At 71.5% G+C, this 57,671-nt stretch carries 48 protein-coding genes and 3 pseudogenes (1 of these 51 only partly in view); 27 read left to right on the plus strand and 24 right to left on the minus strand.

The window, feature by feature from the left end; translation table 11 throughout:
• The 4 genes and pseudogenes from ACZ4VI_RS23335 to ACZ4VI_RS23350 form a co-directional block, all read right to left on the minus strand.
• Positions 1–950: the 5' portion of an FAD-binding oxidoreductase gene (locus ACZ4VI_RS23335; protein WP_468001995.1), read on the minus strand. Its footprint begins 451 nt before the window's first position; only the first 950 of its 1,401 coding nucleotides appear in the window; it begins with the start codon at positions 948–950; the stop codon falls past the left edge of the window.
• Between the two features lie 140 nt (positions 951–1,090).
• Positions 1,091–2,557, minus strand: coding sequence for a membrane-associated oxidoreductase (locus tag ACZ4VI_RS23340; RefSeq protein WP_468001997.1), 1,467 nt, complete (start codon positions 2,555–2,557; stop codon positions 1,091–1,093).
• Positions 2,558–2,615: 58 nt separating this feature from the next.
• Positions 2,616–2,849: pseudogene (locus ACZ4VI_RS23345) on the minus strand (DUF397 domain-containing protein).
• Positions 2,836–3,660 (minus strand): helix-turn-helix domain-containing protein, encoded by an 825-nt coding sequence (locus tag ACZ4VI_RS23350; protein ID WP_468001999.1) that lies wholly within the window; start codon positions 3,658–3,660, stop codon positions 2,836–2,838. The pseudogene ACZ4VI_RS23345 and the gene ACZ4VI_RS23350 overlap by 14 nt, the downstream one beginning before the upstream one ends.
• A gap of 118 nt (positions 3,661–3,778) precedes the next feature.
• Between ACZ4VI_RS23350 and ACZ4VI_RS23355 the strand changes: the two genes are divergently transcribed.
• Positions 3,779–4,063 carry a hypothetical protein gene (locus tag ACZ4VI_RS23355; protein WP_468002001.1) on the plus strand — a complete coding sequence of 95 codons (285 nt, stop codon included), beginning with the start codon at positions 3,779–3,781 and terminating at the stop codon, positions 4,061–4,063.
• The gene (locus tag ACZ4VI_RS23360; protein WP_468002003.1) at positions 4,060–4,347 is read left to right on the plus strand and encodes a hypothetical protein; all 288 of its coding nucleotides are present in this window, start codon (positions 4,060–4,062) and stop codon (positions 4,345–4,347) included. Before ACZ4VI_RS23355 ends, ACZ4VI_RS23360 begins: the two co-directional genes overlap by 4 nt.
• Positions 4,348–4,419: 72 nt before the next feature.
• Here the strand turns inward: ACZ4VI_RS23360 and ACZ4VI_RS23365 are convergent.
• The 3 genes and pseudogenes from ACZ4VI_RS23365 to ACZ4VI_RS23375 all read right to left on the minus strand — a co-directional run.
• Positions 4,420–4,698: pseudogene (locus ACZ4VI_RS23365) on the minus strand (ankyrin repeat domain-containing protein); the annotation flags it as partial.
• Positions 4,698–4,808 (minus strand): annotated as a pseudogene (locus tag ACZ4VI_RS23370) (ankyrin repeat domain-containing protein); the annotation flags it as partial. The pseudogenes ACZ4VI_RS23370 and ACZ4VI_RS23365, both read right to left, overlap by 1 nt.
• 67 nt (positions 4,809–4,875) lie before the next feature.
• Positions 4,876–5,664, minus strand: coding sequence for an alpha/beta fold hydrolase (locus ACZ4VI_RS23375; protein ID WP_468002005.1), 789 nt, complete (start codon positions 5,662–5,664; stop codon positions 4,876–4,878).
• Positions 5,665–5,787: 123 nt separating this feature from the next.
• On the opposite strand from ACZ4VI_RS23375, the gene recD2 reads away from it, so the two are divergent.
• Together recD2 and ACZ4VI_RS23385 are read left to right on the plus strand one after the other, a co-directional pair.
• A complete protein-coding gene (gene recD2 / locus ACZ4VI_RS23380) occupies positions 5,788–8,013 on the plus strand; it encodes an SF1B family DNA helicase RecD2 (RefSeq protein ID WP_468002006.1) in 2,226 nt (741 codons plus the stop codon).
• Positions 8,014–8,214: 201 nt separating this feature from the next.
• Positions 8,215–9,504, plus strand: coding sequence for a citrate synthase (locus ACZ4VI_RS23385; RefSeq protein WP_468002008.1), 1,290 nt, complete (start codon positions 8,215–8,217; stop codon positions 9,502–9,504).
• Between the two features lie 383 nt (positions 9,505–9,887).
• Here ACZ4VI_RS23385 and ACZ4VI_RS23390 read toward each other — a convergent pair whose 3' ends face one another.
• Both ACZ4VI_RS23390 and ACZ4VI_RS23395 read right to left on the minus strand, forming a co-directional pair.
• Positions 9,888–12,155 (minus strand): heavy metal translocating P-type ATPase, encoded by a 2,268-nt coding sequence (locus ACZ4VI_RS23390; RefSeq protein ID WP_468002010.1) that lies wholly within the window; start codon positions 12,153–12,155, stop codon positions 9,888–9,890.
• Positions 12,156–12,243: 88 nt separating this feature from the next.
• A complete protein-coding gene (locus ACZ4VI_RS23395; protein WP_468002012.1) occupies positions 12,244–12,477 on the minus strand; it encodes a heavy-metal-associated domain-containing protein in 234 nt (77 codons plus the stop codon).
• A gap of 144 nt (positions 12,478–12,621) precedes the next feature.
• On the opposite strand from ACZ4VI_RS23395, the gene ACZ4VI_RS23400 reads away from it, so the two are divergent.
• Positions 12,622–13,836 (plus strand): cation:proton antiporter, encoded by a 1,215-nt coding sequence (locus tag ACZ4VI_RS23400; RefSeq protein ID WP_468002014.1) that lies wholly within the window; start codon positions 12,622–12,624, stop codon positions 13,834–13,836.
• Between the two features lie 342 nt (positions 13,837–14,178).
• Here ACZ4VI_RS23400 and ACZ4VI_RS23405 read toward each other — a convergent pair whose 3' ends face one another.
• Together ACZ4VI_RS23405 and ACZ4VI_RS23410 are read right to left on the minus strand one after the other, a co-directional pair.
• Positions 14,179–14,376: a helix-turn-helix transcriptional regulator gene (locus tag ACZ4VI_RS23405; protein ID WP_362477803.1), complete on the minus strand. Its 198-nt coding sequence runs from the start codon at positions 14,374–14,376 to the stop codon at positions 14,179–14,181.
• 225 nt (positions 14,377–14,601) lie between these two features.
• A complete protein-coding gene (locus ACZ4VI_RS23410; protein WP_468002017.1) occupies positions 14,602–15,519 on the minus strand; it encodes a sugar phosphate isomerase/epimerase family protein in 918 nt (305 codons plus the stop codon).
• 135 nt (positions 15,520–15,654) lie between these two features.
• On the opposite strand from ACZ4VI_RS23410, the gene iolC reads away from it, so the two are divergent.
• The 8 genes from iolC to ACZ4VI_RS23450 all read left to right on the plus strand — a co-directional run bounded on the left by iolC (position 15,655) and on the right by ACZ4VI_RS23450 (position 24,688).
• Positions 15,655–16,632 (plus strand): 5-dehydro-2-deoxygluconokinase, encoded by a 978-nt coding sequence (iolC, locus tag ACZ4VI_RS23415; protein ID WP_468002275.1) that lies wholly within the window; start codon positions 15,655–15,657, stop codon positions 16,630–16,632.
• A gap of 911 nt (positions 16,633–17,543) precedes the next feature.
• Positions 17,544–18,470 carry a Cgl0159 family (beta/alpha)8-fold protein gene (locus ACZ4VI_RS23420; protein ID WP_468002277.1) on the plus strand — a complete coding sequence of 309 codons (927 nt, stop codon included), beginning with the start codon at positions 17,544–17,546 and terminating at the stop codon, positions 18,468–18,470.
• Positions 18,467–19,303 (plus strand): 5-deoxy-glucuronate isomerase, encoded by an 837-nt coding sequence (iolB, locus tag ACZ4VI_RS23425; protein WP_468002019.1) that lies wholly within the window; start codon positions 18,467–18,469, stop codon positions 19,301–19,303. The genes ACZ4VI_RS23420 and iolB overlap by 4 nt, the downstream gene beginning before the upstream one ends.
• Positions 19,300–21,168 (plus strand): 3D-(3,5/4)-trihydroxycyclohexane-1,2-dione acylhydrolase (decyclizing), encoded by a 1,869-nt coding sequence (iolD, locus tag ACZ4VI_RS23430; RefSeq protein WP_468002021.1) that lies wholly within the window; start codon positions 19,300–19,302, stop codon positions 21,166–21,168. The genes iolB and iolD overlap by 4 nt, the downstream gene beginning before the upstream one ends.
• 10 nt (positions 21,169–21,178) lie before the next feature.
• On the plus strand, positions 21,179–22,681 hold the full coding sequence (gene mmsA / locus ACZ4VI_RS23435; protein WP_468002023.1) for a CoA-acylating methylmalonate-semialdehyde dehydrogenase: 1,503 nt from the start codon (positions 21,179–21,181) through the stop codon (positions 22,679–22,681).
• 91 nt (positions 22,682–22,772) lie between these two features.
• Entirely contained in the window at positions 22,773–22,994 is a 222-nt protein-coding gene (locus ACZ4VI_RS23440) for a hypothetical protein (protein WP_468002025.1), read from the plus strand.
• A gap of 450 nt (positions 22,995–23,444) precedes the next feature.
• Positions 23,445–23,972: a hypothetical protein gene (locus ACZ4VI_RS23445; protein ID WP_468002027.1), complete on the plus strand. Its 528-nt coding sequence runs from the start codon at positions 23,445–23,447 to the stop codon at positions 23,970–23,972.
• Between the two features lie 116 nt (positions 23,973–24,088).
• Complete coding sequence (locus tag ACZ4VI_RS23450) at positions 24,089–24,688, plus strand: DUF4291 domain-containing protein (protein WP_468002028.1); 600 nt, start codon at positions 24,089–24,091, stop codon at positions 24,686–24,688.
• Here the strand turns inward: ACZ4VI_RS23450 and ACZ4VI_RS23455 are convergent.
• A complete protein-coding gene (locus ACZ4VI_RS23455; protein ID WP_468002030.1) occupies positions 24,685–25,866 on the minus strand; it encodes a S8 family peptidase in 1,182 nt (393 codons plus the stop codon). The genes ACZ4VI_RS23450 and ACZ4VI_RS23455 overlap by 4 nt on opposite strands.
• 111 nt (positions 25,867–25,977) lie before the next feature.
• Positions 25,978–26,403, minus strand: coding sequence for a GNAT family N-acetyltransferase (locus ACZ4VI_RS23460; RefSeq protein ID WP_468002032.1), 426 nt, complete (start codon positions 26,401–26,403; stop codon positions 25,978–25,980).
• 132 nt (positions 26,404–26,535) lie between these two features.
• Here ACZ4VI_RS23460 and ACZ4VI_RS23465 point away from each other — a divergent pair, with 132 nt between their 5' ends.
• The 4 genes from ACZ4VI_RS23465 (at position 26,536) to ACZ4VI_RS23480 (ending at position 33,132) form a co-directional block, all read left to right on the plus strand.
• Positions 26,536–29,196, plus strand: coding sequence for an alpha/beta fold hydrolase (locus tag ACZ4VI_RS23465; RefSeq protein ID WP_468002034.1), 2,661 nt, complete (start codon positions 26,536–26,538; stop codon positions 29,194–29,196).
• Positions 29,193–30,059, plus strand: a complete 867-nt coding sequence (locus tag ACZ4VI_RS23470; RefSeq protein WP_468002036.1) for an ABC transporter permease — start codon at positions 29,193–29,195, stop codon at positions 30,057–30,059. Before ACZ4VI_RS23465 ends, ACZ4VI_RS23470 begins: the two co-directional genes overlap by 4 nt.
• A 119-nt stretch (positions 30,060–30,178) precedes the next feature.
• Positions 30,179–30,781, plus strand: coding sequence for a hypothetical protein (locus ACZ4VI_RS23475; protein ID WP_468002038.1), 603 nt, complete (start codon positions 30,179–30,181; stop codon positions 30,779–30,781).
• Positions 30,782–30,888: 107 nt separating this feature from the next.
• The gene (locus tag ACZ4VI_RS23480) at positions 30,889–33,132 is read left to right on the plus strand and encodes a M48 family metallopeptidase (RefSeq protein WP_468002040.1); all 2,244 of its coding nucleotides are present in this window, start codon (positions 30,889–30,891) and stop codon (positions 33,130–33,132) included.
• A gap of 11 nt (positions 33,133–33,143) precedes the next feature.
• Here the strand turns inward: ACZ4VI_RS23480 and ACZ4VI_RS23485 are convergent, their stop codons facing one another.
• On the minus strand, positions 33,144–33,854 hold the full coding sequence (locus tag ACZ4VI_RS23485) for a helix-turn-helix transcriptional regulator (RefSeq protein ID WP_468002042.1): 711 nt from the start codon (positions 33,852–33,854) through the stop codon (positions 33,144–33,146).
• A 216-nt stretch (positions 33,855–34,070) separates the two neighbouring features.
• Here ACZ4VI_RS23485 and ACZ4VI_RS23490 point away from each other — a divergent pair, with 216 nt between their 5' ends.
• The 7 genes from ACZ4VI_RS23490 to ACZ4VI_RS23520 all read left to right on the plus strand — a co-directional run bounded on the left by ACZ4VI_RS23490 (position 34,071) and on the right by ACZ4VI_RS23520 (position 40,445).
• Entirely contained in the window at positions 34,071–35,636 is a 1,566-nt protein-coding gene (locus ACZ4VI_RS23490; RefSeq protein ID WP_468002044.1) for a vWA domain-containing protein, read from the plus strand.
• A 119-nt stretch (positions 35,637–35,755) separates the two neighbouring features.
• Positions 35,756–36,223, plus strand: coding sequence for an anthrone oxygenase family protein (locus ACZ4VI_RS23495; protein WP_468002046.1), 468 nt, complete (start codon positions 35,756–35,758; stop codon positions 36,221–36,223).
• Between the two features lie 178 nt (positions 36,224–36,401).
• A complete protein-coding gene (locus ACZ4VI_RS23500; protein ID WP_468002048.1) occupies positions 36,402–36,812 on the plus strand; it encodes a FluC/FEX family fluoride channel in 411 nt (136 codons plus the stop codon).
• Positions 36,809–37,156 (plus strand): DUF190 domain-containing protein, encoded by a 348-nt coding sequence (locus ACZ4VI_RS23505; RefSeq protein ID WP_468002050.1) that lies wholly within the window; start codon positions 36,809–36,811, stop codon positions 37,154–37,156. The genes ACZ4VI_RS23500 and ACZ4VI_RS23505 overlap by 4 nt, the downstream gene beginning before the upstream one ends.
• Complete coding sequence (gene crcB, locus ACZ4VI_RS23510; protein WP_468002052.1) at positions 37,153–37,506, plus strand: fluoride efflux transporter CrcB; 354 nt, start codon at positions 37,153–37,155, stop codon at positions 37,504–37,506. Before ACZ4VI_RS23505 ends, crcB begins: the two co-directional genes overlap by 4 nt.
• Positions 37,507–37,618: 112 nt before the next feature.
• Positions 37,619–38,359 carry an AfsR/SARP family transcriptional regulator gene (locus tag ACZ4VI_RS23515; RefSeq protein WP_468002054.1) on the plus strand — a complete coding sequence of 247 codons (741 nt, stop codon included), beginning with the start codon at positions 37,619–37,621 and terminating at the stop codon, positions 38,357–38,359.
• A 91-nt stretch (positions 38,360–38,450) separates the two neighbouring features.
• Positions 38,451–40,445 carry a helix-turn-helix domain-containing protein gene (locus ACZ4VI_RS23520; RefSeq protein ID WP_468002055.1) on the plus strand — a complete coding sequence of 665 codons (1,995 nt, stop codon included), beginning with the start codon at positions 38,451–38,453 and terminating at the stop codon, positions 40,443–40,445.
• Here the strand turns inward: ACZ4VI_RS23520 and ACZ4VI_RS23525 are convergent.
• From ACZ4VI_RS23525 to ACZ4VI_RS23560, 8 genes are all read right to left on the minus strand, one after another.
• Positions 40,406–41,551: an IS701 family transposase gene (locus ACZ4VI_RS23525; RefSeq protein ID WP_468002057.1), complete on the minus strand. Its 1,146-nt coding sequence runs from the start codon at positions 41,549–41,551 to the stop codon at positions 40,406–40,408. The two genes, ACZ4VI_RS23520 and ACZ4VI_RS23525, sit on opposite strands and share 40 nt — an antisense overlap.
• A gap of 324 nt (positions 41,552–41,875) precedes the next feature.
• On the minus strand, positions 41,876–43,174 hold the full coding sequence (gene aroA, locus ACZ4VI_RS23530) for a 3-phosphoshikimate 1-carboxyvinyltransferase (RefSeq protein WP_468002059.1): 1,299 nt from the start codon (positions 43,172–43,174) through the stop codon (positions 41,876–41,878).
• On the minus strand, positions 43,162–45,054 hold the full coding sequence (locus ACZ4VI_RS23535; protein ID WP_468002061.1) for an anthranilate synthase family protein: 1,893 nt from the start codon (positions 45,052–45,054) through the stop codon (positions 43,162–43,164). Before ACZ4VI_RS23535 ends, aroA begins: the two co-directional genes overlap by 13 nt.
• Before the next feature lie 27 nt (positions 45,055–45,081).
• Positions 45,082–45,738 (minus strand): isochorismatase family protein, encoded by a 657-nt coding sequence (locus ACZ4VI_RS23540; protein WP_468002063.1) that lies wholly within the window; start codon positions 45,736–45,738, stop codon positions 45,082–45,084.
• Positions 45,739–45,812: 74 nt separating this feature from the next.
• Positions 45,813–46,985 (minus strand): 3-deoxy-7-phosphoheptulonate synthase, encoded by a 1,173-nt coding sequence (locus ACZ4VI_RS23545; RefSeq protein WP_468002065.1) that lies wholly within the window; start codon positions 46,983–46,985, stop codon positions 45,813–45,815.
• A gap of 126 nt (positions 46,986–47,111) precedes the next feature.
• Entirely contained in the window at positions 47,112–47,771 is a 660-nt protein-coding gene (locus ACZ4VI_RS23550; RefSeq protein WP_468002067.1) for a 4'-phosphopantetheinyl transferase family protein, read from the minus strand.
• Positions 47,768–51,250 (minus strand): carboxylic acid reductase, encoded by a 3,483-nt coding sequence (gene car, locus ACZ4VI_RS23555; RefSeq protein WP_468002069.1) that lies wholly within the window; start codon positions 51,248–51,250, stop codon positions 47,768–47,770. The genes ACZ4VI_RS23550 and car overlap by 4 nt, the downstream gene beginning before the upstream one ends.
• A 122-nt stretch (positions 51,251–51,372) precedes the next feature.
• The gene (locus ACZ4VI_RS23560; protein WP_468002071.1) at positions 51,373–52,899 is read right to left on the minus strand and encodes an MFS transporter; all 1,527 of its coding nucleotides are present in this window, start codon (positions 52,897–52,899) and stop codon (positions 51,373–51,375) included.
• 104 nt (positions 52,900–53,003) lie between these two features.
• Here ACZ4VI_RS23560 and ACZ4VI_RS23565 point away from each other — a divergent pair, with 104 nt between their 5' ends.
• A complete protein-coding gene (locus tag ACZ4VI_RS23565) occupies positions 53,004–53,936 on the plus strand; it encodes a helix-turn-helix domain-containing protein (protein WP_468002073.1) in 933 nt (310 codons plus the stop codon).
• 67 nt (positions 53,937–54,003) lie between these two features.
• On the opposite strand, the gene ACZ4VI_RS23570 is transcribed toward ACZ4VI_RS23565, so the two are convergent.
• On the minus strand, positions 54,004–54,948 hold the full coding sequence (locus ACZ4VI_RS23570) for a ScbA/BarX family gamma-butyrolactone biosynthesis protein (protein WP_468002075.1): 945 nt from the start codon (positions 54,946–54,948) through the stop codon (positions 54,004–54,006).
• 123 nt (positions 54,949–55,071) lie between these two features.
• On the opposite strand from ACZ4VI_RS23570, the gene ACZ4VI_RS23575 reads away from it, so the two are divergent.
• Positions 55,072–55,722, plus strand: a complete 651-nt coding sequence (locus ACZ4VI_RS23575; protein WP_468002077.1) for a ScbR family autoregulator-binding transcription factor — start codon at positions 55,072–55,074, stop codon at positions 55,720–55,722.
• Positions 55,719–56,696 (plus strand): NAD-dependent epimerase/dehydratase family protein, encoded by a 978-nt coding sequence (locus tag ACZ4VI_RS23580; RefSeq protein WP_468002079.1) that lies wholly within the window; start codon positions 55,719–55,721, stop codon positions 56,694–56,696. The genes ACZ4VI_RS23575 and ACZ4VI_RS23580 overlap by 4 nt, the downstream gene beginning before the upstream one ends.
• A gap of 30 nt (positions 56,697–56,726) precedes the next feature.
• Here ACZ4VI_RS23580 and ACZ4VI_RS23585 read toward each other — a convergent pair whose 3' ends face one another.
• A complete protein-coding gene (locus ACZ4VI_RS23585) occupies positions 56,727–57,626 on the minus strand; it encodes a hypothetical protein (RefSeq protein ID WP_468002080.1) in 900 nt (299 codons plus the stop codon).
• Positions 57,627–57,671: the final 45 nt, after the last annotated feature.

Raw genomic sequence — 57,671 nt, forward strand, 5'->3', positions numbered from 1 at the left:
AAGGCGTCAGCCGCGGCCTGCAGTTCCGTGTACGCGACCGGGCCGATCCCGTCGACGATGGGTGGGCCGAACCGCCGGAGTGGTTGCAGCACGCGCTCGCCCTCCTCCACCGACCCGACGTAACACACGGAGATGGCGAGCATCGGGTCGCCATCGGGCGATGTCAGGAAGATCGCGTCGGCCGACAGCTCGTCAGGAGCGGAGAGGGAGTACTCGCCGTAGAAACTCAGTGCGGCCTTCGCCTTGTGCAGGGGATGGACGACGACGCCACCGAGCACTTCGGGGCCCACACGGTGGAGCTGGAACTCGAAGGAGGTCGTGACCCCGAAGTTGGCTCCGGCGCCCCGCAGACCCCAAAAGAGGTCGGCGTTCTCGGACTCGTCCGCTCTCACCACCTGGCCCTCGACGGTGACGACCTCCGCGACCCGTAGGTTGTCGCAGGCAAGGCCGTACCTCCGGGCCAGCCGGCCCACGCCGCCGCCCAGGGTGAGGCCGGCGACGCCGGTGTGCGTGACGACGCCCGCCGTCGTGGCCAGGCCCGATGACTGTGTGGCCCGGTCCAGTTCCTTCAGGGTCGCGCCTCCCTCGACTCGGGCTGTGCGGCGCTCCGGGTCAACCGCGACACCTCGCATGGGTGAGAGGTCGATCATCAGGCCGCCGCTGCACACCGCTTTGCCCGCGATGTTGTGCCCGCCGCCGCGTACCGACACCAGCAGGTCGTGCTCACGCGCGAAGGTGACGGCTTGAACGACGTCGGTCGCTGCGGAGCAGCGGGCGATCAGCGCGGGGCGGTGGTCGATCAAGCCGTTCCAGACCGCGCGAGCCTGGTCGTACGCATGATCATCCGGGCGGAGCAGCTCGCCATGCAACCCCGCACCCAAGCGCTCGGCAGCCGATTCACCCAGGACCACCAGGTCGCCGGTTCGCGATTTCACCTGCAGGGACGACACCGCGCCTCCCCGGAAGTCTCTCGGGGCCCTCTGTCGAATTTTACGCCGCCGCCCGTCCGACCGCAGTGCGGAGCCGTTGGCCTCGTCCCTGTCTGGAGGGCCCCGCGAGTCCGCCGAACGCTGTCCGGTCCGGCCGCGGGTCATTGGCGGCTGACCGTGCGGGTCACGCCCGCGACGATCGTCGTCGCCAGGATCCAGCCGGTGATGATCAGGGAGTACGACAGCCACTGGTGCCAGCCATCAGGTGCGAACGCCGATTCCTGGCCGAAGTTGATGACCGGCAGGAGCAGGTCGAGGGTGTAGAAGGCGGGGTTGAAGTCGGGCGCCTCGTCCGCCTTGACGGGACGTGGGTGGTCCAGGCCGTATGCGACTGATCCGATGGCCATGAGGGACATCAGCCAGACGGCCGCGCGCAACGGGCGGAAGCCGTAGCCGACCGTGGCGTCCTGGATGTACCCCCACAGCCGCCCGTACCAGGTGAGTGTGGTGCGTCGGCGGCGCTGCTTGGCGAGTTGGACGAGCCGGGCAGCGTCGTCGTCACCGACGTGACGGTAGGCCGCCATCAGCTGCTCGTAGCCGTACGGCTCGTACCGGTCGCCCTCCCGCTCCAGCATCGGAAGGCGGCGCTCGGCGGGTTCGTGCGGGCTGAGTACGGTGTAGGTGAGATTGCTGAGATACACCTGGTCCGGCAGCATCTCCGGTTCAAGGGTCAGGATCTCTATCTGAGAGCGCCGCAGGTTCAGGGCTCCCTCGATGCGATCGCCCCCGCGCAGCCAGAGTTCCCCGATGACACAACTGCTCGCCCGCAGTGCCGTGTCGCCCGGATGCGACAGGCGGGCGTGGAGCAGGTCGAGACGGCCCGATATGCGGGCGCCTCGGAGCTCGATCCGGCCCCGCGCCCGCACGCAGCGCGCCCGTACATGGGCACCCACGTTGAGGTTCTGCGCGTCCAGCGCGGTGCCGTCGGGCTGCTCGAACGCGGCGTCCTGAATATTGATCCGCCCGGCGACGGAGGCGCCGGTGAGACGTACCTGTCCGTGCGCGCGCATCTCCGGCGCCCACAAGTCGTCCCCGATCGCGGCCTGGTTGAGCTGGAGGACCGGTTCGGAGTCGTCCGGTGCGGTGAACTCCGCCCGCTCCATGAACAGCGCCCCGGAGATCTGCGCCCCGCCGAGCCGCACGGGCCCCCGCATACGGCACTCCGTCATCCGCAGCACCCCGCCGACCCGCAGGGTCGCCGCAGTCAGGCCCGACAGAACGGACTTCGTCAGATTGAGCTGGCGCAGTTGGGCTCCGTACAGGTTGGGCACGCCGTCGAAGTGGCAGTGGCTCAGCCGGATGGGGACGTCGATCGTGGCGTACTTCAGGTCCAGCGCGCCGGTGATCCGCGCCCCCGTGATCTTCAGCGCGGCGATCTCCCCTTCCTCCTGCGGAGCCTTGAGCAGCAAGGCCCGCAGCACGCCCGCCCGTACGGTCCGCTCGACGCCCCAGGTGTCCCCGAGCGCCGGCTCTTCGTCCTCGGCGGCGCGGAAATCCACGGATTCGCCACGCGGAAATGCCTGCCACACACGCAACTCGGCCGGCGTCAGATCGTTGATCTCGCTCACGCGGGGACTCTGACGTGCTGCGTTCGCGACGTCAACTGCCGTATGCGGAGCAGCCGAGTCAGCCGCGAGGCCCGCCGATGGAGCCGCAATTGACCGCCGTGACGAACGTGGACCAGCCGTCGGCCGAGAAGACCAGCGCCGGGCCGTTGGCGTACTTGCTGTCGCGGACGGGCACGCCGACGTGGCCACGGGCGACCTCAAGGCATTCGCCCTGATCGCCGCCGCTGTAGGTGGACTTGAACCACCCGGTGAGGGAGGACTAGTCGGTGACGGTGTGCTCATTGCTGACCATGCGCGTGGTTGTCTGCTGCCTCCCTGACCAGGGACAGCGACCGTTGCTGCGACAGCGCATCGCCCAGTGCGAGGTCGTAGGCGGTCTGACTGGCCCTCACCAGAGCCGGATCAGCGATCAACCGCCCCCCGTGGAAGCCCTCCGAGTAGCCCACTGGCGGGGAGTCCCCGAAGCTCATGAGGGTGAGCAGACCTTGCTGGAGGGAGTGAGCGCCGACCCCGAACGGCAGAACATGCAGTCGAAGACGGCCGACCTCAGCCATGTCGGCAACTTTGTGCAGCTGTTCGGCCATGACCTGCGGCCCACCGACACCCCGCCGGAGCACGGCCTCGTCGAGCAGCGTCCAGATGACCGGGCTCGTGGGTCCGGTCAAGATCTGGGCACGCTCTGTTCGGATGACGACTTCTCTGTCAAGTTCCTCGGCCGTGTGGTTGGGCAGGTACGCGCGGAAGACTGCCCGCGCGTAGGCCTCCGTCTGAAGCAGGCCGGGAACCAGGGAGAGCGCGAACTGTTGGATCAGCCGGGCCCGTTGTTCCAGTTCGGCGACCGCCGCGAAGCCGGTGGCGAACCTGTTCCTGAGGTCCTCAAGCCAGCGGGCGAAGTACCCGTCCGTGCCCAGCACCTGGTCGATCCGCCGCGCATCCTCGGCGCTGGGCAGACGCCGCCCCGCCTCGAAGTGGCTGATCAGGGTCGGCGAGCACACCACCTGATCGGCAAGAGCCTTCTGGGTCAGCCCCAGCGCTCTCCGTCGCAGCCTCAACTCCTCCCCGTACTGCTGGCGTGGTGTGCGTGGCTTACGACGCTGCTCCATGCGGCCAACTCCCCAACATGACGAGTCTCCTGTCAAGCCTTCAGTACTGGAAGCGTAGCCAGACCCGACCCCACTCTGTGAGGAGATCGCCACACAACGCGACGAAAGTAGGCTCGACATGAAGGACTTCCTCGCCAGGCTCGTCAGCCGGCTCCTGCACCGCAGGGCCGACCCCGGCTCCGGCCCGGCCCCCGACCCGACCTCGTATACGCATCCGTACTCCTGCCCCTACGTCTGCGGACCGACCCGCCACCGCACCGGCGAGCGCCCGTCGCGTGGTGAGGACAGCCCGCTGGTCCGGCCCTACCTGGTCGCGTACGAGAAGCAGCAGGGGCGCCGACGGGTCGTGCTGCTCGTCGCGCACGGGCTGGAGCTGCGGCCCGGGACGGAGGTCGCCGCATGACCGGGGAAGGGGTGACTCACGCGCGGCTGCTGCCGTGGACGGGGGAGGAGGACAAGCCCTGCTACGTCGTGGGGGACGGCACCGGCCACGTGTCACGGCTCGCGGACGGAATCGAGAGCGTCCAGCTCGGCATGGCGGGCGATCTGCTCGGGCACGCCGACGAGTTGCTCGCGGACCATCGAGTGACGAGCGGCGAGCTGCGCTACCTCGCCGGCCGGCTCACCGAGTCCCTGAGGGACGTCAAGCGCGTCGCGGAGAGCCGGGGCGCCCGTCTCGACACGTGAAGCCCCCCGGGGCTTCGTTGTGGCGGTCAGCTGTCCGGATGCTCCACGCCCCGCTGAAGCTCCTATAGATCGTCAAGCCCGTGGGCGGGGAATGGCGATCCGTCCCGCCAGTGCCCGCGGGCTCACACCATGGGCGTTGCCCCGGTCGGGATCGGCGCCTGCTTCCAGCAGCAGCCGGATCGTCGTCCCCTCGCCCTGCGAACCGAACACCGCCCTCCACAACGGCGTATTGCCATGACCATCCGCAGGATCGACTGCCGCACCCGCGTCCAAGAGGACCTCGATGACCGATGACGCCTGGGCCTGAGCCGCAAAATGCAGCGGGTCCAGCCCGCGGCATCGGCTGCGTCCGGGTCGGCACCCCCGGCCAACAGCACCCTCAGGCCCTCCGCGTCCCCGTCGACAGCCGCATAGTGCACCGCCGTCCGCCCCAACCGATCCCGATCCGTCATGCCGACCATCCTCACCCGGCTTGACCAAACAGATAGGCGCGCCCCCCCGCGCCGCTCTCCCTGCCGGCCGGGAACGCTACGGTTCCCGGCCTTCCTCGGCACGTCGGAGCGCCTCCGCGCATGCGCGCGCGAAGGCGTCCGGGTTGTCCAGCATGATGTTGTGCCCGCAGTCCGGGATCGCGACGACCGACACCCCCGAAGCGGTGAGCGCGGCGGCGCCCGGGAGCGGGCCGTCGGCCTCCGGCAGGAGGTAGGTGCGGGGGATCGGCAGCTCCAGCAGGAGTTCGCGCATGGTGGGGACGGTGCCGCGGGTGAGGTGGACCGCGGTGCGGTGCAGGGCCTCGCGGCCGGCCAGACGCATCGTGGACCACCAGTGGGCGCCGACCCGGTCGCGGACCTCCTCCCAGCCGCCCGCCAGGAACTCCTCCTCGGAGTAGGAGGCGAGGCCGCTGCTACCGCCGGAGACGGGCGAGGGTGGGATCGGGTCGAGGTTGGCGTCGACCAGCACGAGGCGCGAGACCAGGTGGGGATGGCGGGCCGCCAGGACGATGGCCACCGAGCCGCCCATGCTGTGGGCGATCAGCTCCGCGCCGGTGACGCCCGCGAAGGCCAGGGCCGCGGCGAGGGTGTCCGCGTGGGACTCCAGGGAGTAGTCGAAGCCCGTCGGCCGGTCGCTGATGCCGTGACCGAGCAGATCGATCAGCAGCGAACGGTGCCCTGCCAGCAGGGGATTGACCGCAACCTCCGTGAAGTAGGCGGGCGACGTGGAGCCCAGACCGTGCACGTAGACGCGGGTGGGCTCCCGCCCCGGCAGTTCGACCCAGCGGATCCGGTCGCCCTCGGGCGTCACGGCGGCACTGCGCACAGTCTGCTCCCCCTCGCAAATAACAAGATCGACGAAGAGATGAGCGTAACCGCCCGTACCGAGTTGTCCACGGTCCCCGCACACCCCCGCCCTGATGTCCGAGCCCTTCGCTACCTTCGAGGCATGTCCAACCAGGGTCAGGGGCAGGGTCAGGCAGTCGTCGAAGGGGTGCTGGAGCGGATCACCTATGCCAACGAGGAGAGCGGGTACACCGTCGCCCGCGTCGACACCGGCCGTGGTGGCGGCGATCTCCTCACGGTCGTCGGGGCGCTGCTCGGCGCTCAGCCGGGTGAGTCGCTGCGGATGGAGGGGCGTTGGGGCTCCCATCCGCAGTACGGCAGGCAGTTCACGGTCGAGAACTACACGACCGTGCTGCCCGCCACCATCCAGGGCATACGCCGCTACCTCGGCTCCGGGCTCATCAAGGGCATCGGCCCCGTCTTCGCCGACCGCATCACGCGGCACTTCGGCCTGGACACCCTCGACATCCTCGAAGGGGCCCCCGGCCGCCTGATCGAGGTGCCGGGCCTGGGCCCCAAGCGGACCGGGAACATCACGGCCGCGTGGGAGGAGCAGAAGGCGATCAAGGAGGTGATGGTCTTCCTCCAGGGCGTCGGCGTCTCCACCTCCATCGCCGTACGGATCTACAAGAAGTACGGGGACGCCTCCATCTCCGTCGTCCGGAACCAGCCCTACCGGCTGGCCGCCGACGTCTGGGGCATCGGTTTCCTCACTGCCGACCGGATCGCCCAGGCCGTCGGCATCCCGCACGACAGCCCGGACCGGGTCAGGGCGGGGCTCCAGTACGCCCTGTCGCAGTCCACCGACCAGGGGCACTGCTTCCTGCCCGAGGAGCGGCTGATCGCCGACGCCGTGAAGCTGCTCCAGGTGGACACCGGCCTGGTCATCGAGTGCCTCGCCGAGCTGGCGGCGGACCCGGAGGGGGTCGTACGGGAGTCCGTGCCGGGGCCTGAGGGGGAGCCCGTCACGGCCGTGTACCTGGTGCCGTTCCACCGCGCGGAGCTCTCCCTCGCCGGGCAGGTCGGACGGCTGCTACGGACCCCGGAGGACCGGATGCCGGGCTTCCAGGACGTCGCCTGGGACAAGGCCCTGGCCTGGCTCGCCGACCGCACCGGGGCCTCGCTCGCGCCCGAGCAGGAGGAGGCCGTGCGGCTCGCCCTGACCCGTAAGGTCGCCGTGCTCACCGGCGGCCCGGGGTGCGGGAAGTCGTTCACCGTCCGCTCGATCGTGGAGCTGGCCCGGGCCAAGCGCGCCAAGGTCGTCCTCGCCGCGCCCACCGGCCGGGCCGCCAAGCGCCTGGCCGAGCTGACGGGCACCGAGGCCTCGACCGTGCACCGGCTCCTGGAGCTCAAGCCGGGCGGCGACGCGGCCTACGACCGGGACCGGCCGCTCGACGCCGACCTGGTCGTCGTGGACGAGGCGTCCATGCTCGATCTGCTGCTCGCCAACAAGCTGGTCAAGGCCGTGGCACCCGGTGCCCACCTCCTCCTCGTCGGGGACGTGGACCAGCTGCCCTCGGTCGGCGCGGGGGAGGTGCTCGGCGACCTCCTCGCCCCGGACAGCCCGGTGCCGGCCGTGCGGCTGACCCGGATCTTCCGGCAGGCGCAGCAGTCGGGCGTCGTCACCAACGCCCACCGCATCAACGCCGGTCTCCCGCCCGTCACCACCGGCCTGCCGGACTTCTTCCTCTTCGCGGAGGACGAGACCGAGGACGCCGCCCGGGTCGCCGTCGAGGTCGCGGCACGACGGATTCCCGCCAAGTTCGGCCTCGATCCCCGCCGGGACGTGCAGGTCCTGGCCCCCATGCACCGCGGCCCCGCGGGCGCGGGCGCGCTCAACGGGCTGCTCCAGCAGGCCATCACCCCCGCCCGCCCCGACCTCCCCGAGAAGCGGTTCGGCGGCCGGGTCTTCCGCGTAGGAGACAAAGTCACCCAGATCAGAAACAATTATGACAAGGGTGCCAACGGCGTCTTCAACGGCACGGTCGGCGTCGTGACTTCGCTCGACACCGTCGAACAGCGACTGACCGTCCGCACCGACGAGGACGAGGAAGTGCCGTACGACTTCGACGAGCTGGACGAACTGGCCCATGCCTACGCCGTCACGATCCATCGCTCCCAGGGCAGCGAGTACCCGGCGGTCGTGATCCCCGTCACCAACAGCGCCTGGATGATGCTGCAGCGGAACCTGCTCTACACGGCCGTCACCCGGGCCCGGAAGCTCGTGGTCCTGGTCGGTTCGCGCAAGGCGATCGCCCAGGCCGTACGGACGGTTTCCGCAGGCCGGCGCTTCACCGCCCTGGCCCACCGGCTCTCGGCAGCCGTGTGAAAGAGGACCCCGGACTTCCGGAAGGAGGACCCCCGACTTCCACAAGCGGGGCGAAGGGGGCAAGATGAGCAGGTTGGCGGCACTGAGTGCCGCCAAATGGCCCAATGGTCGACCCCGAGTGCACTCTCCTGAGCCAAATGGGGGATGGTAGAGACAGTCAGGGCACCTCGAAGAAGAGGCACTACGTCGGTGAGGGATGACGTGAGCGACAACTCTGTAGTACTGCGGTACGCGGACGGTGAATACACCTACCCGGTGGTCGAGAGCACCGTCGGCGACAAGGGCTTCGACATCGGGAAGCTCCGAGCCCAGACCGGTCTGGTCACCCTGGACAGCGGATACGGCAACACCGCCGCCTATAAATCCGCCATCACCTACCTCGACGGCGAGCAGGGCATTCTGCGGTACCGCGGCTACCCCATCGAGCAGCTGGCGGAGCGCTCCACCTTCCTTGAGGTGGCGCACCTGCTGATCAACGGTGAGCTTCCCAAGGTCGACGAGCTGTCGACCTTCCAGAACGAGATCACCCAGCACACGCTGCTGCACGAGGACGTCAAGCGCTTCTTCGGCGGCTTCCCGCGGGACGCCCACCCGATGGCGATGCTCTCCTCCGTGGTCTCCGCGCTGTCCACGTTCTACCAGGACAGCCACAACCCGTTCGACGAGAAGCAGCGTCACCTCTCCACGATCCGGCTGCTGGCCAAGCTGCCGACGATCGCGGCGTACGCCTACAAGAAGTCGATCGGCCACCCCTTCGTCTACCCGCGCAACGACCTCGGGTACGTCGAGAACTTCCTGCGCATGACCTTCTCGGTCCCGGCCCAGGAGTACGAGCTCGACCCGGTCGTGGTCTCGGCGCTCGACAAGCTGCTGATCCTGCACGCGGACCACGAGCAGAACTGTTCGACGTCCACCGTCCGTCTGGTCGGTTCGAGCCAGGCGAACATGTTCGCGTCGATCTCCGCCGGCATCTCGGCCCTGTGGGGCCCCCTGCACGGTGGCGCCAACCAGTCGGTCCTGGAGATGCTCGAGGGCATCCAGGCCAACGGCGGCGATGTCGACGCGTTCATCAACAAGGTGAAGAACAAGGAGGACGGCGTCCGCCTGATGGGCTTCGGCCACCGGGTGTACAAGTCCTTCGACCCGCGCGCCAAGATCATCAAGGCGGCGGCGCACGACGTGCTCTCCGCGCTCGGCAAGTCCGACGAGCTGCTCGACATCGCGCTCAAGCTGGAGGAGCACGCGCTCTCCGACGACTACTTCGTCTCGCGCAACCTCTACCCGAACGTGGACTTCTACACGGGCCTCATCTACCGCGCGATGGGCTTCCCGACCGAGATGTTCACCGTGCTCTTCGCCCTCGGCCGCCTGCCGGGCTGGATCGCCCAGTGGCACGAGATGATCAAGGAGCCGGGCTCCCGCATCGGCCGCCCGCGCCAGATCTACACCGGCGAGGTCCTGCGCGACTTCGTCCCGGTCGAGAGCCGCTGACCTACTGGTCGCCGCGCCTTCGAACGAAAAGCGCCCCGCTTCCGATCCCCCCACGGGTCGGCGAGCGGGGCGCTTTCCATATCCCCGGTGCGGATTCCCCCCACGGGATCCGGGCCGGGCGTCTGCCGGGTTCAGCAGAAGCTACGCGGGTCTGCGGCGGTCTGCCGGGGTACGTACGTACGGGAGGGCCGCTCAAAGCTCCCCGGTGCACGTGCCCCGGCCAACGCTGCTGCCTGGGACGTCCCCCAAGACATCCCATGAACGTCCCCCAAGACGTTCTTGGCATCGCCCACTTAGACACGCGAACGGCCCGAATGGTTACCCCCAAATATCTGTGATCTAGGTCTCTTTGTGAAGGTCCTGTGCGTCACGTGTAGGTGAATTCACGCGAAGCTCCGAAGTCGCAGGCTGTTTGTCACGACAAATACGGATGAAAAGGCCATGGCCAGACCGGCGATCATCGGGTTGAGCAGGCCGAGCGCCGCCAGCGGCAGAGCGGCCACGTTGTAACCGAAGGCCCAGCCCAGGTTTCCCTTGATCGTCGCCAGGGTCCGGCGCGAGAGCCGGATGGCGTCCGCCGCCACCCGGAGGTCGCCGCGGACCAGCGTCAGATCGCTCGCCTCGATCGCCGCGTCCGTACCCGTGCCCATCGCCAGGCCCAGGTCGGCCGTGGCCAGCGCGGCGGCGTCGTTCACGCCGTCGCCGACCATCGCGACCGTCCGGCCCTCCGCCTGGAGGCGCCGGACCACGTCGACCTTCTCCTGCGGCAGGACCTCGGCGAAGACCCGCTCCGCGTCGATGCCCACCTCCGCCGCCACCGTCTCGGCGACCGCCCGCCCGTCCCCGGTCAGCAGGACCGGTGTCAGACCGAGGGCGCGCAGTCGTGTGACCGCCTCCGCGCTGGTCTCCTTCACGGCGTCGGCGACCGTGAGGGCCCCGCGTGCCCGGCCGTCCCAGGCGACCAGTACGGCGCCCGGCTCCGGGACCCCGGCCACGTCGACGCCCTCCGCTTCGAGCAGGGCCGCGCGGCCGACCAGGACGTCGTGGCCGTCGACCGTGCCGCGCACCCCGAGGCCGGGCACGTTCTCGAAGGACGTGGGCACGGGGAGCCCGCCGACCCGTTCCATGGCCCCCGCCGCGACCGCCTGGGCGACCGGGTGTTCCGAGGCGTGCTCCAGGGCGCCCGCGAGGCGCAGCAGCTCGGCCTCGTCCACACCCTCGTACGCGTACACCTTCCGCAGCCGCATCCGGCCGGTGGTGACCGTCCCGGTCTTGTCGAGCACGACGGTGTCGATGCGGCGGGTGGACTCCAGGACCTCCGGGCCCTTGATCAGGATGCCGAGCTGCGCGCCGCGCCCCGTGCCGACCATGAGCGCGGTCGGCGTCGCGAGGCCCAGGGCGCAGGGGCAGGCGATGATCAGTACGGCGACGGCGGCGGTGAACGCGCCCGTGGTGTCCTCGGCCACGAACAGCCAGGTCAGCAGCGTGCCGAGGGCGATGAGGAGCACCACGGGGACGAACACGGCGGAGATCCGGTCGGCGAGGCGCTGCACCTCGGCCTTGCCGCTCTGCGCCTCCTCGACCAGCGCCGCCATCCGGGCCAGCTGGGTGTCCGCGCCGACCCGGGTCGCCTCGACGACCAGCCGGCCCGAGGTGTTCACAAATCCGCCGCTCACCGGGTCGCCGGCCGTCACATCGACCGGCACGGACTCGCCGGTGAGCAGGGACGCGTCGACGGCGGAGGCGCCCTCGACGACCGTTCCGTCGGTGGCGATCTTCTCGCCGGGGCGTACGACGAAGAGCTCGCCGACCCGCAGCGCGGCCACCGGAATCCGTACTTCCGTACCTTCCCGCAGCACGGCCACGTCCTTGGCGCCCAGCTCCATCAGGGCGCGCAGAGCGGAGCCTGCCCTCCGCTTGGCGCGGGCCTCCAGATAGCGGCCGAGGAGGATGAAGGTGGTGACGCCGGCCGCGACCTCCAGGTAGATGGTGGAGGCGGCGTCGGCGCGGTCGGCGGTGAGGTCGAAGCCGTGGCGCATACCCGCCATGCCCGCGTCGCCGAGGAACAGGGCCCACAGGGACCAGCCGAAGGCGGCCAGGGTGCCGATGGAGACGAGGGTGTCCATGGTCGCGGCGCCGTGCCGCAGGTTGGTCCAGGCGGCGCGGTGGAAGGGGAGCCCGCCCCAGACGACGACCGGCGCGGCGAGGGTGAGGGAGAGCCACTGCCAGTTGGCGAACTGGAGGGCCGGGACCATCGCGAGCAGGACGACGGGCGCGGAGAGCACGGCCGAGACGGTCAGCCGGCGGCGGAGTGCGGAGAGCTCGAGGTCCGCGTCCGCGTCCGGCGTGTCCTCCTCCGGCGTGTCGGACGGCTCCGGGACCGGGGGCGCGGGCTCCTCGGCGGTGTAGCCGGTCTTCACGACCGTCGCGATCAGATCGGCGACGGCGGTCTCGGGCGGGTGCGCGATCCGTGCCTTCTCGGTCGCGTAGTTGACGGTGGCCGTGACGCCGTCCATCCGGTTGAGCTTCTTCTCGACGCGGGCCGCGCAGGAGGCGCAGGTCATCCCGCCGATGACAAGCTCGGTGACGTGCTCGGCCACGGGCTCGGCCACGGGCTCGGTCGGGACGGTGGGCGCGGGGCTGGAAGTCATGTGCGGTTCCAAAAGGAGAGCAGGGCCGTACCGCGTAACGGTACGACCCTGCCGGGGTGAAGCGGGAACGCTGAAGCGGGAGTGCGTCCTAGACCTGGCCGACCAGCTCGTACCCGGCCTCGTCGACGGCGGCGCGCACGGCCTCCTCGTCGAGCGGGGCCTCGGAGACCACGGTGACCTGGCCGGTGGAGGCCACGGCCTTGACGGAGGAGACCCCGGCGATCTCGGAGATCTCGCTGGAGACCGCGCCCTCGCAGTGCCCGCAGGTCATTCCCTTGACCTGGTAGACGGTGGTGAGTTCGGTCGACGTCTCGGCGGTCATGACGGTCTCCTCTTCGAGGGTCGTGCTGGTCTCAGGGTCGTACTGAACCACATTTTATACCCCTAGGGGGTATGAACGCCAGCTCCGTCCGAGTCGCGGGCGGCAGACCGGCCATCCGGCCGGGTCCTATGGTAGATACCTGATATGTCGCATTCGGGGACCACGCTGATCCTGATCATGTCGATCGCCGTCCTGGCGCCGTTGCTGGCCTACGGGGTGGGGCGCCGGCTTCCCGTTCCCCTCGTCATCTTCGAGATCCTCCTCGGCATCCTCATCGGCCCCGACGTGCTCGGCTGGGCGCATACGGACGCCCTGATCGACGGACTCTCGGAGCTCGGCCTCGCGATGCTGATCTTCCTCGCGGGGTACGAGATCGAGTTCGGCAAGGTGCGGGGCGACACGCTCAGGCGCTCGGTGTGGGCGTGGCTGATCGCCCTCGCGGTCGGGCTCGGGGTGGGGGTGCTGCTGGGTGACGGGTTCCACAAGGGCGTCTTCATCGGAGTGGCGCTGACCAGCACGGCGCTCGGCACGGTCCTGCCGGTACTGCGGGACGCGGGCGAGCTGCACGGCCGGTTCGGCTCGGTGGTGATGGCCTTCGGTGCGGTGGGGGAGTTCGGGCCGATCATCGCGATGGCGCTGCTGCTGAGCGGACGCACCGCGGCCGAGTCGACGGTGCTGCTCGCGGTCTTCGCCGCCCTGACGGCCGGGGCCGTGTTCTGGGCGCTGCGGCCGAGGCCGCCGTGGTTCTCGCAGGTCATCGCCAAGACCCTGCACACCAGCGGCCAGTTCGCGGTCCGCTTCGTCTTCCTGCTGCTCGCGCTGATGCTGGGCGCCTCGCAGGCTCTCGGGCTCGACGTGCTGCTCGGCGCGTTCGCCGCCGGACTGATCACCCGGCTCGTCCTGACGGGCGCCGCGCCCGAGTCGGGGCAGGCGATCCTGGAGAAGGTCGAGGCGGTCGGCTTCGGCTTCCTCGTACCGGTCTTCTTCGTCGTCACCGGCGTCGAGTTCGACCTCGACTCGCTGCTCGACGGCGGCCGGACCCTGCTCCTGCTGCCGGTCTTCCTGCTGCTGTTCCTGGTGGTGCGGGGCGGGCCGGTCTGGTTCCTGGCCCCCGGCGACCTGACGCGCAGGGACCGCGGTGCGCTGGTGCTCTACGGGTCCACGGCCCTGCCGCTCGTCGTCGCGATCACCACCATCGGGCTCGACGACAAGGCGCTGACGGCCGGTGAGGCGGCGGCGCTCGTGGGGGCCGGGATGGTGTCCGTCCTCGTCTTCCCGATCCTCGCGCTGAAGACCCGGGCGGGGGCGGGAGGGAAGGTGCTGCCGGTGGAGTCGGTGACGGGGTCGGAGTCGTGGTGAGGCGCAGGCCGGCGGAGGCCCGGGCGGTCCCGACGAGCGGGTCGAGGTAGTGCAGGAGGAGCGTATAAGCGAGGGCGGGGCGGTGGCGGCCCCCGGCGTGGAGCAGGCGACGCCGGACACCGCCCGGGAGAAGGAGCCGGTCGGAGGCTGACGTCCCGGGCCGCGTGGGCCGGCCGGACAGCCCGAAGGCCCCGCATCGGGCGGCGACGGGGGCCTTCGTGTTCCGGGCGAGGACCGGACGGGACCCGGGCGGGACCCGGGCGGGGGCCGGACTGGACCCGGGCGGGACCCGGGCGGGGGCCGGACTGGACCGGGCGTGACCGGACGGGGACCGGGCGGGGGTCAGTCCCGGCGGCTCCGGTTGCCGGGGCGGTTGGCCACCCAGGCGCGGATCGTGTCCGCGTACCAGTAGGGCTTGCCCGACTCGACGTGATCGGGCGGCGGCAGAAGGCCGTGCTTCCGGTAGGAGCGGACGGTGTCCGGCTGCACCTTGATATGCGCGGCGATGTCCTTGTACGACCAGAGTCTTCTGTCCGTCATGCGTGGCACCTCCCTGCGCGCCTCGCAGCGGCGGCGGGGGTGCCGTTCGGGGGAGCTGCGGGGCAAGCGCTGGCGATCACTGAGCCTGTGCCCGATGCAACGGTCCCTCCCAACGGGAAGAGAGCGGCTGTCGACCGGCTGTGACGGAAAGCCCGCGTAATGGAGATATGTGTGACGACAAGGGGACGGATGTGACGTAAGTGATGCATGGTCACATCGGCGTGCCTACGCTCCGCAGGAGCGCAGGAAGCGGCGCGTGCGGACCGCGATCGGATACGGCTTGTCGGGCTCGCACGGGTACATGTCCTGCTCGACGATGGCGAAGAGGTCCACGTCGAGCGCCTGCGCCGCCGCCAGGACCGGCTCCAGGGCGGGCACACCCGAGGGAGGCTCGCACATCACGCCCCGCGCCACGGCCGGGCCGAACGGCACCTCGTCCGCGACGACCCCGGCGAGGATCTCCGGGTCGACCTGCTTGAGATGGAGGTAGCCGATGCGCTCGCCGTACGTCTCGATCAACTTGACGCTGTCGCCCCCGCAGTACGCGTAGTGCCCGGTGTCCAGACAGAGGGAGACCAAGTCCGGATCGGTCCCGTCCAGGAACCGGGCCACGTTCTCCTCGCTGTCGACATGGGTGTCCGCGTGCGGATGGACGACGATCCGCAGCCCGTAGCGCTCCCGGACCTCGCGGCCCAGACGCTCGGTCAGACCGGTGAGATTCCGCCACTGTTCGGCGGTGAGGGTACGGTCCTCCAGGACCTCGCCCGTCTTGTCGTCCCGCCAGAACGACGGGATGACGACGAGGTGCTCGGCGCCCATCGCCTGGGCCAGCGCCGCGTTGTCGGCGACATGGGCCCAGGTCCTCTCCCAGATGGCCGGGCCGTGGTGAAGACCGGTGAAGACCGTGCCCGCCGAGACCCGCAGGCCCCGGCGGCCCGTCTCCTCGGCCAGGACAGCGGGATCGGTGGGCAGATAGCCGTACGGACCGAGCTCGATCCACGCGTAACCGGCGTCGGCGACCTCGTCGAGGAAGCGCTGCCAGGGGACCTGCCGCGGATCGTCGGGGAACCAGACGCCCCAGGAGTCGGGGGCGGAGCCGATACGGATACGGGACAGCGGCGACGGCTTCGTCGGCTTCGTCATGAGAGCCACCTTGGCCGCGCCCGGGACGACGCGTCAAGACGCTCGTCCGAATGTAAGGACATAGCGTTGACAGGGTTCGGGGCGGACGGCTAGACCTGGGTGCGGGGCCGAGGTGAGAGGTGACTGGTGACTGGCATGGAGTCGGAGCCGTACGACCTGATCACGATGGGGCGTCTCGGCGTGGATCTCTATCCGCTCCAGGTCGGCGTTCCGCTCGCCCAGGTGGAGACCTTCGGGAAGTTCCTGGGTGGCTCGCCCGCGAACGTGGCCGTGGCGGCCGCCCGGCTCGGCCGGCGGACGGCGCTGGTGAGCCGGACGGGGGCGGACCCCTTCGGTACGTATCTGCACGAGGCGCTACGGGGTTTCGGGGTCGACGACCGCTGGGTGACGCCCGTGGCGGAGTACCCGACGCCGGTCACCTTCTGCGAGATCTTCCCGCCCGACGACTTCCCGATCCACTTCTACCGGCAGCCCCGGGCGCCTGACCTGGAGATCCACCCGGGGGAGCTGGACCTCGCGGCGATCCGGTCGGCGCGGGCGTTCTGGGTGACGGGGACGGGGCTGAGCGTCGAGCCCAGCAGGACGGCGACGCTGGGGGCGTTGCGGGAGCGGGGCGGTGCGGACCTGACCGTCCTCGACCTGGACTGGCGTCCGGTGCTCTGGCCCGACCCGGCCGAGGCGGGACCGCTCTACCGGGAGGCCCTGCGCGCGGCCACGGTCGCCGTCGGCAACCTCGAGGAGTGCGAGGTCGCGACGGGGGAGCGCGAGCCGTACGCGGCGGCCCGGGCGCTGATCGCCGCCGGGGTACGGCTCGCGGTCGTCAAGCAGGGCCCCAAGGGGGTCCTCGCGATGAGCGCCGACGGGGAGAGCGCGGAGGTCGCGCCCCTGCCGGTCGACGTGGTCAACGGCCTCGGCGCGGGCGACGCGTTCGGCGGGGCGCTGTGCGACGGGCTGCTCGCCGGCTGGGACCTGGACCGCACGCTCCGCTGGGCCAACGCGGCGGGCGCCATCGTGGCCGGCCGCCTCGCCTGCTCCCCGGCGATGCCGTACGCCGACGAGATCGACCGGGCCCTCACCACCGGCACCGCCACCCTCCCGGAGCCCGCCCCATGACCGGCACCTGGCGCATCCGAGCCGCCCACCGCCGCGCGGGCGGCCCGAAGCCCACGCCGAACCCGGTCCCCCCGAGCGCGGACGCCGACCTCCTGTCGGGCGACAAGAAGCCCCCCACCAAGCCCGGCCCCCTCACCCGCGCGGCGGCCCCGTCCCCGGGCGCGGACGCCGACCTCCTGTCGGGTGACAGGAAGCCCTCCACCAAGCCCGGCCCTCCCACCCAAGCGGCGGTCCCGTCCACCGGCGCGGATGCCGATCTCCTGTCGGGCGACCGGGCCACCAAGCCCGGCCCTCCCTCCCGCGCGGCGGTCCCGCCCACGGGCGCGGATGCCGACCTCCTGTCGGGTGACAGGAAGCCCTCCACCAAGCCCGGCCCTCCCACCCAAGCGGCGGTCCCGTCCACCGGCGCGGATGCCGACCTCCTGTCGGGCGACAAGAAGCCCCCCGCCGGGGGACCCCCGCCCGGACCTCCCGCCCGCGCGGCGGGCAAAGCCCACGCCGAGCCCGCGCCGGAGCCGGGGCCTTCGGCCCCGCCCACGGGCCCGTACGCCGACGCCCTGGCGGGCGACCGGGCGCCCGCCACCGAGGGATCCCCGCCGGGGCCTCCCACCCGCGCGGCGGGTGAAGTCCCCACCGGCCCCGGCGCCCACGCCGGGCCCGCGCCCGAAGTCCCCACCGGCCCCGGCGCCCACGCCGGGCCCGCGCCCGAAGTCCCCGCCGGGCCGACGGCCGCCCCCACCGGGCCCGGCGCCCCCACCGGGCCCGGCGCCCCCACCGGGCCCGGCGCCCCCACCGGGCCTGGCGCCCCCACGGCCCCCACCGCCCCCACCGAACCCACGGCCGAGACCCCCACCCCCGACCCCCTCCGCCTAGCCGCGCACCCCGCGCCGCCCTGGCGGTTGGCGCGGGCCGTGGCTGTCAGCCGGGCCTCCGGGCTCGAACCCGTCGACGTCGAGCGGCTCGTGTCGCTGCGGGCGCGGCATCCGGAGGCCGTTGCAGAGGCTGCCGCGGGGCGGCGGAGGCGGCGGTTGTTCGAGGAGCGGGAGCGGCTGTTGATCGTCGCCGCCGACCATCCCGCCCGTGGCGCGCTCGGCGTCGGCGCGCGGCCGTACGCGATGGCCGACCGGGCCGACCTCCTCGGGCGGCTCCGGCTCGCGCTGTCCCGGCCCGGCGTCGACGGCGTCCTCGCCTCCGCCGACATCCTCGACGACCTCCTCCTGCTCGGCGCCCTCGACGACCGCCTCGTCGTCGGGTCCATGAACCGCGGCGGCCTCGCCGGGGCCTCCTTCGAGCTCGACGACCGCTTCACCGGCCACCGCCCCCAGGACCTCGCCCGGCTCGGCTTCGACGCCGGCAAGCTGCTCCTGCGGATCGACCCCGACGACCCCGGTTCGCTCGCCACCCTCCACTCCGCCGCCCGCGCCGTCGACGAGATGGCGGCCCTGCGGCTCCCCGTCTTCGTCGAGCCGTTCCTCTGCCACCGCGACGACGACGGCCGGCTCCACAACGACCTCTCCGCCGAGGCCGTCATCACCTCCCTCGCCGTCGCCTCCGGCCTCGGCGGCACCTCCGCCTACACCTGGCTCAAGGTCCCGGTCACCGACCACCCCGAGGACATGGCCCGCGTCCTGGAGACCACCACCCTCCCCACCGTCCTCCTCGGCGGGGACACCGGCCCCGGCATCGACGTCTGGCGCCGCGCGCTCCGCCTGCCCACCGTCCGGGGCCTGGTCGTCGGCCGCGCCCTCCTCTATCCCGCGGACGGCGATGTGGCCGGAGCCGTCGATACCGCTGCGCGCCTCCTGCGGGAGACGGTAGGAAGGAGCACGCACGCGTGAACGATCTCCACAACGATCTCCACAACGATCTCCACCTGCCCGCCGGGACCGCCTCCCACGGGCCGTACGCGCTCCACATCGACCCCGACCGGGCCGGCTGGAGCCACTCCGCACTACGCGTCCTCGAGCTCGGCCCGGGAGCCACCCACCTCCTGGACACCGGGGACAGCGAATGGATCGTGCTTCCGCTCACCGGCGGCTGTACGGTGCACATCGACGGCGACGGCCAGACGCTTCAACTCCTCGGCCGCGAGAGCGTGTTCGGCGGAGTGTCCGACTTCGCGTACGTGCCCCGCGACACCCGAGCCCAGATCGCCTCCGGTGCGGGAGGCCGCTTCGCTTTGGCAGGAGCGAAGTGCGAGCGACGACTCCCCGCTCGCTACGGCCCCGCGCCGGAGGTACCCGTCGAGGCCCGCGGCAGCGGCAACCAGGCCCGGCAGGTACGGAACTTCGCCGCCGCCGACACCTTCGACTGCGACCGCCTCATCGCCGTCGAGGTGATCACCCCCGGCGGGAACTGGTCCTCCTACCCGCCCCACAAGCACGACGAGCACCGCCCCGGCGCCGAGTCCGCGCTGGAGGAGATCTACTACTACGAGATCGCCGGCGGCGGCGTCGGCTACCAGCGGATCTCCCCCTCCCGCCCCGGCGGCGCCGACCTCCTCGCCGAGGTCCGCAGCGGCGACGCCGTCCTCGTACCGGACGGCTGGCACGGCCCGTCGATCGCCCAGCCGCGGCACGACATGTACTACCTGAACGTGATGGCGGGACCAGGACCGGACCGCGAGTGGAAGATCTGCTTCCACCCCGACCACACGGAGGGATACACGTGACACGGCTGACCGTGGCCCAGGCGCTGACGCGCTTCCTCGCCGCCCAGTACACCGAACGCGACGGCGTACGGCAGCGGTTGATCGCCGCGACCTGGGGCATCTTCGGCCACGGCAACGTCGCCGGAATGGGCCAGGCCCTCGTCGAGTACGCCGCCGAGATGCCGTACCACCAGGGGCGCAACGAACAGGCCATGGTGCACGCGGCCGTCGGCTACGCCCGCCAGTCGAACCGGCTCTCCGCGCACGCCGTGACCACCTCTATCGGCCCGGGCGCGACCAACCTCGTCACCGGCGCCGCGCTCGCCACCATCAACCGCCTCCCGGTTCTGCTCCTGCCGGGCGACACCTTCGCCACCCGCCCCGCCGACCCCGTCCTCCAGCAGCTCGAAGTCCCGTACGCGGGCGACGTGTCGGTCAACGACTGCCTGCGGCCGGTCTCGGTGTACTTCGACCGGATCACCCGCCCCGAGGCGCTGATCCCGGCCGCGCTGGCCGCCGCCCGCGTCCTCACCGACCCCGTCCAGACCGGGGCGGTCACGCTCGCCCTGCCGCAGGACGTCCAGGCGGAGGCGTACGACTGGCCGGAGGAGTTCTTCGCCGAGCGGGTCTGGCGGGTGCGCCGGCCGCAGCCGGACGAGGCCGAACTCGACGCAGCGGTACGGGCGGTCAGGAGGGCCTCGCGCCCGCTGATCGTCGCGGGCGGCGGGGTCAGGTACAGCGGCGCCGAGACCGCGCTGCGGGTCTTCGCCGCCGCCACCGGCATCCCCGTCGCCGCCACCCAGGCCGGCAAGGGCGCGCTGCCGCACGGCCATCCGGCCGACGTCGGCGCCCTCGGCCACACCGGCACCGCGACCGCGAACCAGCTCGCCCGCACCGCCGACCTCGTCATCGGGATCGGCACCCGCTACACCGACTTCACCACCGCGTCCTCCACCCTCTTCGCCCACCCCACCGTCCGCTTCGTCAACCTCAACGTCGCCTCCTTCGACGCCCACAAGCTGGCCGCGCTGCCGCTGGTCGGGGACGCCCGCGAGGGCCTGGAACTCCTCCACGCCGAGCTCGACGGGCACTCGGTCCCGGCACAGTACGAGAACGAGTACCACGAGGAGCGGGCGCGCTGGGAGCGCCGGGTCACCGCCGCGTACACGGCCGCCGACGAGGAGGCCCGGCCCACCCAGCCGCAGGTCCTCGGCGTACTCGACACCCTGGTCGACGAGAGCGACATCCTGATCAACGCGGCCGGCTCGCTCCCGGGCGATCTCCACAAGCTCTGGCGGGCCCGGTCCTCGGACCAGTACCACGTCGAATACGGGTACTCGTGCATGGGCTACGAGATCCCGGCGGCGATCGGAGTCGCGATCGCCGCGCCTGGCCGCCCGGTCTGGGCGCTCGTCGGCGACGGTACGTATCTGATGAATCCCACCGAAATCGTCACGGCCGTCCAGCAGGCACTGCCCATCAAGGTGGTGATCCTGCAGAACCACGGGTACGCATCCATCGGAGGGCTCTCCGAGTCCGTCGGCGGCGAGCGGTACGGCACCGCGTACCGCTTCCGGGCGAGGGACGGCCGTTTCACCGGCGCGCCGCTCCCGGTCGACCTGGCGGCCAACGCGGCCTCACTCGGGATGCGCGTGCTGACCCCTCGTACCGTACGTGACCTGCGAGAAGCCCTCGCCGACGCCCGGACGTCGACCGTTCCCACATGTGTCTATGTCGAGACCGAAACGGCAGACACAGTGTCGGGCGCGCCCCCCGCCCAGGCGTGGTGGGATGTGCCCGTGGCCGAGACCTCGACCCGCGCGTCGGCGGTCAGGGCCCGGGAGGAGTACGACCGGCACGTCACCGCCCGACGCCGCCATCTCTGAAGGAGCAGTCATGACGAAGAAGGTCAACCACTGGATCGGTGGCAAGACCGTCGAGGGCACGTCGGGCAACTGGGGCCCGGTCACCGACCCGGCCACCGGCGCCGTGACCACGGAGGTGGCGCTCGCCTCGGTCGAGGAGGTCGACGCGGCCGTCGCCGCCGCGAAGACCGCGTTCGAGACCTGGGGCACGGCGTCGCTCGCGCAGCGCACCACGATCCTCTTCAAGTTCCGCGCGCTGCTCGACGCCAACCGCGACGCGATCGCCGAGCTGATCACCGCCGAGCACGGCAAGGTGCACTCGGACGCGCTGGGCGAGGTCGCCCGCGGTCTGGAGATCGTCGACCTGGCCTGCGGGATCACCACGCAGCTCAAGGGCGAGCTGTCCACCCAGGTGTCGAACCGGGTGGACGTGGCCGCGATCCGCCAGCCGGTGGGTGTCGTGGCCGGCATCACGCCGTTCAACTTCCCGGCGATGGTGCCGATGTGGATGTTCCCGATCGCCATCGCGTGCGGCAACACCTTCATCCTCAAGCCGAGCGAGAAGGACCCCTCGCCGTCGCTGAAGATCGCGGAGCTGCTCGCGGAGGCGGGCCTGCCGGACGGCGTCTTCAACGTCGTGCACGGTGACAAGGTGGCCGTGGACCGGCTCCTGGAGCACCCGGACGTGTCGGCGATCTCGTTCGTGGGTTCGACGCCGATCGCCCGCTACATCCACACGACGGCGTCCGCCAACCACAAGCGCGTCCAGGCGCTCGGCGGAGCCAAGAACCACATGCTGGTGCTGCCGGACGCGGACCTGGACGCGGCGGCGGACGCGGCGGTCTCGGCGGCGTACGGCTCGGCCGGCGAGCGCTGCATGGCGATCTCGGCGGTCGTAGCGGTGGGCTCCATCGGCGACGAGCTGGTGGAGAAGATCCGCGAGCGCGCCGAGAAGATCAAGATCGGCCCCGGCAACGATCCGACCTCCGAGATGGGCCCGCTGATCACGGCCGTCCACCGCGACAAGGTCGCCTCGTACGTGAAGGGCGCGGCGGACGAGGGCTGCGAGGTCGTCCTCGACGGCACGGGCTACACGGTGGACGGCTTCGAGAACGGCCACTGGATCGGCATCTCCCTCCTGGACAAGGTCCCGACGACGGCGAAGGCGTACCAGGACGAGATCTTCGGCCCGGTGCTGTGCGTGCTGCGGACGGAGACGTACGAGGAGGGTGTCGCCCTCATCAACGCCTCGCCGTTCGGCAACGGCACCGCGATCTTCACCCGCGACGGCGGCGCGGCCCGCCGCTTCCAGCTGGAGATCCAGGCGGGCATGGTCGGCGTGAACGTCCCGATCCCGGTGCCGGTGGGCTACCACTCCTTCGGAGGCTGGAAGGACTCGCTCTTCGGCGACCACCACATCTACGGCAACGACGGCGTCAACTTCTACACCCGCGGCAAGGTAGTCACCACCCGCTGGCCGGACCCGTCGGAGGCCCCGTCGGGCGTGGACCTGGGCTTCCCCCGGAACCACTGACCGCAGGGTCGGCGCCCTGGTGCTCCTCCTACCTCGGGCCCGTACGGAAATCTGTACAGATTCCGGTACGGGTCTGAGGTGGGCTCACCGCATGACGAGGATCCCTGAGGTCGTGACCGTGAGCGATGCCCGTGCCGGACTCTCCCGGATACTGGCCGAGTTCGAGCGCCGAGGAGCCGAGGCGGACCCCGTGCTGATCGGCGCGCACCGCAGACCGCAGGGTGTTCTGCTGTCGACCGAGGCGTACGAGGCGCTCACGGGCAGGGCCGAGGCCACCGGCTCCCTGGCGTCCGAGGGGAGCTCGGCAGCATGACCACCGCACCCCGGCACGCGGGTGCCGGCATCCCGCCCATGCCCGACCGGCCCCCGAAGGCCCTGCGGGCCGCCATCGCCGCGCGTACTCGACCTGGAAGCCCGCGCCGCTGAGGCGCTCGACAACGGCACAGCCATGGCGCTGCTCGAACAGGCCGTGCACCTGCGCCGCGAGGCCGGTAAGGCAGAGCCCGGCCGGTGACCGACGCCATCATGGGCCCGCCCTGGCAGACGGACTGGGTCGGCTCCGCCCGCGCCAACAGAGACTCGCTCCCCAGGCGCGTCCGCGACCGATCCCGTTCGTCAACGGGAGTGTGGAGACGAGCCGTTCGGCATCCCCCAAGCAGAGGTGCTTCATGCCTAAGGTGGGTGAGGGGCTGTCCGCTGCGGAGCGATGAGCGTGCGGCACCAGGAAACCGGTCGGGGAGGGCCTGTGGCGCTATTGGATCAATTGCCGACTCTGATAGGCGTCGTGGTCGGTTCGCTCGGCTCCTACGCCGTGCAGAGCTTGACCGAGCGTCGGCGGTGGAAGCGGCAGCGGGAGGAGCGGTGGGATGAGAAGCGTTTCGAGACATACGGCCGCTACGCCAACGCTCTCAAGGCGCAGCTTCGCGTCGCCCAGCGCATAGGCGCCGCCCTCGGATTCGCGGACGTGGCCGATCCGTTGCTGCCGGCCGAGGGGCTGCCTCTGCTCGCCGACGCGGAGTCTCACCGTGCGACGGAGTGGGAGTCTGTCCTGCTCGTGGGGGACGCGGAGACGATCGCGGCGGCACGGCGCTGGCACGAGACGATCTGGACCATCGAGCTGCTCATACGGGAGGGGCCAGTCGACACGGAGATGTGGACCAAGGCCCATCGGCTGGCGAGTGCGGCGCGTGACGACTTCTACGAGAGCGCGCGACGCGACCTCGGAATCAACGGAGCTCCGCCGCCGTCGGGGCAGTGGCCACGGCAGTGGCGGGCCGAGCTGTCCGGGTGAGTGCCCAGGGGGCCATCGTCTCGGAGGCATCCCGGCTTGGGCGGTGACGGACTTGGCCCGGCCGCCAATGCGAAAACGACTGGCCCCGGGGCGCGCGTTCGCGCACCCTTGGGCCCATGTCTGTCGTTCCGCCGAAGTACCAGATCCGCGCCCAGCACACCGAGTCGACGGTGACCGTCTATCAGGCGTACGGCCCCGCCATCGGTCTTCCGGCCGCACGTGACGGGCGGTTCCCCGCCGCGTGGAAGCGGGAGCGGATGACGTGGATCAAGCCGTCGTTCCTGTGGATGATGTACCGCTGCGGGTGGGGGCTGAAGGAGGGGCAGCAGACCGTGCTTGCCGTGGAGATCAGCCGCGAGGGGTTCGAGTGGGCCCTGCGTCACGCCTGTCTCTCGCACTATGTGCGGGGCCTTCACGTCGACCGCGGTGCCTGGAAGCGGGAGTTGCGGCAGTCGCCGGCTCGCGTGCAGTGGGATCCTGAGCGGGATCTGCGGCTCGGTGCGCTGCCGCATCGGTCGCTGCAGTTGGGGCTCGCGGGGGAGGCGGCGCGGCGGTATGCCGATGAGTGGATCGTCGGCGTGCGGGACGTCACGCCGCTTGCCCATGAGGTTCACGCGCTCGTGCGCGAGGGGCGGCTCGATGAGGCCGGGAAGCGAGTGCCCGAGGAGCTGCCGTACCCGGTGGGGTCGGAGCTCCTCGGGCGTCTCGTGGGTTAGAAGATCGAGTACAGCAGCCTGTTCGGGGAGCCCGTTCGCGGGTCCTGGACCTTGCCCGGCGTGGCGTTGTTGGTGATCGCGGTGCTCACCTGGGCCGGGGTCGCCGTCGGGTACTTCGACAGGTAGAGGGCTGCGACGCCCGCTGTGTGCGGGGTCGCCATCGACGTGCCCGAGATGGTGTTCGTCGCCGTGTCGTTGTCCTTCCACGCCGACGTGATGGAGACACCCGGGGCGAAGAGGTCCACGCACGTGCCGTAGTTGGAGAACGACGCCCGCTTGTCGGCGGAGTCCGTCGCGCCGACCGTGATCGCCTCCGGGACGCGGGCCGGGGAGTAGTTGCACGCGTTCGCGGGCCAGCCCAGGATGCTGCCGTTGCCCGCGGCGATCGCGTAGCTCACGCCCGACGCGATCGAGCGCTTCACCGCGTTGTCGAGGGAGGTGTTCGCGCCGCCGCCCAGGCTCATGTTGGCGACCGCCGGCTTGACCGCGTTGGCCGTGACCCAGTCGACGCCGGCGATGACCCCGGCCGTCGTACCGGAGCCGGTGCAGTTGAGGACTCGTACCGCCACCAGCTTCGCGCCCTTGGCGACGCCGTACTTCGCGCCGCCGACCGTGCCCGCGACGTGCGTGCCGTGGCCCTGGCAGTCCTGGCCGTTCTGGCCGTCGCCCACCGTGTCCGTGCCCACCCTCGCCCGGCCGCCGAACTCGCTGTGCGAGGTCCGGATTCCGGTGTCGATGATGTACGCGGTGACGTTCGAGGCCGTGGTGTTGTACGTGTACGTCGTCGACAGCGGCAGGTTGCGCTGGTCGACCCGGTCGAGGCCCCAGGTCGCGCCCGGCTGCGTCTCGGCCATCCGGACCGTCGCGTTCTGCTCCACGTACGCGACGCGCGGGTCGGCGGCCAGCGTCGCCGCCTGCGCGCGGGACATGCTGGCCGAGAAGCCCTTCAGGACCGAGCGGTACTCGTGCTTCGGCGTCACGCCCAGGTCGGCGGCGCGGGTCGAGCCGTCCTTGAGGACGACGATCCAGCTGTTCTCGATCGCGGTCGAGGCCGGGGCGAGTCGGAGGTCCCCGACGAGGGGGGCGCTCTGGGCGGTGGGGGAGACGGCCAGCTGGAGGCCGGCGGCGAGCGCGAGAACGGGGACCAGCGCTATCGCGCGGCGGGGTATACGGGTCATGTGGTGGGGCACCTGAACCTTTCATTGTTCGGGTTACCGCAAGTACGGCCTGCGTGGTGCGCCACAGAGTCTCGTGTCGACATGGGTCGTACAAGAGGGCATCCGGTCCCCTCACCGGTCCTTCACCTCGAACTCCCAGGTCAGCATCGCGAACCCGCCCTCGTCCCGGGCCCCCGCCGACCGATACGTCCGCAACGCGGCCTCGTTGTCCGTGTCCACCCCCACCCACACGTCGTAACAGCCCCGCTCCCGTGCCTCGGCCACCAGCGCCTCCGCCAGCGCCCGCCCGACGCCCCGCCGCCGGTACCCCTCGTCCACCGACAGCTCGTACAGACACATCTCCACCCCCTTGTCCGGGTGGAGCATCTCGATCCCGGAGACGAACCCCGCCGGGAAACCGTCCTCCGCGTACGCGATCAGCATCAGATGGCCCGGTGCGGCGAGGAACGCCTCCGCCCACTCCGGTCGCGCCGGACCGTCGTACAGGTGCTCCGCCGCGAGTAGTTCGGCCGCCGTCGTCGCCCGCTCGATCCTCATGCCGGTCCTCTCGCTCGGGACGCGCGTACCGCGCCTGGTGTACGCGGACGGTACGGCGTACGACTCCAGGAGGCTCGCGATTTCCGCCCCGGGGCAGCCGAGCCGCACAGGCTGCCCGCCTACGCTCGACACATGCCATTCCGACTTCCCCGGTGGGCCGCGGTCACCGCCGCCCTCGCCGTGCTCGCGGGCGCCGGCACCTGGACCGCCGTCGCCTCCGACGAACCGCCGCCCGTGCACCGCGCGGACCAGGTGCTCGACATGCCCGGGGCGCGGATCGACACCTCCTACTTCACCGCCGAGAGCGGCGGCGGCGACGGCCGACGGCCCGCTGTCCTGCTCGGGCACGGCTTCGGCGGCTCCAAGGACGACGTCCGCGCCCAGGCCGAGAAGCTCGCCCGCGACGGCTACGCCGTCCTGACCTGGTCGGCGCGCGGCTTCGGCGCCTCCACCGGGGAGATCGGACTCAACGACCCCGGCCACGAGGTCAAGGACGTCCAGCGGCTCGTCGACTGGCTCGCCGAGCGGCCCGAGGTCCAGCTCGACAAGGCCGGCGACCCGCGCGTCGGCGTCACCGGAGCGTCCTACGGCGGGGCGGTCTCGCTGCTCGCCGCCGGGTACGACACCCGCGTCGACGCGATCGCCCCCCAGATCACGTACTGGAACCTCGCCGACGCCCTCTTCCCGGACGGCGTCTTCAAGAAGCTCTGGGCCGGGATCTTCTTCTCGACCGGCGCCGGGCCCGGGGCCGAGCCCGGCAAGGCCGATGGGTGCGGGCGGTTCACCGGCGAGCTGTGCGCCATGTACGAGCGCGTCGCCGTCTCCGGGAAGCCCGACGCCGCCGCCCGTACGCTCCTCGAAGCCCGCAGCCCCTCCGCCGTCGGGGCCAGGATCAAGGTCCCCGCGCTGATCGTCCAGGGGCAGAGCGACTCCCTCTTCCCGCTCACCCACGCCGACGCGATGGCGAAGACGATCGCCGCCAACGGCGCGCCCGTCGCCGTCGACTGGATCGCGGGCGGCCACGACGGCGGCGACCGCGAGACCGAGCGCGTCGAGGCCCGGATCGGCGACTGGTTCGACCGCTACCTCAAGCAGGACACGAGCGCCGGCACCGGTCCCGCGTTCCGCGTCAGCCGTACCGGGGGAGTCGACTCCACCGACGGCGAGGCGCAGCTGCGCGGCGCGAGTGCCGACACCTATCCCGGGCTGTCCGGCGACACCGTGTCCGTCGCCCTCGGCGACGGCCGTCCCCAGTCCTTCGCCAACCCCGCCGGCGCCAACCCGCCCGCCATCTCCGCCGTCCCCGGCGTCGGCGGCGGACTCGCCGGGCTCTCCTCCCTCGGCGTCGGCCTCTCCCTCGACTTCCCGGGCCAGTACGCCCGGTTCGACGCGAAGCCGCAGACCGAGGCGGTACGGATCACGGGCACGCCGACCGTCCGCGTCAAGGTCACCTCCGACAGCCCGGACGGATCCGCCGTCCTCTTCGCCAAGGTCTACGACGCCGGGCCCGACGGGCGTCAGCAGGTGCTGCCCGCCCAGCTCGTCGCCCCGGTCCGCGTCGAGGACGCCCGGAAGGGCAGGAGCGTCGAGCTGACGCTGCCCGCGATCGACCACGAGGTCGAGGCCGGCCACCGGCTGCGGCTCGTGCTCTCCGCCACCGACCTCGGCTACGCCTCCCCGGCCGCCCCGGCCACGTACACCGTCGCCGTCGAGAGCCCCCTGACCGTGCCGACGGCGCCCGCCGTGACCACGCAGGCGGCCGCGATGCCCTGGTGGGTGTGGGGGCTGCCGCTCGCCGGAGCGCTGATCGCCGCCGCGCTGCTGCTGACCGGCCGGCGGCGGACCGCGGCTCCCGCCCCGGATCCCGAACTCGCCGCCGTACCGCTGCAGATCACGGGGCTGACGAAGAAGTACGCCAAGTCCTCCGACCGTTATGCCGTACGGGATCTCTCCTTCCGCGTCGAGCAGGGGCAGGTACTCGGGCTGCTCGGGCCCAACGGCGCCGGGAAGACCACCACCCTGCGCATGCTCATGGGCCTGATCACCCCGGACGACGGGGAGATCCGGGTCTTCGGGCAGGCCATCCGCCCGGGCGCCCCGGTCCTGTCCCGGGTCGGTGCCTTCGTCGAGGGCGCGGGCTTCCTGCCGCACCTCTCCGGGCGGGACAACCTGGAGCTGTACTGGAAGGCCACCGGCCGCCCCGCCGAGGACGCGCACATCGAGGAGGCCCTGGAGATCGCCGGCCTCGGCGACGCCCTGGCCCGTGCCGTACGGACGTACTCGCAGGGCATGCGGCAGCGGCTCGCGATCGCCCAGGCCATGCTCGGCATGCCGGACCTGCTGATCCTCGACGAACCGACCAACGGTCTCGACCCGCCACAGATCCGCGAGATGCGGGACGTGATGATCCGGTACGCGGCCGGGGGCCGGACCGTCATCGTCTCCAGCCACCTCCTCTCGGAGGTCGAGCAGTCCTGCACCCATCTCGTGGTGATGGACCGCGGGCAGCTCGTGCAGGCCGGACCGGTCGGCGAGATCACGGGCGCGGGCGACACCCTGCTCGTGACGCTCGGGGACGCCGTGCCCGATCCGCTCGTGGACAAGATCGGCGCGCTGCCGGGGATCGGCTCGGCGGTACGGACCGAGGGCGGGCTCCTGGTCCGTCTCGACGGGGCCGACGCGACCGCCCTGATCGGCGAACTCGTCCGCCTGGACGTGCCCGTGACCGGTGTGGGTCCGCACCGGCGGCTCGAGGACGCGTTCCTGACACTGATCGGAGGAGGATCCGCATGAGCACGACCGCGGAACTGGCGGAGACCGCACCCGGCTACCGGGCGCGGCGCACCCTGCCGCTGCGCGTCGAGGCCGTACGGCAGCTGAAGCGGCGCCGCACCCTGGTCATGGGCGCCGTGCTCGCCGCCCTGCCGTTCATCCTGATCATCGCCTTCGCGATCGGCGGGGGCCAGGACGGCGGCGGCAACGGCCGGATCACGCTGATGGACACGGCGACGGCTTCGGCGGCGAACTTCGCCGCGACCTGTCTCTTCGTCTCGGCAGGCTTCCTCCTCGTGGTGTCGGTGGCCCTGTTCTGCGGGGACACCGTCGCCTCCGAGGCGAGCTGGTCCTCGCTGCGCTATCTGCTGGCCGCGCCCGTCCCCCGGGCCCGGCTGCTCTGGTCCAAGCTGGCGGTGGCGCTCGGCTTCAGCGCGGCGGCGATGGTGCTGCTGCCGCTGGTGGCGCTCGTCGCGGGCACGGTCGCCTACGGCTGGGGGCCGCTGAAGCTCCCCACCGGCGGGGCTCTCCCCGCCGCCGAGACCCTGCCCCGGCTCGGTCTGGCCGTCGCGTTCATCTTCGTCTCCCAACTGGTCACCGCCGGACTGGCGTTCTGGCTCTCCACCCGGACCGACGCCCCGCTGGGCGCCGTCGGCGGCGCGGTCGGTCTGACGATCATCGGCAACGTCCTGGACGCCGTCACGGCGCTCGGCGACTGGCGTGACTTCATCCCCGCGCACTGGCAGTACGCCTGGGTGGACGCGCTCCAGCCCCAGCTGGAGTGGGGCGGGATGCTGAAGGGCACGGCGATCTCGGTGACCTTCGCGGTGATCCTCTTCGCGCTCGCCTTCCGGGGCTTCGCCCGCAAGGACATCGTGTCGTAGCGGCCCCCGGAGCAGCCGTCCGGCGGATGGATCGAGCCAAGCCCGGCGTGCCGCGAACTCCCCTGGCATGATGGGGAGTTCGCGGCATTGCGTGGTGACCGGGGGAGGCGTCCGAGGGCATGCGTGGATACGAGTACCAGGGGGCGAGCGGCGGCGGCCGGTACGACACCGCGACGGCGACCCGGCTGGCACGCCGTGCGGTGGAGGCGACAGCCCCGCACGAACTGCCGCAGTTTCCGATGACGGCCGAGGCCTTCCACCAGTCCCCGGCGCAGGACCGGCTGCGGCCGGCACGTCGTGACGAACCGCTGGCGATCGGCCTCGACGTGGTGGCCGCCGTCATCAGCGCGGCGTCCCTCGCCGCCGCGGTCCAGGTCCTCGACCACCTCGCGCAGCAGGCCACCGCCCGCGCGGTGGACACGACAAGGGACCGGCTGCTGCCCCGGCTACTGCGCCGCCGCCCACGGCCGGACGCCCCGGTACGAGTCGAGCCTTCGACCCCTGAGCGGGTGACCCCCGAACGGTTGACCCCCGAGCAACTGGCACAGCTGCGCGAGGTGGCCGCGCGGGCGGCGGCCCGTTGGCAGGTCCCGGAACCGCAGGCGCGGGCGATCGCCGACGGGATCGTCGCGGAACTCGCCACCTTGTCCCAGGAAACGCCGGACGGTGGCGATCCGGGCGCGGACCAGGGCGGGGAGGGGCCGGCCGAGGTCGCTCCGTGACGCGGTCGAAGCCGTGGCCGGCGCGCGGTCGTCCGAGCCCGGCGCGCGGTCGTCCCTGGCCGGCTCCTGGTCGTCCGGGCCCGGCTCCTGGTCGTCCGGGCCCGTTCATGCTGCCCTCCGGCACCTCCGTACGCTTCGCGCTGCTGATCGCCGCGATGGCCGTCGTCTCCGCGCTGCTGGTGAACGGCACGTCGTCCGTCGTCCTCAGCTCGGTGAAGCTGGAGGAGATGCGGGGCTACTACACCTGCATGGCCCGGGCGACGGAAGAGGCGGCCCGCGAGCGCGCCCCGGACACGGACATCCGCATCCCGACCGAGAGCGACTTCGGTGACTGCGAGGACCCGCGCGCCGACGCGAGCCCGCTGGTCACCGCAGGAGCCTCGGCCGTCCTGCTGGTGGCGCTCCTCGGTGTCTACGCCGGGCTGCCCGGCTGGCGGACCCGACGGCGCGGCTACCGCCGACTGAGCGGCATGCCGGAACTCTCCGAGTATCTGGCGGGCTTGCTGAACGAGACGGGTGTGCGCGCCCGGGTCACCTTCCTCGCCGAACCACTGAACCCGGCGGTGCACGCCGTGGCCTTCGGGCGGGTGGGGCAACGGCGGGTGGTGCTGAGCGGCGGGCTGCTCACCCTGTACACCCTCGACCGGGAGGCGTTCCGGAGCATCGTCCTCCACGAACTCGCCCATATCCGCAACCGGGACCTGGACATCGCCTTCCTCACGCTGATCCTGTGGCGGGCGAGCGGGCCGCCGCTCGTGGTCCTGAGCGTCCTCGCCGCGCCGGCCGCCCTGCTGCTCGGGCCGGCGCTCGGAGGCTCCGTCCTGGCCTTCGTCGTCCAGATCGCCCTGCTCGCCGTACTGGTGACCGTGCTGAAGAACGGTGTGCTGCGCAGCCGGGAGCTGTACGCCGACGCGCGCGTCACGGAGTGGGAGGGCTCGGCGGACGGCCTGCGCCGACTGTTCGACGTCCCGGGCAACTCCGGCGCCGTCCCGGGCCGCCCCGGCGCCCTCTCGGGCCCGCGCGCTCTGCTGAGCGTCCACCCGCCGCCCGCCCAGCGGGCCCGGGTGCTGGCCGACGGCCGGGTGCGGTACGAGGCCGGCTTCTGGGACATGTGCACGGTCGGGGGAGTGGCGGCCTTCCTCTACGACAATCTGCGGCTGGGGCCGATCGGCGGCGGTAGTCAGGCCGGGCCGGTGACGGAGCTCGTGGCGGATGTCCTGTCCGGGTGCCTGCTCGTGGGTGCGGCGGGGACGGTGCTGTGGCAGGCGGTGGTCCACGCCCCGGTCTCCCTCACCCCGGCGCGGATCCGGCAGGCCGGGCTTGGCCTGGGCCTCGGCCTGGGCGCGTTCCGGCTGCTGTCCCCGTCGGGGGTGTCCAGCCTGGTGATGGTGCACGGGCACGGGGCCTCGCTGGCCCTCCCGTACCTCGCGCTGGCCGGCCTGTGCGGCTGGGCCCTCGTACGGTGGCTGGTGCTGGTCGCCGGGGCGTGGGGGCCGGTCCTGGCACGCAACCGCGGGCCGCGACGGGTCCTGTGGGCGGTGCTGGGGCTGAGCGCGGCAGGGCTGCTGCCGATGTTCGACTTCCTGATGGAACTTCCCGTCATGACGCTGTACGCGGCGGCGTTCATCGCGCCGTCGCTGCCGGGCGCGGTGGTCTTCTTCGGCAGCGCGGGCTACCTGGCGGGTGCCCGGCTGGTCTCGCTGGTGCTGCCGGTGGTGGCGACGGCCGCGCTGGTGCCGCTGGTCGGGCAGTACGTCTCGTGGCGTCGTGGGGCGCGGCACACCTTCACCGGCTTCGGCCCGCCGGGGCCGCCGCCGGGCTTCCTCGTCCGCTTCGGCATCCCGGCGGCGCTGTCGGCCGCCGTGCTGGCGCTCGTCTACGCGTGGGCCGGTGTCGGTGGCTCCGACCTGCCGGTCTTTGCGGTGCTGGTCGCCGGCCAGATCGCGGCGGCCTTCTGGGCGGGCCGGGGCTACGCGCCGCTGCCGCTGGCGCGGGGTGCGGTGGCCTCGTACTGCACGGGGGTGCTCGGCCTGCTGGTCTGGGCGGCGCTGGTGAAGCTCGTTGCGGACTGTCTCGGCCCGAGCCCCGACCCGTGCGTCCCTCTCCCCGACCCGACCCTCATCCGCGTCGCCTTCGTGACGTCCTCCCTGGGCACGGTCCTTGCCTGGATCGCCCAAGCCCTCACGCTCCGCCTCCGCCGCCCGCCACCAGGCCCATTTGTCGGTCCGCTTCCGGGCCCGCGTCCCGGTCCACCGCCGGGCCCGCGTCCCGGTCCACCGCCGGGCCCGCGTCCCGGCCCGCCGCGGGGCCCACGTCCCGGCCCACTTCCGGGCCCTCGCTCCGCGGGCTGAGCGGGGCGCGGTCATACCCACCCCCTCCGAGCCGCTTCCGCGCCCGCGCGGAAGCGGCTCGTCGTGCCCAGGGCATGCATCAGCTCGCCGACCCGGCGGCTGTATGTGCGGCCCGACATGCCGAGGCGGGCCGCCGCCGTCTCGTCCGTGAGCCCGGCGAGGAGCGCTTCGAGGACCGGGCGGAGCTGTGGGGGAAGCTCCGTCCTCGCGGCGGTCGCGCCTGCCAGCTCCTCGCTCGCGTCCCAACTGGCGTGGTGGGCGCGGACCAGGGCCTGGACGACGACCGGATCGCGGATCAGCAGCACCCCGTTGTAGAGCAGCTCCAGATCGAGCGGGACCGCCGCGACCAAGCGGTCGACGACGATCATCTTGAACGGGATGGTGTCCGCGAGCCGGGCCCGGCCCGGCATCCGGACCGCGCCCGCCACATGGGCGAGGGCATGGCGGGGCACGATCCGTCTGACCTCCGGGGCCCGCTCCGCCGCGGCCCGCATGCACGCTCCCGCCAACTCCAGGAACGGCTCGGGGATGGCGCGGCCCACGGAGGCGGCCGGGTCGTCGAAGGTCAGCAGCTCGTGCCTGGTCGAGGCGGCCAGCCCGGCCAGCGCCGCGCTGATCCGCCGCGCGCCGCGGACGGGGCGCCCGGGAGGCCGCTGGGCCTCGGGCACCGCCCGGTTCATCGCCGATCGCGCGAGCATCACGGAGCCCGCAGTCTCACCCACCGCTGACCACCCCCGCCCGATCGGTGTGCCACTCCATGTACGCACGCGACTGCACACGGTGACAACCCCTGTTGAAAAGGATGGCGAATCCATGCCACGGGAGAGTGCCCCGGGCGCCGTTGCCGCATTGAGATCCTTCCGCAACTCCTCCGTCTGCTCCTTCCGGCCTTCTCGGACGTCACATTCACAAGTGACGAACCATGAGGGGGAGATGACGTGAAGCGACGACACCAGGGGCGGCTCGCAGCCGGGATTCTGGCCGCCGGGCTGCTGCTCACCGGATGCGCGGGCGGCGGGAACCTCGACCACGCGACGGCGGACCGCGGCGGCCGCAACCACGCGCCGGACGCGCCCCGCCCTGACTCGGCCCAGGAGAACGCCCCCGAGGGCGAGCAGCGGTCCCGCCCGCCCGCCGACTACCTCTCCACCTTCGCCCTGGACGTGGACACCGCCTCGTACGGCTACGCCCGCCGCACCCTCGCCGAGGGCCGGCTGCCGGATCCGACGTCCGTACGGCCCGAGGAGTTCGTCAACAGCTTCCGCCCGGACTATCCGCGGCCCCAGGGCGACGGGTTCAGTGTGACGATCGACGGGGCGCGGACCGGGGAGGACGGCTGGTCGCTCGTCCGGGTCGGGCTCGCGACGGCGGCGGCCCAGCAGAAGGGCGAACGCCCGCCCGCCGCCCTCACGTTCGTCGTCGACATCTCCGGCTCGATGGCCGAGACCGGCCGCCTCGACCTGGTCAAGGAGTCCCTCTCGCTCCTCACCGACGAGCTCCGCGACGACGACTCCGTCGCCCTGGTGACCTTCAGCGACGAGGCCGAGACCCGGCTCCCCATGACACAGGTCAAGGGGCAGCGCGAGCGCATCCACGGCATCGTCGACGAGCTGGCGACCACGTCCTCCACGAATGTGGAGGCGGGGGTCCGCACCGGCTACGACGTCGCCGTCGAGGGCCACCGCAAGGGCGCCACCAACCGGGTCGTGCTGCTCTCCGACGCCCTCGCCAACACCGGGGACACAGAAGCGCAGTCGATCCTCAACCGGATCGAGGAGGAGCGCCGGGAGTACGGCATCACCCTCTTCGGGGTCGGTGTCGGCAGCGAGTACGGCGACGCGTTCATGGAACAGCTCGCCGACAAGGGCGACGGCCACACCACGTACGTCTCCACGATCGAACAGGCCCGCAAGGTGTTCGTGGACCAGCTGCCCACCCACATCGAGCTGCGCGCCCGCGACGCCAAGGCGCAGGTCGCCTTCGACCCGTCGACCGTCGAGCGGTTCCGGCTGATCGGCTACGAGAACCGGGAGGTCGCCGACGAGGACTTCCGTAACGACCGGGTGGATGGGGGCGAGGTCGGCGCGGGTCACACGGTCACCGCGCTGTACGCCGTGAAGACCCGGGCGGGCCGCTCCGGGCCGCTGGCCACGGCCACGGTCCGCTGGCTCGATCCGAAGAGCCGCGCCCCGCACGAGGCCACCGGGAGCGTCGGGACCGGAGCGCTCGCCTCCGCGCTCTGGGGGCCGGGCCACGACAGCCTGCAACTGACCGCCGTCACCGCCTACTTCGCCGACCGGCTGCGGGGCGGCGATCTGCCCGACGCGCCCCGGCTCGCGGAGCTCGCGGAGCGCTCGGGGGCGATCGCCGAGCGGTCGGGTTCGAAGGTGGTACGGGAGCTGACCGAGGCGATCCGGCAGGCGGACCGGCTCCTCGACGCGGCCCCCGATCGGACTCCGGGCGACCCGGCGGTCAGGGAATCGGGTGATCCGTACAGCGGGTGATCCGTGCAGCAGGTGATCCGTACGGCGGGTGATCCGTATGGCGGCGGCCGATCGGTGCAGCGGCCGATCGTTGTCCACAGGCGCTGCGCGGTGGCCATGGGGCCCGTCATGATGGCCCCATGGCCACCACGCTGCTCGCCCTCGCCATCGGTTCCACCGGTCTCTACGCCGGGTTCATGCTGATCTTCCTCACCGGGATCATGCCCGCGCTGGCCCGGCTCGACGACGGCGCGTTCGTCGACGCCATGCGGCGGATCAACGAGTACGTGCCCAAGCCGGTGTTCCTGCTCGTGTTCCTGGGCGTCGTCGCCTTCCCGGTCGCCGCGTTCTTCGTGCCCGTCGAGGGGCGCTCGGACACCCAGAAGTGGCTGATCCTGGCCGGCCTCGTCTGCGCGCTCCTGAACCACCTGGTCACCATCGGCGGCAACATCCCCCTCAACAACGCGCTGGCCGCCTCGGAGCGCACGGGCGAGGCCCCGTCCGCCGTCCGGGCGGCCTTCGAGAAGCGCTGGAACGGCTTCCATCTGATCCGTACGGTGCTGATCACCGCCGCCTTCGGGCTGCTGATCGCCGCGGCCCTGAACTGATCTGACAGACTCCGCGCCCGGGGTTTGACCTGGTCGGAGCCCGGCCCGACCATCTCAGGACGAGGCGGAACGGGCGGCGGTCCCTGGTTAATGCCCCAGGCCAGGGACCGCGCCTGTCCGCCTCGCCAGTCCGCCTCCGGGAGCTCTGAGGGCGGTCGCGGCCGCATAGCCTGGCCCCATGCACTTCCGCGGACAGCTGCCGGTCGTCGGGGCGGTGGCCGCCGGCGGGGCCCTCGGCGCGGTGGCCCGCTACGGCGCGTCGCTCGCCTGGCCCACCCCGGCCGGAGCGTTCCCCTGGACCACCCTCGCCGTGAACGTGAGCGGCTGCGCCGCGATCGGCGTCCTGATGGTCCTGGTCACCGAGGCCCTCACCGCGCCCCACCCGCTCCTGCGCCCCTTCCTCGGCACCGGGGTCCTCGGCGGGTTCACCACCTTCTCCGCGTACGCCCTCGACACGCAGCGGCTGCTCGGCGCGGGGGACGCGGCCCGTGGCGTGGCATACATGGGTGTGACGGTCGCGGCGGCCCTGGCCGCCGTCTGGGCCGCGACCGCCGCGACCCGAAGCGCTCTGTCGAGGAGGACACGATGACCAGGCTGGTGGGCAAGGCCCTGCGGGTGACGATCCTCGTCGGGGAGAGCGACACGTGGCACCACCGGCCGCTGTACGCCGAGATCGTGCACCGGGCCCACGAGGCGGGCCTCGCCGGCGCCTCCGTCTTCCGGGGCGTCGAGGGCTTCGGCGCGTCCTCGCTCGTCCACACCTCACGGCTGCTCTCGCTCAGCGAGGACCTGCCCGTCGCGATCCTGATCGTGGACACCGAGGACCGGGTACGGGACTTCCTGCCGCAGCTCGACACGCTGGTGACGGAGGGTCTGGTGATCCTCGACGACTGCGAGGTCATCCGGTACGTGGGCCGGGAGCGGCCCGAGTGAACTGGCTGCTCGTCATGGCGGGGGCCGTCGTCGGCGCGCCCCTGCGCTACCTCACCGACCGGGCCGTCCAGTCCCGGCACGATTCCGTCTTCCCCTGGGGCACGTTCGCGGTCAACGTCGTCGGCTCCTTCGTCCTCGGGCTGCTCACCGGGGTCACCTCCGCCCGCGCCCAACTGCTGCTCGGCACGGGCCTGTGCGGGGCGCTGACCACGTACTCCACGTTCTCCTACGAGACGTTGAAGCTGTACGAGGGCGGGGCGAAGGGATACGCGGCGGCGAACGTGGCGGGGAGCCTGGCGGCCGGACTCGGAGCCGTCTGGCTGGGCGTGACGGCCGCACGGGCCTGGTGAGGCGCCGTAAGGTCCGCCGAATGTTTCCTTGCCGTCAAGACAGGCACTCTGAAAAAACGAAGTGGTCATTATTATCTTATGGTTGGCAGGACGTGACCATGGAGGGGGCGCTATGGATCTGAAGGTGCTGGGCTTGCTAGCTGTCCAGGAGAGCGGGACGCCGATCGTTCCCACGGCGGCACCGGCCCGTCAACTGCTCGCACTGCTCGCGGCGCATGCCGACCACATCGTGCCGACGACCGTCCTGACGCAGGAACTCTGGCCCGAAGGGCCGCCGCGGCACGCGCACGACATGATCGAGACCCATGTCCGCCGGCTGCGGGAGCTGATCGACGCCGCGCTGGGCGTCCGCCGCGAGGCGACGGGCCCCGCACCCGCCGCGTCCGGCCGCCGGACGGCGCGCGACGTCCTCGTCTCGTTCTCCGGCGGCTACCGGCTCGACACCGGAGGCGGCACCTCCGACCTCCGCATGTTCCAGCGTGCGTCCGGCGCCGGATACCGGGCCATGGAGCTGGAGGACTACCCGACGGCCGCCGAACGACTCGGCGAGGCACTGGAGTTGTGGACCGCCGACGCGTACACCGGAGTGGTGACCGGACCGCATCTGCGGACGCACATCGCCCGCCTCGAACAGTCCCGGCTGCGCGCCCTCGACCAGTGGGTCGAGGCACAGCGCAGGCTCGGCCGCCGCCATGAGCTCTACACCGGTCTGTCCGTGTTCCTCTCCCGGTTCCGCAGCAGCTCGCCGCCCCGGTACGAGGCGATGGTCGCGGAGTTGGACCGGGGGACCGATCTCGCGGGCGCGGTACGGCACTCCCTCCCCGAGCGCCACCACCTGCCCCTCGCCGGTTGACGGTCGCCGGTTGACCGGAAGATCACCGTCGAACTAGTTTCGGACCGATAACGGGCGAAAACGTGTACGACGGGCTGGGGGCTCGCACATCATGACGGTTCCACAGACCACCCATGACACCGGCCGGATGGCCGTCCCCGACGTCCTCGAAGTCCTCGAATTCCTCGCCGAACAGGCGCCACCGGGCCGGTTCGACGAGGTGCTACAGCGTGCCCGCCGCGACGGCGCCACCGGCCAGGACCTGGCCCGCCTGGAGCGGGCCGTGCGTCTGGCCCGCGACGTGCAGGCCTGGCAGGGACAGCGCCGCCAGCGCGAGGACGGCCTGGCCGACCTCGTGGACACCGCCCGGGACCTGACGTCGCCCCACGACGTCGACTCCCTGCTGCGCGTGGTCACCCGGAGGGTCAAGCGGCTCCTCAACTTCGACATGACCTCCCTCGCCCTCCTCGACGCGGAGGGCGCACTCCAGGTGTACGTCTCCGACGGCTCGACCACCGCGCTCGTCACCGGTCACACGATCCCCGCCGCCTTCGGCCTGGGCCACCGGACCCTCATGGCCAGGGCGCCGCTGTGGACGGCCGACTACCTCGACGACGACACGATCGAGCACGACGAGAGCGCCGATGACGTCGTACGGGCGGAGGGGCTGCACGCGATGATGGCTGTGCCGATGTGCAACGGCGAACAGACCCTCGGAGTGCTCTACGGCGCCGCCCGCTCGGTACGCCACTTCAGCCCGGACGAGATAGGCCTGGTCTGCTCGCTGGCCGCGCTCGCCGCCGTCGCCATCGAGCGCGCCGGCCGGTTCGAGCAGGCCAGGGGCGAGCTCGGCCGGCTGGAGCTGGACGGCTTCCGTACCCGTACCAGCCTGGTCAGGCTCCAGCAGCTCAACGAGGCGCACAGCCACACCCTCGGCCTACTCCTCGCCGGTGCCGACCTGACCACCGTGGCGAAGGCGGCAGGTGACGCGCTGGACTCGGCGCTGCAGCTGCGCGACCCGGCCGGCCGGCCGCTCGCCGCCTGCGGTGATCTGGGTGGCCTGGACGAGACGGCCGTCGCCGAGGCCGCGCTGGACGCGCACGCCCACCTGCGCCCCGTCGTCACCGCGCAGGGCACCTGGGTCGCCCCGGTGACCGCGGGGGCGGAGGACCTGGGCGTGCTGGTGCTGCGACCCAACACGGCCCTGGTGGGGGAGGACGAGGGCCTGCTGCGGCTCACCGCGCAGACCTTCGCGATCCAGCTCCTCCTCAGACGCAGCACGGCCGTCGCCGAAGGCCCCGTACGCGACGACCTCTTCGACGAACTCCTCGCGGCCGACACCCGCGGTGGGCATCAGACGCACTACCTCGCGCAGCGGGCGCGCCGCCTCGGGGTCGATCTGGAGGCGCCGCACGTCCTGCTCGTCGCCCATCCCGAGGGCGGCGATCAGGGGCGCGCCGTGGTGTGGGCCTCCTCCTACGCGCACCGGATGACCGGGCTCAAGACGGTCCACAGCGGCCACATCGTGCTGCTCCTGCCGGGCACGGACGCCTCGGCCGCGGCCCGCGCCGTCGCCGACCAGCTCTCTCCGCTGCTGGGTCACCCGGTGTCCGTGGGCGCAGCCGGGCCGGGCCGGGGCATCGCCGCCGTCGGACGGCTGCACAAGGAGGCGATGCGCTGCCTGGACGCGCTGACCGCGCTGGACGGCGCGGGTGGCACGGCCTCGGCGAAGGACCTCGGCTTCCTCGGCCTGCTGCTCTCCGACGACCACGACGTGGACGGCTACATCCGGTCCTCGATCGGCCCGGTCCTCGACTACGACCGCGACCGGCTCACCGACCTCACCGGCACCCTGGAGTCGTACTTCGCCGCGGGCGGCAGCCAGGCCGCCGCGGCCGACGTCCTGAACGTCCACCCCAACACCGTGGCCCGGCGCCTCGACCGGGTCACCGACCTGCTGGGCGACGCCTGGCAGCAGCCGGGCAGAACCCTGGAGGTGCAGCTGGCCCTGAGGCTGCACCGGTCCCGCGAGGTCCTGCGCCGACAGCGCCGGCCCGGCACGGCCCCTCAGGCGGAGACGAGTTCGGCCGGACGGTCCGTCTCGTAGCCGACACGGGACAGCACCACGGCCGCGTGGGCGGCGGAGGAGAGGGTCATGTGCCGGTGCCAGCCGCGGAAGGAACGGCCCACGTAGTCCCGCAGTCCGGTCTCCTCGCCGACGCGCGCGAAGTCCGCGGCCACGCGCCGGGTGAGCTTGGTGAGGCGTACCAGCGGCCCGGGTCCCGGCTGCCTCATGCCCGTGAGCCAGAGCGCGGAGGGCGGCCGGGTCGGGTCGGTCCACTCACCGAGCAGGAACAGTCCGCGCTGCGGGGCGGAAGGATCCGGCAGGGCCACCGGGACCATCGCGGCGAGCGACATACGGGGGGCGTGCCCGGCGGCCGCGTCCTGCCACGGCACCGGGCGGCGGACCCCCCTGACCAGCTGGAGGATCTGCTGCGCCGGCAGCGGACCGCCCCGGAAGCCCGGCATGGCACGGTCCGAGACGGACAGACGCTGCGAGGGGTCGATCCGGAGGAGGAAGGGGACACCCGCCGCCGAGAGCGGGGCCACCGCCGCGGACACGTCGCCCTCCCGCAGGTCGATCAGGACCGGCCTGCGCGGGCCCCAGCGGTGCGCGGCCTCCAGGGCGACCGCCACGGCGCACTCCTCCGGGGTCTCGGCCCCCGCCTCCCGGGGAACGCCCGCCCGGTCGCGCAGCGCGTGGTCGTGGACCCACTGATCGGGCAGGATCAGCCGCCAGTCGACGGGTGCGCTCAGCTCCTGGGAGGCGAGCCACACGCCGAAGGCCTGCTGGCCGCGGAACGACTGGCGCGGACGCGGGGCGAGCCCCCGGTCGACGCCGACCGAGTGCTCACCGGTCTTCGGTATCGACATCTGCCGTACGACCCAGGCCTGCGGGGCCGACCTGCGCTCCAGATGGGCGGCAAGGGCGGCGCGCAGGGGCCGCCAGTTCCAGGTGGAGTCGGCGATGAAGTGATGCAGCGTCTGTTCCGTGGCGGGGGCGCCCAGTTGGGCCGCGATGTTACGGGCGGTCTTACGCCCTTCGGTCGTGAGCAGCCCGCGGAGGTACTGCTCTCCCCGCCGGCGCTGGTCCTTCCTGGGGAACGAGGAGAAGAGGGTGGCGCAGAGCTCGGTGACGGTGTCGTCGGACACGGCTGCAACCCGCCCTGGGCAAGCGGCTGTGCCGGCGCGGACCGGATCTCGATGCCTGGTGACAGATGTGTTCACGACACTCCAACCATGGGGGGTGATCCGCTTCAGTTGCCCGACAACCATCCCTTCGCTCGGGCCCGTTGGACGAGGTGTCCAAGGCACCCACCTCCGCCCGCTTCTGGGTGCCCGGCCACCGGTCGTCCGGCGGGTCGGCACGGGCCGGTACGGGTCAGGTCGTCGCGGGCCGCCCGGCCCAGGTGCGTTGTGCCGTGACCACCACCAGGGCCCGACGGGTGCGGTCTCGAACACCGGTACGGCAATGGCTCACTGGGGAAAGAGGCGGCGCAGCTCCTCGTGGAAGCCCGGGAAGGTCTTCGCGACGCAGCCGGGGTCGTCGAGCGTGAGCCCCTCGGTGCGCAGCCCGAGGACGGAGAACGCCATCGCGATGCGGTGGTCGCGGTGGCACACGATCCGGGCCGGTACGGGCGTCCCGGGATGGACCGTGATCCAGTCCCCGCCGGTCTCGGTCCGGATGCCGAGTGCCCGCAGGTTGCCCTCGACGGCGGCGACCCGGTCCGACTCCTTCAGGCGCGCGTGTCCGATACCGGTGATGGTGATCGGGGCGTCCGCGAGGGGCGCGATCGCGGCGAGCGTCATGAAGGTGTCCGAGATCTCACCCATGTCCACGGTGAACCCGCCCCGGAACGCCCCGGTGCCGGTGACCGTCGTCGCCTCGCCGGTGGTCTCCACCCGGGCCCCGGTGCGCGCCAGGACCTCGGTGAAGCGCAGGTCGCCCTGGAGGCTGCCGAGGCCGAGACCGGGCACGCGGATGCTCGTGCCGGTGATCGCCGCGGCGGCGAAGACGTACGAGGCCGTGGAGGCGTCGGGCTCGATCGGCAGGGCGGCGCCCCGGTAGCCCGTCGGTCGGACGGTGAACTCTCCGGGGACGGTCTCGTCGACCTCGGCGCCGAAGTGCCGCATCAGGGCGAGGGTCATGTCGATGTACGGCCGGCTGACGAGGTCCGGCACGGTCAGCGTCAGTGCGCGGCGCATCAGCGGGCCCGCCATCAGCAGTCCGGTCAGGAACTGGCTGCTGAGGGTTCCGTCCACGGTCAGCGCGCCGCCGTCGAGCCCCTGCGAGCGCACCCGCAGCGGCAGGCGTCCGCCCGGCCCCGTGGTGACCTCGGCCCCCAGCCGCCGCAGGGCGTCGGCGAGCGGAGCCACGGGGCGGGCGGTGAGCTGGGCCGAGCCCTCGAACCCGAAGTCGCCGTGCCCTGTGGCGGCGAAGGGCGGCAGGAAGCGGGCCGCCGTCCCGGCGTCGCCGCACCAGACGCTCGCCGTGCCGACCGGGCCGCGGCCCAGGCCGGTCACGTTCCAGACGCCGTAGCCGTCGGAGGAGTCGACGCCGTCTCCGCCGTCGTCCTCGGAGGAGTCGATGCGTACGCCGAGCCCGGTCAGGGCCTCACGGAACGCCGTGGTGTCCTCGCTCACCAGCGGGGCGCCGAGCGTGCTCGGCGAGTCCGCCGCGGCGGCGAGCAGCAGGGCTCTGTTCGTGAGCGACTTCGAGCCCGGGATCCGGGCGGTCAGGGCGGGGGCCGCCGGTACGGCGACTACCTCACGCACGAGCCGGCCACCTCCGCGAGCAGCGTGCCGATGATGCGCGGCCCGTCCACCGTCAGCACGGACTCGGCGTGGAACTGCATGGACACGAAGCCGGCCGCGCGCAGGCCGTGCACCTCGCCCGTCTCCGGGTCGCGGCTGACCTCGACCCGGCCGTGCACCGGGTGCTCGAAGGAGTCCCCGCCGGCGTGCGCGGCGAACGTGTTGTAGAAGCCCACCCGTTCGCGCCGGCCGAAGAGGTCGATCTCGTGCTGGGCGCCCTGGTTGGGCACAGGCCGGCGCACCAGGTCGAGCCCGATCAGGGTGCTGAGCACCTGGTGGCTCAGGCAGACCGCCATGAACGGACGCCGCTCCTCCAGGAGTTGGGCCACGGCCGAGCGCAGATGCGCGATCTTGGGATCGCTCGTCTCGCGCGGGTCACCCGGTCCAGGACCCATGACGACCAGGTCGTGCTCGTCGAAGCTGTACCGCTCGTCGAACCGCCGCACGCTCACCTCGCCGCCGAGCGACCGGATCTGATGGGCGATCATCTCCGTGAAGGTGTCCTCGGCGTCGATCACAAGGACGCGTTGGCCGGCCAGCGGTCCGGTCGCCGCCGTGCGCCTCTCCTGGTCCCTGAGCCAGAAGTCGGCGATGCGCTCGTTGCGTTCGTCCAGGGCCTCGCGGACCGCCGGGTGCGCCCCGAACCGGATCGGCTCCGGGTCGCCGAGCGCGGCGAGCAGCCCGGCCGCCTTGGCCCGGGTCTCGTGCACCTCGGACTCCGGGTCGGAATGCCGTACGAGCGTGGCGCCCACCCCGATCCGCATCATGCCCTCGGGGTCGATGTCGGCCGTACGGATCAGGATCGACGAGTCCAGGGTCCGGCCGCCCGCCGCGTCGCGGCCGATCAGGGCCGCCACACCGCTGTAGTAGCCGCGGCCCTGGGGCTCGTACCGGCTGATGACCCGCGCGGCGCTCTCCAGCGGGGAGCCGGTCACCGTCGGCGCGAACAGCGTCTCGCGCAGGATGTCCCGTACATCGCGGTCCGTGCGGCCCTCGATGACGTACTCGGTGTGCGCCAGACGGGCCATCTCCTTGAGGTAGGGGCCCACGACCCGGCCGCCCGACGGGCAGATCCGGGCCATCATCTTCAGCTCCTCGTCGACGACCATGTACAGCTCGTCGGCCTCCTTGGGGTCGGCGAGGAAGTCCATGACGCCGTCCAGGTCCGGGCCGCCCGCCGGATAACGGTACGTGCCGCTGATCGGGTTCATCACGGCCGTACCGTCGTGGACGCTGATATGCCGCTCCGGGGTGGCGCCCACGAACGTCCGCTCGCCGGTGTGCACGAGGAACGTCCAGTACGCCCCCGCCTCCCGCTGCACCAGGCGGCGGAAGAACGACAGGGCCGTGGGCAGGCCGAACCCGGGCAGCCGGGCCGTGAACGAGCGCCGCATGACGAAGTTGGCGCCCTCGCCGGTGCCGATCTCGTCCGCGACGACCCGTCGCACGATGTCCGCGTACGCCTCGTCGTCCACGTCGAAGTGGCCGTCGGTCAGCTTCACCGGCTCGTCCGGCAGCAGCGGAAGCGTCGCCCGCAGCGGGACCGCCGCCTGCTCGCGCACCGTCATCGCAAGCAGCGGCGCGCCGTCGTCGGGAGCCGCGAAGCCCCGCTCGGCGAGCTGCCGGTACGGGATGAGGGCGAGGAGCTCCGAACGGGCGCCCGGCCCGTCCTGCGCGGGCAGGTCGAGGTCGGCGAGGGACGGGATCTCCGCCACGTCACCGGCCAGCAGCTCCAGGATGTCCGGGTCGACGGACTCGGGACGGTGCATCAGCGCGAACGCGCCGACCGAGCCGTCGAGGATACGGGCGAGGAGGTCGTGCCCGCTGTCCTGCGTTGCCATGGGGATTCCTTTCGGCGGTGGGCGCGCTCAGCGCGCCGCGCCGCCCGCGTCGAGTTCGCTCAGCACGGTCTTGGCGGACACGACGCGGGCCGCGCGCTGTGCCGCGTAGTCGAGGGCCAGGCGGTGGTAGTCGGCCGAGAAGTCGGCCACGGCGTCGGCCACCACGAAGGTCTCGATGTCGTTGGTGAAGGCCTCCACCGCGGTCATCAGCACGCCCACATGCGCGTACACACCGCAGACGATCAGCTGGTCCCGCCCGTGGAACCGCATCCGCTCCAGCAGGTCGGACCTGAAGAACGCGCTGTAGCGCCACTTCGTGAACGTCCAGTCGCCGGGCGCCGGTTCGAGCGGCTCGACCACCTTGCGGTGCTCGGGCGTGGGCTGCATGCCCGGCCCCCAGAAGTCCCCCAGGAGTCCGCGCTGCTCGGGCGTCATGCCGCCGGGCTGTGCCGTGTACGCCACCGGGACGCCGAGGCGGGCGCACCGCTCGCGCAGCAGCGCGGCGTTGCCGACCAGCGCGCCTCCGGGCTCCTCGGAGCGCGGGAACGGCTTGAGGAAGTACTCCTGCATGTCGTGCAGCAGCAGGACGGCCCGCTCGGGATCGACCGCCCAGTGGACGGTGTTGACCGGCAGGTCGCCCTCGGCGGGCATGGGGTACGGCTCCATGGCGGGGAGGCCAGGCATGGGTGGGGATTCCTTTCGTGGCGGAGTACCGACGGCACCGCTCCGTCGGGGATGCTCGGGTGGCTGCCGCGCGCTCAGCCCTGCCACGCGGACACGACCTCGACGGCCTGCTGCGGGTTGAGACGGGGGTCGCAGAAGCTGAGGTACTTGTCGCCGAGCCGGTCGAGTCCGGTCGCGTCCGTGGCGCACTCGGTGACCTGGTCCGGAGTGGTCTCCAGGTGCAGGCCGGCCGCGACGCCGCCATGGGCGCGCACCGCCGCCTGGAAGTTCTCGACCTCGCGGCGGACGGTGGGCACGAGGCGGGTCTTGAGCCCTTCTGGGCTGCTGACGGTGTTGCCGTGCATCGGATCCGACAGCCACAGCACCGGGTGGCCCGCCTGCGCGACCGCCTCGACCAGCGAAGGAAGCTTCTCCGCCGCGTTGTCGGCGCCCATCCGGGCGATCAGGGTGAGGCGCCCCGGACGCCGCTGGGCGTCCAGGCGCTCGCAGAGGGCGAGCAGTTCGTCCGTGGTCATGGCCGGGCCGACCTTGACCGCGACGGGATTGGACACCGCGGCCAGCAGCCCGATGTGGGCGCCGTCGAGCTGTCGGGTGCGCTCGCCCACCCAGGGCCAGTGCGTGGACGTGAGCAGGAGCGAGCCGTCCGGCTCGCGGCGGAGCAGCGGCAGTTCGTAGTCGAGGAGCAGGGCCTCGTGACTGGTCCACACCGGCACGTCGAGCTCCGTACGGCTCGCGGTGCCGCGCCAGCCCAGGTAGTGCATGGTGTCGCTGGCGGCCCGGTAGCAGGTCAGCAGGTGACGGGGATCCGGGGCCCGCAGAACGGGGTCCGGTTCGGGCCGGTTGACCATGTGGCCGCGGTAGACGGGCAGTTCGGTTCCGTTGACCGTCTCCGTGGGGGACGAGCGGGGCTTTCCGTACTGTCCGGCTATCCGGCCCACTCTGACGACCGGCTTCCCCGAGGCGAGCTTCATCGTTCCGGCGAGGACGTCGAGCAGGGCGGCCTTACGGGTGACGTCGCCGGGCGTGGCCTCGGCCGGGTCCTCGGCGCAGTCGCCGGTCTGGATGACCTGGAGATGTCCGGCGGCGGCCTCCATCAGCAAGGACCTCAGGCGGCGCACGGCCTCGGCGTCGACCAGGGCCGGCATGCGGCCGAGATCCTGGCGGACGCCCTCCAGGGAGGGGTGCGCTTCCCAGTCGGGCTGCTGCAGCGCAGGTATGGAGCGGAGATAGGACTGAATGTCGATCATCGATTCCCTCAGCGGCGTGCCGGAATATCTGTCCGGCTGGTGGCAGACGTGGTGATGAGCGAAGAGAACTCGAAATGACTATCGATGAGGAATCTCCGGAGCAGCAACGCCGCTCCGGGGAATCCGTCAAGTGCAGCCGCGGGCAATAGCGGTCAGTAGAACACCGCGTTCGGCCAGCCAACGCCCTTCGAGATATTCGACCGGTATTCCCGCAGGCAGACCGGCAGAAGACTGCACGCGCGCGGTGAACGTCCCGCGGTCGGCGTCGAACGTGATGTGGGAATCCACGAATTGCAATCGCCCGCCGGTGTACGGGTACCAGCTTTTGTGGACCGATTCCTTTGCGCTGAACAGCAGGCGGTCCCAGTTCACCCGGGATTCGTGGTCCCACAGCTCGCGGATATGCCGCCGCTCGCCGGGCAGCGCGATCTCCTCCAGCACCCCTTGCGGGAGGGAGACGTCGGGTTCGGCGTCGATGCCCAGCAGGGTGACCTCGGACGCCCGGGCAAGGGCCGCCGCCCGGTAGCCGGCGCAGTGCGTGATGCTCCCGACCACACCGTCGGGCCACACGGGTGCGCCGTGCGGGTCGGCGGGAATCGGCGTCGGGGTGTGCCCGAGGGCGGCGAGCGCCCGCCGGGCACACCAGCGTCCCGTACTGAACTCCCGCTTACGGGCCGATACCGCGTGCCGCACCAGCCGGGCCTCTTGCGGGAAGAGGCCCGTGCCGGGCACGTCACGCGTGCTTTCGGCCGCGACGACCGCGTCCGGAAGTATCCGCTCGATCATCCGGTCTGGAAGTCCAGCAATTGCTGGAGATCGGTCGCGTACTTCCTGATGAAGTCGGCCGAAAGGTGGGGGATATCGCCGGTGTCCCCGAGCTGCGCGGACTGGACAGCCGCACGGAACCTGGCCGAGGGGACCAGTGAACCGCAGACGGCATTCTCAGGAACCTTGAATCCATGCAGCAGAGGAAGCGCCGAGGACTGGCGCTGCTTTTCGGGCAGAGCGCGCATGGCGGTCTCGAACCGGGCCACCCAGTCGGCATAGTCGTCCACGCGCTCGATCCGGTGGCCGGCGTCGATGAGCCAGTCCACGAAGACATCGAGCGAGAATCCGTCGTCATGAGGGTTCACCAGGCTGAGCGTCCGGTATCCGTCCACGCCCTGGCTTCCCAGTGTCACGACCGCGTCGGCGGTGAAGTCCACCGGCAGGCCGTCGTAATGAGCACGCTGACGCTTCCCTTCGGCGTCCGTGCCGTAGAAGGAATACGGGGCGATGCCGGTGGCGAGGAGACTGAAGACGAGGCGGGTGAACATGTCCGGGACATTGAGCTGCCCGCGATAACGGCTGTGCGCCAGAATCATGTTCGACCGGAACGTGGTGACGGGAAGTCCGCAGAGGTCGTGCGCCTCGCGCAGCAGCACCTCTCCGGCCCACTTGCTCGTGGCGTAGCCGCCCGCGTAGCCCTCGTCGATCGGCTGGACCGGAAGGGCGTCGCGTACGTCGGCATCCTCGTCCAGGGCGGCCTGACCTGGAAGGGAGTTGGCGACGGCCACGCTGGATATGTAGGTGAACGGTTTGATCCGGCCGGTGATCGCCAGCCGGATGAGCTCGGCCGTGCCGAGCACATTGGCCTCGAAGAGGTGGTTGTAGGACAGGACGTGGTTCACGAGCGCGCCGGCATGGACGATCAGCTCCACCTCGTCCGCCAGCCTGCTCCAGGTCTCCTCGTCCAGACCCAGCTGAGGTTCGGCCATGTCGCCGGGCAGGACTTCCAGATGCCGGGACGCCAGGTCGTGGAACTTCGCCACGAGGTCGGTGTCCCCGCTGCTGAACGCGTCGACGAGACGCTCGCGTGCGGCCTCCGCATCCCGCCCGCGTACGAGGCAGATGAGCTTGCCGTCCGTCTGTGCGAGCCTCTCCAGCCACTCCAGGCACAGGAAGCGCCCCAGATAGCCGCTGGCTCCGGTCAGCAGCACGACGCGGGGCGCTCCGGCCGGTCGGGGAAGGGAGCGGGCGTCGGCGAGCGTCCGGGCATCGATGAACTTGTCCAGGGTCAGGTCGCTCGCATGCACCTCGGTCACGTCCTGCCCATGGACCGACGCGAAGGTGGGCCGCATCTGGTCCGTCGCGCGCTTCGCCTCGATGTAGCCGGCCAGCTCCTTCAGGTCGTACGCCGGGCTGATGACCACATCGACGGGAACCCGGACCCCGAACGTGTCGTGGAGCAGGTTGGAGAACGCCACAGCGGAGAGCGAATCCCCGCCGAGGTCCTTGAAGCGGGCGGTCGGGCTCACGTCGACGGCGGACGTGGCGAGCAGCGCCCGGATGGCGCGCTGCACCGTCTCCAGTACCGGCCGGTCGGCACCGGCGCGCCGGACCTCGGCCAGTTCGTTGATCTCCTGCTCCGCGATCTCGGCGTAGAGGCCTTCGAGGCGCTCGCGGTACCGGTCGAGGAGCTGCGGCCTCAGCAGTTTCCGATGGTCCGACAGCAGGCCGTTCTCCTGGCTGAACGGCTCGGTCTCGATGAGGAAGTCCCGGGGGATCTCGTACGAGTTGAGCCCGGCCTCCTTGGCGATCTGCTGGAGCGACTCGCCGAGAGGCTGCTTGAGCGCGTCGCCGCCGCCGAACTCGTCGAGGGCGTCCGGCGTCGGAACGACCACGGCGAGAAGGTAGGAGCGTTCGCTGTTGCCGTAGACGAAGATCTGCCTGACCAGCGGGCTGGCCGCGAAGACGGCCTCCAGACGCGCCGTGGCGACGAACTCGCCCTGGGACAGCTTCAGGACGCTCTTGCGGCGGTCCAGGATGATGTGCCGGTCCGGGCCGACCTCGGCGACGATGTCGCCGGTCCGGTAGAAGCCCTCGTCGTCGAAGAGTTCCGCGGTCAGCTCCGGCTGCTTGTAGTACCCCGGGACGACGGCTTCGGACTTCAGGAGCAGCTCACCGCGGGGGTGCGGAGAGTCGGTCCGGTAGTAGCCGAGCTCGGGCACGTCCACGAGCTTGTAGTCGGTCACCGGCGGGCGCAGCAGCTCGCCGTCGACGGAGACGGCGGCGGCCTCGGTGGAGCCGTAGATGATGTGCAGGTCGAGTCCCAGGAGGGACTCGGTGAACGCCTTCAGTTCGGCGGACAGGGGCGCGGAGCCGCTGCTGGCCCACGCGACGCGTCCGCCGAGAAGGTTCTCCCGCAGATCGGTCCTGACGTCCGACTCGGCGGTCTCCCTGTCGGCACCGGATATCACGCGCCGGTCGACCTCGCTCTGGTACTTCTGGAACAGCAGTTCGCAGACGCGGGGTACCAAGGACAGTTCCGTGGGGCGCGCCAGGGATATGTCCTCGAAGAACGTGGAGAGATCGCTGCTCGCCGTGAAGTAGGTGATTCCACCACGCGCCAGGGTGTTCTTCAGCGAGGAATGTCCGGCGACATGACTCATCGGCATGTAGCTGAAGTTGATCGCCTGCTCTTCCGAGAAGAGCTTCGACCAGGCGCCGCCCCACATCGCACCGGCCAGACGATCGGTATACATGGCGCCCTTGGGCGTCCCGGTGCTTCCCGATGTGTAAATGAGCATGGCCAGCGGGTCATCGCCGTCAGCGGGCGTGAAGAGCGGAGCGCCCGGCCCTTCGGACCCGCGGGCGATTATCTCCGACAGCGGCTCCGGTATCACCTCGGACCCGGCCTGCTTCAAGCGCTCACCGGCCTGGCTGAACGTGTCGAACTGATCGCTGACATTCTCGTGGTAGTCGAAAACGACGAGGCGGCGGACAGAGCTGCTGTGCAGCGCCAGCTCGACGGCCACGTGCAGGCGTTCCACGCTGGTGGCGACGATGCGCGGCTCGGTCTCCTCGACGATCGCCTCCAGCTGGGACAAGGGCGAACTCGTCTGCAGGGGGACGCTCACCGCGCCCAGGTGATTGCAGGCCATGTCGAGTGCCGAATAGTCCCGGCTCGCGAAACCGAGAAGGGCGACGCTATCGCCCGCCGCCAGAGGATGAGCCGGATGGTGGTGCCACTCTCCGGCAATCGCACGGACGCGCTTCCACAGTTCATCGAAGCTGGTCGTCTCATAGCGAGGCAGCAGGCCGATCGACACCCGACCGGTTTCGGGATCCCTCAGGAACTCCTTGGCACGTTCAGCCACGGCGGGCCGGTCCGCGTAGCGCTCCATCACATGGGCAATCATCTGCGCAAGCCGCATTACGGGTCTCCGCTTCGCGTTGCTGACTGGTTCGAATCGATCACTGAAAAGAGGGCCCGTACAACACATCGGATACGGCCCATTTCGAGAACCGAGCCAACCACGGCTGATCGGAGTTCATGAAGTCCGGCGGCGTGAATCCGTCAGATTCATGACGGTACGCCGCCGGACCGGGTGGAGACCGCTCCGCGTCAACGAACAGCGGCCTTTTCGTCCTTGTCCTGGGCCAGGTCCCCCGTGCCGGCATCGTCGGCGCCGGCGAGGGTCTTCGGAATCCAGCGCAGGGCCAGGAGGCCGAGTACGACGTGCAGGAGGCCGGCGGCGATGGCGGCGATGTGGAAGCCGCTGACGAAGGCGCTCTTCGCGTCGCTGATCACAGCGGACGCGAGGCCGGGGACCTGAAGCGTCTCGCTGAGGGTGTCGGCGACGTCCGGCCCCTGGACCCGGAAGAGCAGGGCGGCGAGCGAGCCGAGGAGCGCGATGCCCAGAGCGTTGCCGATCTCGTTGCTGGTCTCGGCGATCGCGGCCGCCGACCCGGCACGCTCCGGGGGAACGGCGGCGACCGCGGTGTCGGCCACCACGCTGAACGAGATGCCGTAGCCGAGGCCCGCGATGACCGTCGACGCGACGTACCAGCCCGTGCCGCCGGACACGCCCGCGGGCACGAGCAGCAGCATGCCGACGGCGACGCAGAAGTGACAGGTGATCAGCGCCGCCCGCTTGCCGATCCGTTCGACGAACGACGGAGTGACGATGCAGGTGACGGTGAGGACCGCAGCACCGGGAAGCGCGAGGAGCGCCGCGTGCAGGACCGACAGGCCGAGGACCGACTGGAGGTAGATGCCACCCAGGTACGCGGCCGCCGACCACGCCATCAGGGGAAGAAGCCCGGTGATGACCGCGATACTGAACACCCGGTCGCGGAACAGCCGGAAGTCGATCAGCGGGTGCTCCAGGCGGGTTTGCCGCCGGGCGAACCACCCCAGGATCACCAGGCCGGCGACGCCCGCGACGGACGCGCCGGCCGTCAGGCCCTCGGCGGCCGAGTGCTTGACGGCGTACACGGTCAGCAGCATGCCCGCGGCGGAGAGCAGGACGCTCAGCACGTCGACGTGACCGCTCCGGGTGGCGCGCACCTCACGCAGCAGCACCGGGGCGAGCACGAGGAACAGCACGACGACAGGGATGTTGATCAGGAAGACCGATCCCCACCAGAAGGTGCTCAGCAGCTGACCGCCGACGACCGGCCCGATCGCGAACCCGGCGGCGAAGGTCGCCGCGAAGATCCCGATGGCCTTCGACCGCTGGACCGGGTCCGTGAACAGTTCGCTCAGCACCGCGAGGGCGGACGGCAGCAGCGTGGCACCGGCCACACCCATGAGCGCCCGGAACGCGATCAGCAGTTCGGGGCTCGGTGCGAAGGCGGCTCCCGCCGATCCGATGCCGAACACCGCCGCGCCGATCATCAGCAGCTTCAGCCGGCCGTAGCGGTCCCCGATGCTGCCGAACGAGATGAGCAGGGACCCGACCGCGAACCCGTAGATGTCCAGGATCCACAGGGACTGATCGGCGGTCGGCGAGAGTGCCTCGGTCACCTTGGTCATCGCCAGGAAGAGGACCGAGCTGTCCATCGCCACCAGCAGGACCGGGCCGAGAATCACCAGCAGGCCGAGCCACGCCCGCGTTCCGGGCCGATGAGAAGCGCTTTGTTCATTCATGTGCCCGAGCCTGCCGTGGAGCCCGTACGGCAACGAGACCCGCGTCATGGGTACACCTGGCAGGGGCACCCACACCGCGCTCGCGCCGCATAGGCTGGCGAATCATGGAGCTGGAGAGCCTGGGGACGTATCTCAAGACCCGCCGTGACCGGATCACGCCGGCCGAAGTCGGACTGCGCACGTACGGCACCGCACGCCGCGTACCGGGCCTGCGCCGCGAGGAGCTCGCCCAGCTCGCGGGCGTCAGCGCGGGCTACTACATCAGGCTGGAACAGGACCAGGCCGGCACCGCCTCCCAGCAGGTCCTCAACGCGCTCGCCCGGGTCCTCCAGCTCGACCCGGCGGAGACGGCCCACCTGCACAACCTCGCCCACCAGCCCGCCACGCCACTCCTCGTACGGCCCCGCCCGGAGAAGCCGCACCCCCGCGTGCTGTCGCTGATGGACTCCCTGGGCGAGAGCACACCGGCCGTGGTACTGGGCCGCCGCGGCGACGTACTGGCCTGGAACCGCACCGGACACGCCCTCGTCGCGGAGCACGTCGACTTCGACGCGCCCCGCCATGTCGCGCGACGGCCGTCCATCCCCCGCATGTTCTTCCTCGACCCGCTCACCCGCGACCTCTACCGGAACTGGGCCGAACTCGCCCGCACGCACGTGGGCTACCTGCGGCTGACCGCGGGCCGGTATCCCACCGACGCCCGTCTGGCGGCTCTCATCGGGGAACTCGCCATGCACAGCGCGGACTTCGCCGAGCTGTGGGCGGCGCGCGACGTCGCGGACTGCACCACGGGCACCATGATCCTGCAGCACCCGACCGTCGGCGGGCTGAACACCGAGTACCAGGTCTGGCTTCAGCCCGACAGCCCCGACCACAGACTCGAGGTCTACACGCCCAACGACAGCGCCTCGGCCGACGCGTTGCGCCTGCTGGCGGGCCAGGTCGCGGATCCCGCGGCTGACGGAGCCTCCGACGGTTCCGCGCAGCCGCTCGTAGACCACCACGACACGGAGGCCGACGCACCCACGCCGACGTAACTGACGTAAAAGCCCGGACGGCCCGGACGGCATCCGGCCGTCCGGGCTTACGGAACGATGTGAGGACTCAGCGGCCGGCGGCCGGCACCTCGTACAGCGTGACGACCGACGTGAAGATCTCCTCGTCGTTCTGCTCGGCCGTGACCAGCATGCGGGGCCGCCCGTCCAGATCGCCGGGCAGGACCTTGGCCGTGAACCAGCAGGGCGCGTCGAGTTCGGCGTACCGGCTGAAGTCGCACTGCATGCCGACGACCAACGTCTGCCGCGGGTGGGCCGCGGCCTGCGCGGCCTGGCGCGCGGCCTCGAGGAGCAGCATGCCCGGGGCGTGGTCGACGGGGTGGTCGAAGAGGACGGGGTGGGACGTGTCCGTCCGCAGCTGCCAGCGGCGGGGGTGGTCGGTGCACGAGAGCACGACGTCCTCGAAGCGGTCCCGGCCCGTCTGCTGCGTGGGCGCGGGCGGCGGCAGCGGCAGGACCCGGGCGTTCACGCTCTCGATGTCGGCGTACGGCCCACGCAGCCGCTCGTAGACCGCCCGGTCCTGGACCGTGAACCGCGTTCGCGCGGTGGCGAGTCGGCGGCCCGAGCGCAGGGCCTCGACGTACAGGGTGACGGCCGTCGCCCGTCCCTTCCGGTACTTCACGTCCGAGCAGGTAAGGCGCAGCTCGACATCGGCGTCGCCGCCCTCGTCCCGCAGCGCGTCCGGGTCGATGTCCCAGCCGAAGTCCTTCCAGAGCAGCTGGTGTCCGAACGGAACCTCGTACGCTCCATGGGACAGCAGCGGCAGGGTCTGACGCACCGTCTCCGTCAGTAAGAGGGGGTCGTGCCGTCCGAACCGGGCCAGATAGAAGGCGTGCTCACGCGGCCAACGCGCGGTGACGGTGAAGGTGTCGGCCCCGGTCCGGCACCAGCTCACGAGGAGCACTTCGGCCGGATTCGTCTTGTGGGTGTACGACATGGGCACGGGCACGAAACCGGTGGCCGGCCGGTCCTGCGCGAGTTCTATCGGAAGCACAACAGTTCTCCCCTGACTGTTTCAAGACATTCGCGGGGTCGGAGCACTGGTGTGTCGACTGTCCGCTCACATAAGATAGTGGTCACTCTTTTTCTTTGTCGATCCATATGAGGTAACGCGCAAGTGGCGGAACACAGGCAGGAACGGGCTATCCGCACACGGGAGTTGGTACTCCGCGCCGCGGCCGAAGTGTTCGACGAAGCCGGGTACCTCGGCGCGAGCATCACGAAGATCCTTGACCGGGCGGGCGTCACGGCGGGCGCCGTGTACTTCCACTTCCGGTCCAAGGAGGGGCTGGCCCGCGCGGTCATCCTGGAACAGGCCGCCGATCTGCGGTTCCCCGAGGGGGAGGGCGGCCTCCAGCAACTCCTCGACATGACGGGGTATCTCGCGGTGGAGATGCAGCGCAACACCCTGCTGCGGGCCGGTGTCCGGCTCGCCGTCGAGCAGGGGGTGGTGGGCCCGCAGGAGTACTCGATATACGAGTGGTGGGCTGCCCGTTTCCACGAGGAGCTGGTCGTGGCGCGGCAGAAGGGGCAGCTGCTCGACGGCGTGGACGAGGCCGCCTTCGCCCAGCTCCTGGTCGCCGCGTACACGGGCACGCAGGTGATGTCCCAGCTGTCCACGGGCCGTGCCGACCTGCCCCGGCGGATCACCGACATGTGGCGCTGCCTCCTGCCGGCCCTGGCCCCGGCGGACATCGTCGCGGGCCTGCGGCTTCCCGAGACGGACGAGGTGGCCGCCACGGCGGGTGACGCGGTGGGCGTCGCGTGAGCCTGAGCCTGAACCGGAGTGGGCTGAGGATCGTACTGACCGGGGCCACGGGCTTCGTCGGCTCACGAGTCCTGCACGAACTGGCGGCATCCGCCCGCGAGACCGGCCGGGAGATCGCGGTACGGGCGCTCGGCCGCTCCGTCACCGCGCCCGCCTCGGCCCCGCCGGGTGTGACGTGGACGTCCGTGGACCTGACGGACCGGGAGTCGCTGCGGAAGGCGGCGGGCGGGGCGGACGTCCTGATCCACCTCGCCTCCCGTATCTCCGGCGACGAGGCCCAGTGCGCGGCGGTCAACGTCGAGGGCACGACGGCCCTGGTCGACGAGGCCGCCCACTGGGGAGTGGACCGTATCGTCCACCTGTCCACCGCCGCGGTCTACGGACCGGGCCCGCACAACGGGATTGCGGTCGACGAGATCGCTCCCGCGCCGGTGTCACCCGCCAGCCGCACCCGGCTGGCCGGCGAGACACCGGTCCTGGCCGCGGGCGGGATCGTCCTGCGCCCCGGACTCGTCCTGGGCGCAGGCGACCGCTGGGTGGTGCCCGCGCTCGCGGAGCTGCTCGACCGGGTCCCGGCCCGGTGGGACGGCGGCCGCGGCCTGCTGTCCCTGGTGGACGTGGACGACCTGGCCCGGCTGATCACCGCCCTGGCCACCGCGCCCGACGCACCGGCGCCCGGCGTGTACCACGCGAGCCATCCCCGGCCCGTCGGCAACGGGGACCTGATGGCGGAGCTGGCGGCCCTGGACGTGCTGCCCGCCGCGGAGGAGGACTGGCCCTGGGAGGCCTGCCTCGAACGGCTGCGGAGCACGCCCGGCCGGATGAGCGAGCGTCAGTTCTCGCTGCTCGCCCAGGACCACTGGTACGCGAGCGACGAGATCTGGGCGTCCACCCCCTGCCCCCCGGGCCCAGGCCCCCTCTCCCGCCTCGCCGCGGCGGCCCCCTGGTACCGCTCGCACCTGGCCGGCCGGTAGTGCCCTGGCTGACGGCGCCAGGGCCAAGGGTCAGCGGCCGACGAGCCGTTCCAGCTCGGGATCGGTGAAGAACGACCGGTTGACGTAGGCGAATCGGACGGCCAGGGCAAGATTGGCGGACTTTCGCGCGGTCCGGACCTCGGCCTGGGTGCCGATACCGGGACCGTCAGGGGGCGGCATGCAGTCCACGATGAACTCCCGTACGGACGCGACGAACTTGTCCAGGGTGCTCTCGCTCACCCCGGCGTGGGACGCGATGGGCCCCCGGTGGTCGTAGCCCAGCGCCAGCGCCTGCCACATCCTCAGCTGCGTACGGGTGTTGCAGACCGTGCGGAGCTTCAGGTGCTCGGGGCGGTTCCAGTACGGGCGCAGGTGCCCGAGAGGCGGATCGCGGCCGTCGAGGAGCGCACAGATCGCCTCGGCCTGATCCCGTGCCGACAGTGACTTGCTGATCCAGGTGACCGGCTGGTGAGGGCACAGCTCGAACGCAGCGCGCAGCATCAGTTCGCGATTGCCTTCGACGTCCGCCGTGTACAGCGCCGTGCGGGTGCCGGGCGTCGTCTCGGCCAGCAGCCGCAGCGCGGTGAGCCCGTGCCCCCGCTCTCCGCCGGCCCGCCGGGCGCCGAAGTCGAGATCGACGAGAGCCGCGTCGTAGGACCTGCCGTCGGCCCGTGCCTGCTCGACGGCGATCGGGATGTCGTCGGGGCTCGTGACCTGCGCGGTGTCGAAGAGCAGGTGGCCCTCACGCACGTCGCGGTGGGTGCGGAGCATGCCGTCGATCAGATAGTCCAGTGAGGGGACATCGTCCACGATGAGCAGTGTGCGGGGCGCGACCGTCCCGGCTTCGTCGTCCGGTGACGTTCCCTGGACGGGCACCGCGGCTTCCGGAACGAGGGGTCTGAAGACGGCGTCGTTGAGCCGGTCGGACAAGGGCCACCTCCCTGTGACACGTTGCGAGGCACGAGTCTTTCAGGG

The organism is Streptomyces sp. NPDC029169 (assembly GCF_055563935.1).

Coding starts and splice junctions, on each gene's coding strand:
- ACZ4VI_RS23350 (WP_468001999.1), bottom strand. CDS start 3,660: ATGGAGCAGCGTCGTAAGCCACGCACACCACGCCAGCAGTACGGGGAG.
- ACZ4VI_RS23355 (WP_468002001.1), top strand. CDS start 3,779: ATGAAGGACTTCCTCGCCAGGCTCGTCAGCCGGCTCCTGCACCGCAGG.
- ACZ4VI_RS23360 (WP_468002003.1), top strand. CDS start 4,060: ATGACCGGGGAAGGGGTGACTCACGCGCGGCTGCTGCCGTGGACGGGG.
- recD2 (WP_468002006.1), top strand. CDS start 5,788: ATGTCCAACCAGGGTCAGGGGCAGGGTCAGGCAGTCGTCGAAGGGGTG.
- ACZ4VI_RS23390 (WP_468002010.1), bottom strand. CDS start 12,155: ATGACTTCCAGCCCCGCGCCCACCGTCCCGACCGAGCCCGTGGCCGAG.
- ACZ4VI_RS23395 (WP_468002012.1), bottom strand. CDS start 12,477: ATGACCGCCGAGACGTCGACCGAACTCACCACCGTCTACCAGGTCAAG.
- ACZ4VI_RS23400 (WP_468002014.1), top strand. CDS start 12,622: ATGTCGCATTCGGGGACCACGCTGATCCTGATCATGTCGATCGCCGTC.
- ACZ4VI_RS23405 (WP_362477803.1), bottom strand. CDS start 14,376: ATGACGGACAGAAGACTCTGGTCGTACAAGGACATCGCCGCGCATATC.
- ACZ4VI_RS23410 (WP_468002017.1), bottom strand. CDS start 15,519: ATGACGAAGCCGACGAAGCCGTCGCCGCTGTCCCGTATCCGTATCGGC.
- iolC (WP_468002275.1), top strand. CDS start 15,655: ATGGAGTCGGAGCCGTACGACCTGATCACGATGGGGCGTCTCGGCGTG.
- mmsA (WP_468002023.1), top strand. CDS start 21,179: ATGACGAAGAAGGTCAACCACTGGATCGGTGGCAAGACCGTCGAGGGC.
- ACZ4VI_RS23440 (WP_468002025.1), top strand. CDS start 22,773: ATGACGAGGATCCCTGAGGTCGTGACCGTGAGCGATGCCCGTGCCGGA.
- ACZ4VI_RS23450 (WP_468002028.1), top strand. CDS start 24,089: ATGTCTGTCGTTCCGCCGAAGTACCAGATCCGCGCCCAGCACACCGAG.
- ACZ4VI_RS23455 (WP_468002030.1), bottom strand. CDS start 25,866: ATGACCCGTATACCCCGCCGCGCGATAGCGCTGGTCCCCGTTCTCGCG.
- ACZ4VI_RS23460 (WP_468002032.1), bottom strand. CDS start 26,403: ATGAGGATCGAGCGGGCGACGACGGCGGCCGAACTACTCGCGGCGGAG.
- ACZ4VI_RS23465 (WP_468002034.1), top strand. CDS start 26,536: ATGCCATTCCGACTTCCCCGGTGGGCCGCGGTCACCGCCGCCCTCGCC.
- ACZ4VI_RS23470 (WP_468002036.1), top strand. CDS start 29,193: ATGAGCACGACCGCGGAACTGGCGGAGACCGCACCCGGCTACCGGGCG.
- ACZ4VI_RS23475 (WP_468002038.1), top strand. CDS start 30,179: ATGCGTGGATACGAGTACCAGGGGGCGAGCGGCGGCGGCCGGTACGAC.
- ACZ4VI_RS23480 (WP_468002040.1), top strand. CDS start 30,889: ATGCTGCCCTCCGGCACCTCCGTACGCTTCGCGCTGCTGATCGCCGCG.
- ACZ4VI_RS23495 (WP_468002046.1), top strand. CDS start 35,756: ATGGCCACCACGCTGCTCGCCCTCGCCATCGGTTCCACCGGTCTCTAC.
- ACZ4VI_RS23500 (WP_468002048.1), top strand. CDS start 36,402: ATGCACTTCCGCGGACAGCTGCCGGTCGTCGGGGCGGTGGCCGCCGGC.
- ACZ4VI_RS23505 (WP_468002050.1), top strand. CDS start 36,809: ATGACCAGGCTGGTGGGCAAGGCCCTGCGGGTGACGATCCTCGTCGGG.
- ACZ4VI_RS23515 (WP_468002054.1), top strand. CDS start 37,619: ATGGATCTGAAGGTGCTGGGCTTGCTAGCTGTCCAGGAGAGCGGGACG.
- ACZ4VI_RS23520 (WP_468002055.1), top strand. CDS start 38,451: ATGACGGTTCCACAGACCACCCATGACACCGGCCGGATGGCCGTCCCC.
- ACZ4VI_RS23535 (WP_468002061.1), bottom strand. CDS start 45,054: ATGGCAACGCAGGACAGCGGGCACGACCTCCTCGCCCGTATCCTCGAC.
- ACZ4VI_RS23540 (WP_468002063.1), bottom strand. CDS start 45,738: ATGCCTGGCCTCCCCGCCATGGAGCCGTACCCCATGCCCGCCGAGGGC.
- ACZ4VI_RS23545 (WP_468002065.1), bottom strand. CDS start 46,985: ATGATCGACATTCAGTCCTATCTCCGCTCCATACCTGCGCTGCAGCAG.
- ACZ4VI_RS23550 (WP_468002067.1), bottom strand. CDS start 47,771: ATGATCGAGCGGATACTTCCGGACGCGGTCGTCGCGGCCGAAAGCACG.
- car (WP_468002069.1), bottom strand. CDS start 51,250: ATGTGTTGTACGGGCCCTCTTTTCAGTGATCGATTCGAACCAGTCAGC.
- ACZ4VI_RS23560 (WP_468002071.1), bottom strand. CDS start 52,899: ATGAATGAACAAAGCGCTTCTCATCGGCCCGGAACGCGGGCGTGGCTC.
- ACZ4VI_RS23565 (WP_468002073.1), top strand. CDS start 53,004: ATGGAGCTGGAGAGCCTGGGGACGTATCTCAAGACCCGCCGTGACCGG.